Origin of the sequence: Lentimicrobium sp. S6, from assembly GCF_013166635.1 — a bacterium.
Taxonomy (GTDB): Bacteria; Bacteroidota; Bacteroidia; order Bacteroidales; family UBA12170; genus UBA12170.
The window spans coordinates 1-51713 of record NZ_JABKBZ010000039.1 but is presented as its reverse complement, the minus strand read 5'-3'; the positions used below and the strand labels follow the sequence as shown (position 1 = coordinate 51713).

44 protein-coding genes and 1 rRNA gene are annotated in these 51713 nt (G+C 34.3%); 23 read left to right on the top strand and 22 right to left on the bottom strand.

The window, feature by feature from the left end:
• Positions 1 to 247: 247 nt before the first annotated feature.
• Entirely contained in the window at positions 248 to 3931 is a 3684-nt protein-coding gene (locus HNS40_RS13475; RefSeq protein WP_172281667.1) for a C25 family cysteine peptidase, read from the bottom strand.
• Positions 3932 to 4901: 970 nt separating this feature from the next.
• Here HNS40_RS13475 and ccsA point away from each other — a divergent pair.
• Positions 4902 to 7964, top strand: a complete 3063-nt coding sequence (gene ccsA / locus HNS40_RS13470; protein ID WP_172281665.1) for a cytochrome c biogenesis protein CcsA — start codon at positions 4902 to 4904, stop codon at positions 7962 to 7964.
• Between the two features lie 134 nt (positions 7965 to 8098).
• On the opposite strand, the gene HNS40_RS13465 is transcribed toward ccsA, so the two are convergent.
• From HNS40_RS13465 to HNS40_RS13440, 6 genes are all read right to left on the bottom strand, one after another.
• Complete coding sequence (locus tag HNS40_RS13465) at positions 8099 to 8632, bottom strand: DUF5063 domain-containing protein (RefSeq protein ID WP_172281663.1); 534 nt, start codon at positions 8630 to 8632, stop codon at positions 8099 to 8101.
• Positions 8633 to 8711: 79 nt separating this feature from the next.
• Positions 8712 to 9065, bottom strand: coding sequence for a 50S ribosomal protein L19 (gene rplS, locus HNS40_RS13460; protein WP_172281661.1), 354 nt, complete (start codon positions 9063 to 9065; stop codon positions 8712 to 8714).
• Between the two features lie 184 nt (positions 9066 to 9249).
• Positions 9250 to 10491, bottom strand: a complete 1242-nt coding sequence (locus HNS40_RS13455) for an ABC transporter permease (RefSeq protein ID WP_216663721.1) — start codon at positions 10489 to 10491, stop codon at positions 9250 to 9252.
• 48 nt (positions 10492 to 10539) lie between these two features.
• Entirely contained in the window at positions 10540 to 11196 is a 657-nt protein-coding gene (upp, locus tag HNS40_RS13450; protein WP_172281669.1) for a uracil phosphoribosyltransferase, read from the bottom strand.
• A 187-nt stretch (positions 11197 to 11383) separates the two neighbouring features.
• The gene (locus HNS40_RS13445) at positions 11384 to 12319 is read right to left on the bottom strand and encodes a hypothetical protein (RefSeq protein ID WP_172281659.1); all 936 of its coding nucleotides are present in this window, start codon (positions 12317 to 12319) and stop codon (positions 11384 to 11386) included.
• Positions 12316 to 13629 (bottom strand): polysaccharide deacetylase family protein, encoded by a 1314-nt coding sequence (locus HNS40_RS13440; RefSeq protein WP_172281657.1) that lies wholly within the window; start codon positions 13627 to 13629, stop codon positions 12316 to 12318. The genes HNS40_RS13445 and HNS40_RS13440 overlap by 4 nt, the downstream gene beginning before the upstream one ends.
• A gap of 187 nt (positions 13630 to 13816) precedes the next feature.
• Between HNS40_RS13440 and galE the strand changes: the two genes are divergently transcribed.
• The 4 genes from galE (at position 13817) to HNS40_RS13420 (ending at position 20197) form a co-directional block, all read left to right on the top strand.
• On the top strand, positions 13817 to 14836 hold the full coding sequence (galE, locus tag HNS40_RS13435; RefSeq protein WP_172281655.1) for a UDP-glucose 4-epimerase GalE: 1020 nt from the start codon (positions 13817 to 13819) through the stop codon (positions 14834 to 14836).
• 16 nt (positions 14837 to 14852) lie between these two features.
• Entirely contained in the window at positions 14853 to 15914 is a 1062-nt protein-coding gene (rfbB, locus tag HNS40_RS13430) for a dTDP-glucose 4,6-dehydratase (RefSeq protein ID WP_172281654.1), read from the top strand.
• 183 nt (positions 15915 to 16097) lie between these two features.
• Complete coding sequence (locus HNS40_RS13425; protein ID WP_172281653.1) at positions 16098 to 18137, top strand: LruC domain-containing protein; 2040 nt, start codon at positions 16098 to 16100, stop codon at positions 18135 to 18137.
• Between the two features lie 74 nt (positions 18138 to 18211).
• Entirely contained in the window at positions 18212 to 20197 is a 1986-nt protein-coding gene (locus HNS40_RS13420) for an LruC domain-containing protein (protein ID WP_172281651.1), read from the top strand.
• A gap of 62 nt (positions 20198 to 20259) precedes the next feature.
• Here HNS40_RS13420 and HNS40_RS13415 read toward each other — a convergent pair whose 3' ends face one another.
• Positions 20260 to 21078 (bottom strand): M23 family metallopeptidase, encoded by an 819-nt coding sequence (locus tag HNS40_RS13415; protein ID WP_172281649.1) that lies wholly within the window; start codon positions 21076 to 21078, stop codon positions 20260 to 20262.
• A gap of 244 nt (positions 21079 to 21322) precedes the next feature.
• On the opposite strand from HNS40_RS13415, the gene HNS40_RS13410 reads away from it, so the two are divergent.
• From HNS40_RS13410 to fabD, 8 genes are all read left to right on the top strand, one after another.
• On the top strand, positions 21323 to 23989 hold the full coding sequence (locus HNS40_RS13410) for a lipopolysaccharide assembly protein LapB (RefSeq protein ID WP_172281647.1): 2667 nt from the start codon (positions 21323 to 21325) through the stop codon (positions 23987 to 23989).
• Positions 23990 to 24038: 49 nt separating this feature from the next.
• Complete coding sequence (locus HNS40_RS13405; protein WP_172281645.1) at positions 24039 to 24407, top strand: polymer-forming cytoskeletal protein; 369 nt, start codon at positions 24039 to 24041, stop codon at positions 24405 to 24407.
• Positions 24382 to 24594, top strand: a complete 213-nt coding sequence (locus HNS40_RS13400) for an AtpZ/AtpI family protein (RefSeq protein ID WP_216663719.1) — start codon at positions 24382 to 24384, stop codon at positions 24592 to 24594. Before HNS40_RS13405 ends, HNS40_RS13400 begins: the two co-directional genes overlap by 26 nt.
• 4 nt (positions 24595 to 24598) lie before the next feature.
• Complete coding sequence (locus HNS40_RS13395) at positions 24599 to 24988, top strand: hypothetical protein (protein ID WP_172281641.1); 390 nt, start codon at positions 24599 to 24601, stop codon at positions 24986 to 24988.
• Between the two features lie 69 nt (positions 24989 to 25057).
• On the top strand, positions 25058 to 25471 hold the full coding sequence (locus HNS40_RS13390; protein WP_172281639.1) for a 6-carboxytetrahydropterin synthase: 414 nt from the start codon (positions 25058 to 25060) through the stop codon (positions 25469 to 25471).
• A 28-nt stretch (positions 25472 to 25499) separates the two neighbouring features.
• Positions 25500 to 26099 carry a GTP cyclohydrolase I FolE gene (folE, locus tag HNS40_RS13385; protein WP_172281637.1) on the top strand — a complete coding sequence of 200 codons (600 nt, stop codon included), beginning with the start codon at positions 25500 to 25502 and terminating at the stop codon, positions 26097 to 26099.
• Between the two features lie 86 nt (positions 26100 to 26185).
• Entirely contained in the window at positions 26186 to 26920 is a 735-nt protein-coding gene (locus HNS40_RS13380; protein WP_172281635.1) for a Bax inhibitor-1/YccA family protein, read from the top strand.
• A 144-nt stretch (positions 26921 to 27064) separates the two neighbouring features.
• Positions 27065 to 27952 carry an ACP S-malonyltransferase gene (fabD, locus tag HNS40_RS13375; protein ID WP_172281633.1) on the top strand — a complete coding sequence of 296 codons (888 nt, stop codon included), beginning with the start codon at positions 27065 to 27067 and terminating at the stop codon, positions 27950 to 27952.
• 83 nt (positions 27953 to 28035) lie between these two features.
• Here the strand turns inward: fabD and HNS40_RS13370 are convergent, their stop codons facing one another.
• From HNS40_RS13370 to HNS40_RS13360, 3 genes are all read right to left on the bottom strand, one after another.
• Positions 28036 to 29985, bottom strand: a complete 1950-nt coding sequence (locus HNS40_RS13370; protein ID WP_172281631.1) for a long-chain fatty acid--CoA ligase — start codon at positions 29983 to 29985, stop codon at positions 28036 to 28038.
• A gap of 59 nt (positions 29986 to 30044) precedes the next feature.
• Positions 30045 to 30620, bottom strand: coding sequence for an acyltransferase (locus HNS40_RS13365; protein ID WP_172281629.1), 576 nt, complete (start codon positions 30618 to 30620; stop codon positions 30045 to 30047).
• 263 nt (positions 30621 to 30883) lie between these two features.
• Positions 30884 to 31228: an MmcQ/YjbR family DNA-binding protein gene (locus HNS40_RS13360; protein WP_172281627.1), complete on the bottom strand. Its 345-nt coding sequence runs from the start codon at positions 31226 to 31228 to the stop codon at positions 30884 to 30886.
• A gap of 196 nt (positions 31229 to 31424) precedes the next feature.
• Here HNS40_RS13360 and HNS40_RS13355 point away from each other — a divergent pair, with 196 nt between their 5' ends.
• The 6 genes from HNS40_RS13355 to HNS40_RS13330 all read left to right on the top strand — a co-directional run bounded on the left by HNS40_RS13355 (position 31425) and on the right by HNS40_RS13330 (position 37578).
• Positions 31425 to 31694, top strand: coding sequence for a co-chaperone GroES (locus tag HNS40_RS13355; RefSeq protein ID WP_172281625.1), 270 nt, complete (start codon positions 31425 to 31427; stop codon positions 31692 to 31694).
• A gap of 35 nt (positions 31695 to 31729) precedes the next feature.
• Complete coding sequence (groL, locus tag HNS40_RS13350) at positions 31730 to 33382, top strand: chaperonin GroEL (RefSeq protein ID WP_172281622.1); 1653 nt, start codon at positions 31730 to 31732, stop codon at positions 33380 to 33382.
• Positions 33383 to 33607: 225 nt separating this feature from the next.
• Positions 33608 to 34141 carry a DUF4468 domain-containing protein gene (locus HNS40_RS13345; protein ID WP_172281620.1) on the top strand — a complete coding sequence of 178 codons (534 nt, stop codon included), beginning with the start codon at positions 33608 to 33610 and terminating at the stop codon, positions 34139 to 34141.
• 150 nt (positions 34142 to 34291) lie between these two features.
• On the top strand, positions 34292 to 35275 hold the full coding sequence (locus HNS40_RS13340) for a type 2 isopentenyl-diphosphate Delta-isomerase (protein ID WP_172281618.1): 984 nt from the start codon (positions 34292 to 34294) through the stop codon (positions 35273 to 35275).
• A gap of 2 nt (positions 35276 to 35277) precedes the next feature.
• Positions 35278 to 36594 carry a hydroxymethylglutaryl-CoA reductase, degradative gene (locus HNS40_RS13335; protein WP_172281616.1) on the top strand — a complete coding sequence of 439 codons (1317 nt, stop codon included), beginning with the start codon at positions 35278 to 35280 and terminating at the stop codon, positions 36592 to 36594.
• 63 nt (positions 36595 to 36657) lie between these two features.
• Positions 36658 to 37578, top strand: coding sequence for a GYDIA family GHMP kinase (locus HNS40_RS13330; RefSeq protein WP_172281614.1), 921 nt, complete (start codon positions 36658 to 36660; stop codon positions 37576 to 37578).
• A gap of 48 nt (positions 37579 to 37626) precedes the next feature.
• On the opposite strand, the gene HNS40_RS13325 is transcribed toward HNS40_RS13330, so the two are convergent.
• Positions 37627 to 37848, bottom strand: coding sequence for a DUF2795 domain-containing protein (locus tag HNS40_RS13325; protein WP_172281612.1), 222 nt, complete (start codon positions 37846 to 37848; stop codon positions 37627 to 37629).
• 361 nt (positions 37849 to 38209) lie between these two features.
• Here HNS40_RS13325 and HNS40_RS13320 point away from each other — a divergent pair, with 361 nt between their 5' ends.
• On the top strand, positions 38210 to 40369 hold the full coding sequence (locus HNS40_RS13320; protein ID WP_172281610.1) for a S9 family peptidase: 2160 nt from the start codon (positions 38210 to 38212) through the stop codon (positions 40367 to 40369).
• A gap of 407 nt (positions 40370 to 40776) precedes the next feature.
• On the opposite strand, the gene HNS40_RS13315 is transcribed toward HNS40_RS13320, so the two are convergent.
• The 6 genes from HNS40_RS13315 to HNS40_RS13290 form a co-directional block, all read right to left on the bottom strand.
• Entirely contained in the window at positions 40777 to 41511 is a 735-nt protein-coding gene (locus HNS40_RS13315; RefSeq protein ID WP_172281608.1) for a DNA-binding protein, read from the bottom strand.
• Between the two features lie 19 nt (positions 41512 to 41530).
• A complete protein-coding gene (locus tag HNS40_RS13310; protein ID WP_172281606.1) occupies positions 41531 to 43369 on the bottom strand; it encodes a DegV family protein in 1839 nt (612 codons plus the stop codon).
• Positions 43370 to 43441: 72 nt separating this feature from the next.
• Complete coding sequence (tilS, locus tag HNS40_RS13305) at positions 43442 to 44770, bottom strand: tRNA lysidine(34) synthetase TilS (RefSeq protein ID WP_172281604.1); 1329 nt, start codon at positions 44768 to 44770, stop codon at positions 43442 to 43444.
• A gap of 19 nt (positions 44771 to 44789) precedes the next feature.
• Positions 44790 to 45152, bottom strand: a complete 363-nt coding sequence (locus HNS40_RS13300) for a YraN family protein (RefSeq protein WP_172281601.1) — start codon at positions 45150 to 45152, stop codon at positions 44790 to 44792.
• A 2-nt stretch (positions 45153 to 45154) separates the two neighbouring features.
• On the bottom strand, positions 45155 to 45532 hold the full coding sequence (locus HNS40_RS13295; RefSeq protein WP_172281599.1) for a DUF5684 domain-containing protein: 378 nt from the start codon (positions 45530 to 45532) through the stop codon (positions 45155 to 45157).
• A gap of 50 nt (positions 45533 to 45582) precedes the next feature.
• Positions 45583 to 46488, bottom strand: a complete 906-nt coding sequence (locus HNS40_RS13290) for an LD-carboxypeptidase (RefSeq protein ID WP_172281597.1) — start codon at positions 46486 to 46488, stop codon at positions 45583 to 45585.
• A 103-nt stretch (positions 46489 to 46591) separates the two neighbouring features.
• Between HNS40_RS13290 and HNS40_RS13285 the strand changes: the two genes are divergently transcribed.
• The 3 genes from HNS40_RS13285 to HNS40_RS13275 all read left to right on the top strand — a co-directional run bounded on the left by HNS40_RS13285 (position 46592) and on the right by HNS40_RS13275 (position 49128).
• Entirely contained in the window at positions 46592 to 47119 is a 528-nt protein-coding gene (locus tag HNS40_RS13285) for a gamma carbonic anhydrase family protein (protein WP_172281595.1), read from the top strand.
• 55 nt (positions 47120 to 47174) lie between these two features.
• Positions 47175 to 47651 carry a pantetheine-phosphate adenylyltransferase gene (gene coaD / locus HNS40_RS13280; RefSeq protein ID WP_172281593.1) on the top strand — a complete coding sequence of 159 codons (477 nt, stop codon included), beginning with the start codon at positions 47175 to 47177 and terminating at the stop codon, positions 47649 to 47651.
• 91 nt (positions 47652 to 47742) lie between these two features.
• Positions 47743 to 49128 carry a redoxin domain-containing protein gene (locus tag HNS40_RS13275; RefSeq protein ID WP_172281591.1) on the top strand — a complete coding sequence of 462 codons (1386 nt, stop codon included), beginning with the start codon at positions 47743 to 47745 and terminating at the stop codon, positions 49126 to 49128.
• On the opposite strand, the gene rsmD is transcribed toward HNS40_RS13275, so the two are convergent.
• The 4 genes from rsmD to rrf all read right to left on the bottom strand — a co-directional run.
• Positions 49103 to 49642 (bottom strand): 16S rRNA (guanine(966)-N(2))-methyltransferase RsmD, encoded by a 540-nt coding sequence (gene rsmD, locus HNS40_RS13270; RefSeq protein WP_172281590.1) that lies wholly within the window; start codon positions 49640 to 49642, stop codon positions 49103 to 49105. The two genes, HNS40_RS13275 and rsmD, sit on opposite strands and share 26 nt — an antisense overlap.
• Positions 49633 to 50523 carry a DUF3822 family protein gene (locus HNS40_RS13265; RefSeq protein ID WP_172281589.1) on the bottom strand — a complete coding sequence of 297 codons (891 nt, stop codon included), beginning with the start codon at positions 50521 to 50523 and terminating at the stop codon, positions 49633 to 49635. Before HNS40_RS13265 ends, rsmD begins: the two co-directional genes overlap by 10 nt.
• A 5-nt stretch (positions 50524 to 50528) precedes the next feature.
• On the bottom strand, positions 50529 to 51137 hold the full coding sequence (locus HNS40_RS13260; protein WP_172281588.1) for a hypothetical protein: 609 nt from the start codon (positions 51135 to 51137) through the stop codon (positions 50529 to 50531).
• A gap of 494 nt (positions 51138 to 51631) precedes the next feature.
• Positions 51632 to 51713, bottom strand: a 5S ribosomal RNA gene (gene rrf / locus HNS40_RS13255); the annotation flags it as partial.

The following is a 51713-nucleotide window of genomic DNA, read 5'->3' as shown; positions in this document are numbered from 1 at the left end:
AGCCCTTTGCTGAAAAATCTAATATTCTATAATTCACCGATTACACTTCGCCGTGTTTGGGAAAAGCCACCCCGCCTAATTCCTAAGTTTATTATTGCTTAATAGCATTGTAACTATGAAAAGGCTAAAAACCATTGCTCCCCATAATTTTTAATGTGACCCCTTAAAAAGATTATTGTGAGTTTGACACAAAAAAAAAGGGTTTGACTTTGTCAAACCCTTTTTTTTAATATTCATATGATAAGAATTATTTTACAATAACCTTTTCAATCATTCTTTGATTGTCATTTTCAACGATAAGCATATAAACACCTTCGGCCTCTTGGCTAAGGTCAATACGCTTCATGCTGTTGTCAACAGTTAAATTAGACTCTTCATATACTACAGTTCCTAAAGCATTAACAATAGTTAGGTTAGCTTGTTTCATTCCTTGGATATCTAGGAAGAATACACCATTGTTAGGGTTAGGATAAAGGCTAATAGCAGCTTCTAAGTTTTCAACACCAGTACAGTTATGAACAGTGATGAAATCTTCTTTTGTGATAGTTGCAGTTTCTGCTCCGTCACTTACTTCTAAAACAACATTATAATTTCCAGGAGTTGCATAGGTAACACTTGGGTTTTCGTCTGTTGAAGTTTCTGGAGTTCCACCTTCGAAGGTCCAATTCCAAGAAGTAACCTCACCTAATGAGGTAGAAGTAAATCCTACAGTTCCACCATCACATGGGTTAACATCATCAGCATTGAATGCAGCAGTTAAAACATTATCACTACTTGCTGGGAAAACAATATAATCAACCCAAGCACAATCTTCACCACTTACGGCGGAACCATCTCTCATGTATTCCCATTTCAAGTTGTGATCTCCAGCAGTTAAGGTGTACTCGGCCATAGCCCAAGCTACTTCACCAGACCATTCGTCTTGCATAGTACCATCAATATAGAATTTCAATTTGTCATAATTGCCTTCAGATGATACTTTATAATAGAAGGAGAAATCACCTTCAGCAGCTACGGTATAATCTAATTCCATAACTGATTGTTCGTTATGATTAATAGCGGCAGAACGTGTTCCGTATTCACCTTCATAAGCTTCATCAGCACCAACAATAGACCAGGCATTGGTGTTAAATTGCCAATCATAAGCAGAGAAATCACCAGTTTCAAAATCTTCTAAAATTAAACCAACTAATTCTTGCATTAGCATATTAGTAGTGTAATTTCCAGCAGCCAAGTCAAGGTTAATGTCTATTAAAGTACCAATAGGAGTAGAGGCTTCTGTAGAAATTGTGAATGTAACAGCTTCCATACCTTCAGCATCAATAGCAGCAACATCGACATTTGCTGTATTAATAGTAACAAATGAGCTTGAAGAAGAAACACCTAAAGTACCAGCTAATGAAGCTGCATGTCCATTATTATAAGTGTTAATTGTGATATCTGCAGTTTCACCTGGATCCAATCTGCCGTTTCCGTTTCCAGCAGCATCATCAATGGTGTAAGCACCAAATTCAGGAACTGGAGCATAAATATTGAAGTTTAATGTTGATTCCCAAGTTTCTTTAGCGGTACCTTCGATAACGAGGTCAAGAGAAACGCTATACATATCTGGAGCATCGTCAGCAATGTCGAATGTGAAGGCATCAGTTAGGTTAATTACTTCATCAGCAGCAATATCACCAACAGTAATAGTAGCTGCACTTGTTAATGTACAATATGGGTCAGAACCGCTAATGGTAACAGTTACACCTGTTGCAGGGTCAGTGCCTAGGTTTTTTACATCCATGTCCATAGAAACAGTAGTTCCGTAATCCACATTTTCGTTTCCACCATTAAATGTGAATTCGCTTACAGTAAGGTAAGGTCCTTCTAGTGCAGCAGCAGGAATAACTTCCATATAAGGAATATATTGAGATCTTGTAACAACGATATCAACGTCTCCACCTGAAAGGATAGGATCCATTTCAACCATAACGCTACCACTAGCGTCAACATGACCTGTTCCGTGAAGAACGCCATCTTTACTAATAGCTACATAAGAACCTGGTTCAGCACTAACTTCATATTCAGTAACACCAATAGGAACAATGTCCATGTGGTTGACTACATTATCGCTACCTTGTGTGTGATAAGGCATTAAAGAAGGATCACCAAAAGTATTATAAGCTTGCCAGTAATAAGTTGGTGAAGAATGTTGTGCATATCCTTGGATGTCAACTTCAGTTACCGCTAAGTTACCTACAAAGATTAGTGCGTCTTGGCAGAAATAGCTTTCGCCCCAAGCACCATCATAGGCACCTAAAGTAGTTTCTTCTTGTGTAGGAACGTAACCATCATTATTTCCAGAAATAGGAAATGCACCTACAGACCAATAGAAATCTTCAAACCAATAAGAGGATGGTGAAGAACCAATATATCCAACAGCACCTTTGTCTTCTGCTCTAATCCATGCTTCACCAATACATTCGTTGGTACCAAAATCGGCAGCTAAACAGCAGTTACCAATAGCAAGAGGATATTTACCAGTGTTACTGAAATTGTTAACATTAGCAATACTTAGACCTGGATCTGCCCAAGAAGTTTCGCTACAGTGTGCAGTATAATTGATAAAACCTACAGCAATTCTTTCAGGATCATAACATCCTGAATAACTAGTTAGGTAAACCCAAATGTCATCATAGCCATGCTCTGCATTGAAATAATTCTCTGTTCCATAATCTATAGTTGCTTGTCCTACTCTAGGATTCCATGTGCCATCAGCGCCAGCAATTAATGTTATATCGTCTAGATATGTTGGATCATCCATTTCATATTTTTCATAAGGAATGATTTTATTCAACATATTCTCGAGTTGAGTTGTGTTTTGTGCAGACATACGTCCGTAGTACATTTCTGGGAAATAGTCACCATCTACTGAACCATAATAAAGGTCAGTTTTTTTGTTACTAGAACTACCAGTAGCACTTGCAGGAACTTGTTGAACATCACCAACAATAACTAGGAAGTCAGGAGCATTACCTGCTGCAAATCCTTCAGCATATTGATCATGAACCCAAGTTTGAATTTCGCTTGTAGAACCACCAATTTCGTCGGTATAAGCTACAGTTAGCTCATAACCCATTTTTGTTTTCCACTCTAAGAATGGTTGTAGTGTTTCTGTGAACATAGGATCTGCAACAATTAACATATTTACAGGGAAAGTTAAAAGGTCAGGATGCTCATCATAAACATCATCTACATTTAAAAGTGATTTGTAAACCACATCAAAGAAAGGGGAATAGGTGTTTTTAAAAGTTTGCTGTGTTTTTGCAATGTCAGCACCTTCATAAGATAAGGTGATATCAATATCATTATAAACCTCTAATTGGTTTGTAGAAGGGTTGAATCGGATGGGTTCAACAGTTACTCTTGCCAATCTAACACCTCTCATTACTCCTAAAATTTCAACACTAGCAATCTCGCTTTGGTTGAAGCTTTTTGATGCATAGGCTTGTTCATTGTATTCAAAAGGAATATCATCTACATCCATGCTTTTAGGAATGTCATATTGTAATGGCATCAACGGATAATTAACTCCTTTTTCGTTCAAGTCAATAGTAGAAACGGTAAAGTTATTCACCTCTACTTTAATTTTAGCTCCAAAAGGAATAGCGATTAATTTTCTTTGTACTGGAAGTTTAGGTTCTCCAATTAAATTAGAAGAATAAGCCCCATCCATACGTAACTCAGTAAAAATTCCCTGTGAAGTTTTTACATCCATAGTTTGAATGTCCCCAAAATGGAATTTTAGATTCATAGCCTCAGAGTTGCTTTGTACAACTTTGCTGCTGGTTTTTTCTGTTGAGACAGAAATTGTTGAATTATAAGCCTGAGTTTGAATGCTGAAAAGCATCATAAGGGCTAATAATCCACTCCAAGTAAATTTTTTCATACAAAATGATATTTTAGATTAATTTAATGATTAGACAAATTTCAATTAAAAAAGTTGTTCATACTATTTCATTAATGCAAATAAAAGGAATAATGATCGTAATATCAACTTTTTTGGATAGAAATCATACTATTTGTATGTTGTAAATAGAGATGCTAAGCAATTAGATTTCAGTATTGTAATTAATATTATGTCTGAGTGTTTATAAAGATTGAAGTTTAAATTATAAGTGGTGATGTGAATTGAAAGCAATTTCTTATCCTTATGCAGTTTATTAATATTCGAATAGGTATGAGATTTAATGTCTCAAGTTTCACTCTTGGAGTAAATCAATAGGGTTTGAACCTTTAGCGAATATTGAATTGTGATAACAAATGAAATCAGCAATGCACTAAATTCAAATACTATAGATTTAAAGCAGTGATTCTTCGAATCTTTGAGTTTAGGTGTCTAACAACTCAAAACTAAATGAAGATGCAGAACTTTAGTTACTAAAAAAGAAAAACCTCCCGAAGGGCTCGGGAGGTTAACCAAAAAACCTAAATTCTATAACAAAAACCTAATTTATGAAGGTAGTAATAATGTGTTAAATAAATAACATTGTTTATTTAAAAACAGTGCAAATTTACATGCTTTTTTGAAAAGTCAATTGATTTTTGTAAAAAAAAAGACTGTTTTTATAAAACTCAGTATAATACCTATTGTCATTAAATTTATCTGTTATAAGACTAAATATGAATAATATTTATAGTGTTGAAAAACAATCTTGTACAAATTGTTTATTTAGGTATTCAAATGTCTAATTTAGTTTTGAAATATCAATCTTGCATTTAATGAATACTGTTATTATTAAGTAGTGAAGCTTGATTTCAAAATTTTCTGTTAATTTATTAACTATTCAAATGGATGGCTTGGCCTTTCGTTTTATTTGTGGATATTTGTTACTTAAATGGGGAATTAAAAAAAATTTATGAAAAAACTAATCAACTATGTTTTTAGCATGGAGATTGCCGGAGTATTAATGGTGGTATCTGCCTTTGCAATTGGTATAGCAACTTTTATTGAAAACGATTTTGGAACCATAGCTGCGAAAGCTTTGGTTTATAATTCAATTTGGTTTGAAGCTATTATTGGATTAATATTTATCAACTTGATTTTTAATTCAATCAAGATTAAACCTTGGCAAACAAAACAATGGAGTGTGTTCATTTTTCATATTTCATTTTTGTTAATTATTATTGGTGCGGGTTTAACTCGTTATGTTGGTTATGAGGGTACCATGAGTATTAGAGAAGGTAGTCAGTCTAATACTTTTTTATCTGAACATACTTATGTAATGGTTAAGAATGCTCAGGGAGAAGTCTTAGCAAAAAAGAAGGTTTTGTTTTCGTCAGTTAGTAAAGACGAAGTAAAGGTAGGTTTTGATCATAATGATAAAGAATATACTTTGCATACCTCCGACTTTGTGCCAAATGCTATGGAGTATATTGATAAATCAGAAGGGGGAAGTCCCATGGTTGAAATATCACTTCGAAAAAACGGCAAATTTCAGAATTATTCCGTATCAAAAGGTGAGGTCTTAGAATTAGGTAGAGAGTCCTTTGGTTTTTATAGTGAAGAATCGCAAGATATTAATATAGAGTTAAATGATGGTGAATTGCAATTTGTAGCCAATGATAGTGTTGTTTTCTTCGATATGTTATCCGGCCAAAAAGAATCTTTGCCTGCTGGTGCTCGTCATGCTATCGTGCTCGAAAAACTATATTCCTTAGGTGATTTTAGTTGGGTATTTAGTGAATATTATCCCCAAGCTCGATTGGGTGTAACCTCTTCTAATAATAAATCAAATTCTTTAAATGCGATTCATTTTTCTGTTTTTAGTGAGAATGATGAGGAATTGGTTTCTAGTTATGTATTAGGAATGGCAGGATATGCTGCTCCTAAAGATTTCAGAATAGATGGAGACGTTGTTACTATAAGTTATGGTTCTGAGTTAGTTGAGCTTCCCTTTAGTATTAAACTTATTGATTTTCATTTAGAAAGGTATCCTGCATCGAACAGCCCAAGTAGTTATTCTAGTGATGTTGTTTTAATTGATCCTTCACAAAATATCGAAATGGATTATAAAATCTTTATGAACAATGTTTTAGACCATAGGGGATATCGTTTCTTTCAATCTTCCTATGATCAAGATGAAAGAGGAACAGTATTAAGTGTTAATCACGATTATGCTGGAATGATAGTAACCTATTTGGGCTATCTTTTAATGTCTCTGGGAATGTTCTTTGCTTTATTTGCAAAAAACAGTCGATTCAGATTAATGATGAAGAAGACTATGGCTACTTCATCTGTTTTATTACTCTTTGTAGTTATACCGAATTGGGCTAATGCGCAGAATAGTGAAAAATGTATTGTTAAGGATATTCCAACCGAACAAGTTGATGAACTATCTAAATTATTGGTACAGGGGCGGAGTGGTCGTTTCCAGCCTTTTAATTCTGTTAGTAGTCAGGTTGTAAGAAAATTTAGTAGAAAAGTAACATTCGATGGACTAAATACAGACCAAGTTCTGTTAGGAATGATGATAAACCCTGATTATTGGGCGAAACAAGAAATTATTAAGGTAAGTAATGACCAATTAAAAAAGATAATAGGGAATGATGCATCTAGAGCTAGGTTTGTTGATTTCTTTGATGCAAATAGTGGAGGATACAAGTTAGCGAAATATGTAGATGCAGCCTATCAGAAGAAGCCTGCCGAACGAGGGACTTTAGATAAAGATGTGATAAAAGTTGACGAGCGAGTGAATGTGTTTTACATGGCCATGAAGATGGATTTCTTAAAGATATTCCCGGTTCCTGGTCAGGCTAATACTACATGGACTTCACCTAATGGCCCTTTTAATCAATATCAAGCCCAAGATTCTAATTTTGTAGCCTCTGTTACTAACTTCTATTTCCAAAGCCTTAGAGCGGGTTTAGAATCAGGTAATTATGCCGATGCCAACCTAATGCTGCAAGGAATAAGACAGTTTCAAGAAAAGTATTCTCCTACACAGCTTGCTGATTTAGAGAAAATGAACCTTGAGATTAAGTATAATAAGATTAATATTTTCGATAGATTATTTGCCTCTTATGGTATTTTCGGTTTTATTATGCTTGTTCTTCTTTTTGTAAGGGTGTTGATGCCAAAATTCCAAATGAAATGGACGGTTCACGTATTAGCAATTCTAGTTTTGCTCTCTTTTGTGACTCACACTTTTGGATTAGGAATGAGGTGGTATATTGCTGGTCATGCTCCTTGGAGTAATGGTTATGAGTCAATGATTTTTATTGGTTGGGCTACTATCTTAGCTGGTTTGGTTTTCTATAAAAACAGTCCAATTGCCTTGGCTGCAACTTCTGTTTTAGCGGCATTAATTATGTATGTGGCTCATTTAAGTTGGATGAATCCAGAGATTACAAATTTGGTTCCTGTTTTGAAGTCCTATTGGTTGACAATTCATGTGGCTATTATTACTGCCAGTTATGGTTTCCTTGCAATGGGAATGTTTATGGGATTCTTAAACTTGGTTTTTCTTCTACTTATGAACAAGAGCAATAGACTTAGGATTCAAGATAAAATCAATGAAATAACTAAGATTAACGAAATGACTTTGATAGTTGGTATTTATCTATTGACTATTGGGACATTCTTAGGAGGTGTTTGGGCCAACGAAAGTTGGGGTCGATACTGGGGTTGGGATCCAAAAGAGACTTGGGCAATGGTTACGATTTTGGTTTATGCCTTTATTCTTCATATGCGATATGTTCCAGGTTTAAAAGGGGTTTATGCACTTAATTTGATGACTGTAATTGGGTACTTTAGTGTTTTGATGACTTATTTTGGAGTAAACTATTACCTATCAGGTTTGCATAGTTATGCTTCAGGTGATCCGATGCCAATTCCTAATTTTGTGTATTATGCTTTAGGGGTCATTTTCATAGTATCGGTAATGGCTTATTTTAAATACAAAAAAATGTGGAGCGAATAGTTCCATCATATTCTTAAATAATTAGAACAGAATCTTTTTTATGAGGTTCTGTTTTTTTTTTTTTGGAATAAAAAAAGCTTTGAAACTAGATGAACTTAGTTTCAAAGCTTTTTAATATTTGGTACTTCAAGAGGCTAATAGATATCGTTCTGTTGCTTTTTAATATCAGCATTCATTAAATGATGAATATACTTTTGGGACTGAACCAATCGGTATCCCCAATGTGTTTGAAAGAATAATCTACAATCGTGCACTGCATTTTCTTTGGCAGCATCGGTGCCTTTTGCATAGAGTAATACGAAGTCTTTTAGATCTTGATATATGTCAGTTAAATTGTCAGCCAGGCTAGCCTTAATGGGCTCGTTATCATTGAAATCTATATGATCCATTACCCAGAATTCATCATTTGGTTTGAATTTGTTTCTAAGCTCATTAAAAATAGATTCCCAAGTTTGCTCTGTAACAAACCTCTCATTGGCTTCCGGAACTTGAACTTCTATTGTTGGTAATAATGCACCTTTCAAATAGAGAAGAGAAAACATCTTTTGAAGATAATCAAGAATATCTTTGGTTTCGTATTCATGTGCTTTTTCTATAAAATGGCAATACTCATTTGCAACGGTGAGCATTTCCATTACATTTTTCGAACTTACTGTATTTGTTTCCATAAGATTGAATAATTTAAAAAAATAAATGATACAAAAAAACCCCGATAACGGGGTTGTTTTTATTTTGAAAGAAAAAAGACTATCCTCTTTTTTCTTTGATTCTAGCTTTCTTACCTTTAAGGCCGCGAAGATAGAAAATACGAGCTCGGCGTACAACACCTCTTCTCATTACTTTGATATCATCAATATTTGGAGAAGCAATTGGGAAGATTCTCTCTACGCCAATGTTTCCAGATATTTTTCTTACTGTGAAAGTCTCAGTTGGTCCGTTTCCTCTTCTCTGGATAACGACGCCTTGGAAATTCTGCAATCTTTCTTTACTACCTTCCTTAATCTTGTAAGTAACAGTTATAGTATCACCTGCTTTGAAAGCGGGGAACTTCTTTATTTCTACTGAATCTTCTACTATTTGAATTAGTGCTGGCTTACCCATCGTCTATATTGTTTTGTCGTTTTCTAAAAATGAGTGCAAATATACGTTTATTAATTTGATTTTTACAAGGCAAATTTGAAAAAAAATAATTCGATTGCTTATTATTTTATGTTATGCCTTGCTATTCTTTATTATTACTGATTTTCAAGAGTTAGTAATAAATCTAAAATGTATTATTTTAATCTTACTCATGCCTTAATGAGTCAATAGGATCGAGTTTTGCTGCTTTGTTTGCAGGTAGTATTCCTGATAGCAATGCCACGCCAAAGCATAAGAGTACACCGATTATCATCCAATTCCATGGAATGATAAAGGAACTCCCAATCTGAAAACTGACTAAATTACCAATTGCAATTCCAAAAATAATTCCTACAACACCTCCAATTTGAGATATAACTACTGCTTCAATTAAAAACTGAGATCTGATCATCTTTCCCGTGGCTCCTAAAGCTTTTCTAATACCTATTTCTCTTGTTCTTTCTGTAACTGAAACCAACATGATATTCATTAAACCAATGGCAGCTCCTGCAAGGGTAATTAAACCAATTACTGTGGCAGCGATACTGATTGCTTTCAAATTCTCTAAAAGCATTTCTGCCAAATTATCACTTTTAATAATTGCAAAGCTATCTAAATCCCCAAGTTTATCCTTTCTGATGATTCTAAATAGACCTGTAGCTTCTCCTACAGCTGCTGATACATCCATTTCTTTATTGGGTAGTACATTTATTCTGTAATTCATATCGGGACGGGAGAAGTATTGCCTGACGTTATTAAGAGGAATCCAGACACTTCTGTCTCCACTAAAACCTATACTACTTCCTTTTTCCTTGATTACACCAATTACTTTGTATTTCCCTGGTCCAACTGTGATGATTTTGCCAATGGGATCTTCGTTGTTTTTAAATAGAGTTTTTACAATGTCGCTACCAATAATTGCCATATGTTGACCGTATTGAATATCATGATCGGAAAAGTTTCTACCAAAAGCAATAGTCTCACCAGAAGTGAAAAGGTATTCTTTGTCTACTCCCTTTACATTAACGTTGGGATGAGATTTCTCTGACTCGTACTTCACAGTTGCTGTCCAAGTACCATCAATATTAACAGAGGTGTAACCATCCATTTTGAACTGCTCTTTAAATTGTTTGGCCTCTTCAAAATTGATGATCCTATTGTTTCTGGGTCTGATTCTTTTACCATTTATGGTGATGTTCATGCCTCTGTTGTTGATGGAAAATGAATTGGCGCCCATCATGCTGAGTTCTTTAGTGAAAAAGTATTTGATGGCATCAATACTGGTTAAGATTCCCACCAATGCCGTAATTCCAAACGCGATAATAAGAACCGTAAGGATAGTCCTTAAAAAATGCGATCTAATCGATTCTAATGAGATTCTAATATTCTCTTTTACATTGATTTTCATCTTTTATTATTTTGTGATGCCAGACTACACTCAAGCTTAGCATCAAGGTTATAGTTTTTTTCCGAAAGCGAGATCTCCTGCGTCACCCAAACCAGGAACAATGTATGATTGTGCTGTCAACTCATCATCGATGGCCGCAGACCAAATAGTGATAGCAGACTTTGAAAAATTCCTTTCTAAATAATTGATACCTTCACTACTAGCAATTGCTGATAGGATGTGTGTGTGTTTGGGTTTAGCCTCCTCAATGAGTGCTTTATAGGTAAGCCCCATTGATGCTCCTGTAGCTAACATAGGATCGCATAAAATCAAGATTTTATCTGTTAAATCTGGTTTTGATACATATTCTAGTTTTATTTTGAAACTTCCATCTTTTTCATGTTTTCTGTATGCGGAAATAAAGGCATTCTCGGCATGATCAAAAACACTCAATAAACCATTGTGCATTGGTATTCCGGCACGCATAATGGAGGCTACCACCACATTTGATTTTAGTTGATTACATTGTGCTACCCCAAGTGGAGTTTCTATGTTGTTAACTTCATATTCTAATTGCTTACTTATTTCATAAGCCATAACGGCACCAATTCTTTCTAGATTTTTACGAAATCGCCATCTATCATTTTGTACTTTTACATTTCTGAGTTCTGAAACATACTGATTTAGAATAGAAATCTCGCTACTTAAATTATGCACCATATTAATTGTTTTTTTGGATTTTTTGATGAACAAATATAGTTATTTTAAGTGGTGGTTAGTCCAACTTGTTTGCACATTAACGATTGATTAGTAATTCTATATTATTTTGTACAATTTAAACTCTTCTGCACTTTCGTTTATCCTTTCATTAGAGAAAGTTATTCATAAAAAGTTACACATGAATATAAAAGATTCATTTATTCAGCCATTTTTTAATTTTCCAAGGAATGGCAATATACCACTGGAGGGAGTTATAATTTATAATTGGGTAATGGATAACATTGGAGCCAAAGCTTTTATAGAACCTAGCCAAGTTTGGTTCGTTTGAGCCTTCAAAGTCGAGTATGGTTTGAGAACCTGAATAGGATTCAATATAAGAATCAATTAAATAGGGCATGGCACCATTAGTTTTGGCTTCTTTGTTTGTAGCTGAAAATAGAAATATTCTTCTTCGCTCCTCTTTTAAAAATATGGCTCCAGCACAGAGCTGATTTTTTGGATTGAAAGAACCCCATATTTCAGCTCTTCCTTTTTTTATGGCTTTGTATATGAGTCGAGTTAGAGTTAAATAATCTTCCTCACTATAAGCATTCAATTGTTTACCTTTATTTTTTTTAAATAATTCAATGATTATTTCAGGTTTTAAGTTTTTGAATATGGTGAGTTCAGCCTTTTGAGCTTTTTTGATATTGCGTTTTAAATTCTTTGAATATTTCCTTTTTAAATCTTCATGAGACTCAATCATATCAAGCTCATGATTGGTGTTCATGTGAATATAATCTGCTGGGAATGATATTTTATTATGGATATTTAAATTAATTTGAACGAGAGGATGAAGCTCAATAAGCTTTTTTATAAAAGATTGAACTAGGTCGCTAGTCAATAATAAAGGAGTGAAAATGCCAAGTTGCTGTGTAAATGGTGGTTGAAAAGCGTAAGAAACGCCAAGTTTTTTTCTAGTAATTACTGGGAAAACAGCTTGGTAGTCATCCATAACAAGTGCGCCCCATTCAGGAGCAACATGATCTAAATACCATGAATATGCATAAATTCTCTTATTCATAGAATCCTCGATGCAGGCATCCCACTTGTCAGTGTTAATTTCCTTGTTTCTCAGGTATTTAATCACTTGGTGGCTTCTTTTAAAAGGTGTTCATAAACTTCGAGCCAGCCGCTCCATTTGTCCAGATTATTTAAGGATTCATTATGCCATAAGCTAATAAAATGACCATCTACAGCTTTTACTTCTTTTATCAGATTACTGATGATATTCTTAGCGTTATCGGAATCTGTTTTTAAATAATCTCTTAAGGTTCCATCCATTACTGCAAAAGGGTGAACTCTTAATTTGGTTTCTGTTTCTAGATCCAGATCATAAAAGAAGAATGATTCACAAATGCCAGCTCTAAACCCCACTTGGCTTGCAAACCCCATGGTATAGTCATGCTGAATACCAAGATTAAGTAAGTTTCTATAGGTGGAGGGGAGGTCGAGTTTTAAAAAGTGCTGTCTGCTTCTAGTGATATCAATATGAACATTCTCCGAAAGATTATTTAGTTCATTTTTTAGCAGCTTAGGGTTTTCGTTAGAAGCATAAGAAGGATGGATACCTATTTGAGCATGGTCTCGTAAATCTTTAATGAGATTTTGGAAATTGCTGTTTATAAATGATATGTTTTTATCAAAAGGCCCCAGTTCACCAAATAAAATAAAATAAATGGGATTTAATTTGTATTTTTTTGTCCATCTGTGCTGAATTTGATAGGTATCGTATGGGTCTTTAACTTTATGATTAAGCACTTGGACTCTCAGTTTAACCTGCTTCCAATCAAAATGAAGAATGTCTCTCATGAGACCACCAAAGTTTCTGGTTAATCCTTTGTTTTTAAATGACCAAGCAATATCTATATCATAGGTGGGAGTAAATTTGTATCTTCCTTTATACTCTGGTAATATGGGGTATTTCTCTTTTAGTATTCGGTGCAGCTCCTTAGCCCAAATATTGATAACAGGTTTTTGAAGGAAGCCTTTTTGAAAAGCTAAACTCTCAGCAGCCACAAATCTTTTATGGTGATCTTTTTTATGAGGAAGGTATTCTTCATATCTGCTAATGAACAGAAATGATGCTGCAAACATATCGAAAGGTAATATGCTTTTTTTATGATAAACAGGAAATGCAGATGGAATATCTTTAAAATCTACAAACTGCAATTCTTGATGTCTGATATCAGTTTCAAAAAGCAGGTTTTTACAGCACAAAAACAATGCATCATTTGGAGGGCTATTGGTATAAGCAAATTTGGGATGCACAGCTGAGCGAAACTCCTCAATATTAGTTGTGAATTTATAATCTAAACCCATTAATTCATTAAAGATAAGCTTTAAGATATATTGAAGCCTTTTGCTGTTTTTATGACTATAGATATAGAGTTGTTCCAAATTTATTTATGTTTTTCAGTTACAGCAAAATTACGGATTTTTTAATGGCAATAATTATTTTTAAAAATTTAAAATATCAGCTGCTAATATTATAGAAATACAATATTTTTGATTTACACTTGTTTTGTTGAGGTACTTTTCTTAAATTTATAATATTATTCAAAACGAAGATTATTAATTTTAGCTTATGAAAATTTTAGTAACAGGAGGAACCGGATATATAGGTTCACATACAGTAGTTGAACTTCAAAACAAGGGCTATGAAGTGATTATAGTTGATAACTTAAGTAACTCTCACATACAGGTTATAGATCAAATTGAAAAGATAAGTGGTAAAAGACCTGAATTTGAACAATTCGATTTAATTGATGTAGAAAAAACAAAAGACTTTTTTAGTAGAAATAATGACATCTCTGGAATTATCCATTTTGCGGCTTTTAAGGCTGTTGGTGAATCTGTTGGAGACCCATTAATGTATTATAGGAATAATCTATTTTCTTTAGTTAATATTTTGGAGAATATGAAAGTCCAAGAGATTGATAATTTAGTTTTTTCTTCTTCTTGTACTGTCTATGGGCAACCTGAAGCTTTACCAGTAGCTGAAGATGCACCTATTCAAATGGCCATGTCGCCTTATGGTAATACCAAACAAATTTCAGAGGAGGTTATACAAGATACAGCTAAGGTAACCAATGTAAATGCGATTCTTCTAAGATATTTTAATCCCATTGGCGCGCATGAATCCTCCTTGATAGGAGAATTGCCTCTTGGGGTTCCTAATAACTTGGTTCCCTTTATTACGCAAACAGCTATTGGATTAAGAAAAGAATTGTCGGTTTTTGGTGAAGATTATAATACCCCTGATGGAACTGCTATTAGGGATTATATTCATGTAGTAGATTTGGCAAAAGCTCATGTTATTGCGGTAGATCGCCTGATTGGAGAAAAGCAAAAAAAGAAAGTAGAAATCTTCAATCTTGGAACTGGAAATGGATTTTCTGTTTTGGAAGTTGTCAACTCTTTCGAGAAAGTTTCTGGAGAAAAGCTCAATTATAAAATTGTTGAACGAAGAGCTGGAGATGTAGAACAAGTATTTGCTGATACTAAATTTGCTAATGACGAATTAGGATGGAAAGCAGAAAAAACGCTTGACGAAATGATGCTGACAGCATGGGACTGGGAGAAAGCTTTAAAAAATAAACACTAAATAATAAATACGCAAAATGAATTTTAAAAAGAATATTTTAATAACTGGAGGTGCTGGATTTATTGGCTCTCATTTGGTAAGGTTATTTGTAAATAAATACCCTGAATATAAAATAGTGAATCTTGATAAACTAACTTATGCTGGAAATCTAGCCAACTTAACTGATATCGAAAACAAACCAAATTACGAATTTGTAAAAGCAGATATTGTTGATGCTGAAGCTATAGAGAAACTATTTGTTGAATATCAATTTACCCATGTTATTCACCTAGCTGCAGAATCTCATGTGGATCGTTCGATTAGCAATCCTCTTGAGTTTGTGATGACGAATGTGATTGGTACAGTGAACTTATTAAATGCCGCCAAGTTTATCTGGAAAGATAATTATGAAGGAAAGTTGTTCTATCATGTTTCAACAGATGAAGTCTATGGTACTCTTGGAGAAACTGGAATGTTTGAAGAAACTACTGCCTACGATCCACATAGTCCTTATTCCGCTTCAAAAGCTAGTTCTGACCATTTCGTAAGAGCTTATTTTGATACTTTCGGATTGCCTTCTGTTATCTCAAATTGCTCAAACAACTATGGTAGTTTTCAGTTTCCAGAGAAGTTAATTCCATTATTTATCAATAATATTCAAAATAAGAAACCTCTTCCTGTTTATGGAAAAGGCGAAAATATTAGAGATTGGTTGTGGGTGGAGGATCATGCTCGTGCCATCGATGTCATTTTCCATAATGCAGGACTTGGTACTACCTATAATATTGGAGGCCATAATGAGTGGACTAACATCGACTTGATTAAACTCATGTGTAAAATAATGGATGAAAAGTTGGGAAGAGAAGTTGGAGAAAGTGAAAAGCTCATCACCTATGTAAAAGATAGAGCAGGACATGACCTCCGTTATGCTATTGATAGTTCCAAACTTCAAAAAGACCTAGGTTGGAAGCCAAGCCTTCAATTTGAGGAGGGTTTAGAGAAAACAGTGAATTGGTATTTAGAGAATACAGATTGGTTAAATAATGTGACATCTGGCGATTATCAGTCGTATTACGATGATCAATATACTAAGAGATAAGTACTTTGAGCTCTATTTAGGCTGTTGGATTCCTAAATAGGGCTCTTTTAATACGTAAGTGTATTATTTTGATTCGTTACTGGTATTGACCACACCACCCTGACTTATTATCTTTGATTAGAACTTGAAATACTATCATTTACAAAAAAAATTAAACGAACATTAATTATTGAAAGGAAGATTATGAAAAATTTAAAATGGATATTGGGATTAATAGGCATTCTTGCTTTTATGACCAATTGTACAAAAGAACTAGAACCTGCAGCCCCAGCACCAGTAGACCCATCAGATACTATTACTGATATGAATGATTTGGTTATTCCAGAAACATTCAACTTTGAAACTTCGCAAGATATTCAAATTGTTATAAACGATTTTAAATCCAGTAAGGCGGATGGGGACATCAAATACGAAGTGTATTTGTATAATGCTGCAGGGTCATCATTTACAACTTCTGTTGTAGGTGATGATGGGGATGCTATCAGCCAATCCGGTGTTTTAGTAGATGTGCTTAATAACCTAAATGCCACTCAAATTACATCCGATCCTGATTTTAATTTGAATATTACCATCCCATCCTATTATGATACATTATATGTGGTTAAAAATAATATGGGGCATTATACAAGTCAATTGATACCAATTACTTCAAATAAAATGAGTATTTCATTTCAAGATGATGATTTTGGGTCATTTAAATCCTCTAAAGAAGATCCTACAGCTATGCTTTATGCTGTGAATAGCGCCAGAGACCTTTATTCAATCAATCCGATTACTGGAGAAATTGAAATCTTACCGAGCTTACCCTCACAAACTGGTGGTAGTTGGACTTGTGCTATAGACCCTATTGATGAGGTGTTATATACAATTGGGATCAGCTATCCTTATTATTTATATGCTTACGATTTAAATACACAGGAATGGGATAGAAGAGGTAAGACTTATTATCAAGGCCCAAGACTAGGATATAATATAAACGATGGTATGCTATATTATTCTTTTAGTAATTATGTATTATTAATTAATCCTGATAACGGACACATGGTTTCTTATTATGTAGTCCAAGGCCTACACGATTTAGATGGAGGCGATTTATGTTTTGCTGATAATGGAACCATGTATATTTCTAGTGAATCAGGATTATATAAATGTGCTTTTGGGAGTGGAAATACCATTCAAACCTCAAGAATCTCAGCTGATAATTTGCCAAATTATCCAAATTCATTAACTTTTGACCAAAACCAAGAGTTATGGTGGGCCTCTAATGTATTTGATGATGGATTGAATAAATATGTAGGCAGAACATTTATTATGGATACTGTAACAGGAGGTTTTGAAGAAAGATGGTCTTTCGAAAACAATTATATTCATGATTTAGCAACGATGCCATTGGATGAAAACCAAATCCCAGATACTGATACTGATGGTGATGGTATTATAGATTTCTATGACGAATATCCAGAAGATAGCAATAAAGCATATGATCAATATACACCTTCTGTTTATGGTTGGGGAACCTATGCTTTTGAGGATTTATGGCCAAATGAAGGGGATTATGACTTCAATGATTTGGTATTGAATTATCGTTATACACATGTTTATAATTCTGCTGATTTAATTGTAGAAACAAAGCTGACCTTTGGAATTAAAAATGTTGGAGGATCTTATAGAAATGGTTTTGGTATTGAATTAGATATGCAAGAATCACTTATCCAAGATGTGACAGGAAGTAGTCTAACTACTGGAATTGTGACTTTGAATGGCAAAGGTTTAGAAACCAACCAAGCTAAGCCAGTAGTGATGCTATTTGACGATGCTTGGGATAATTATCCATCGGATCAGGATTTAGAACTAGTAATAACTTATGTTACTCCTATTGAAACAGAAGACTTTGGAACAAAGAACCCTTTTATCTTTATCAACGGAGATAGAAGTCGTGAGGTTCACCTATCTGATCATACACCAACATCATTAGCAAGTGCAGAATTTTTCGGAACGCAAGACGATGATAGTAATGCTGCTACAGGTAGGTATTATAAGAATGCTTCAAATTTACCTTGGGCTATAGATATCATTCATGATTTTATATACCTACAAGAAAAAGTACCTATCATTTATGGTTATAACCGCTTTGCCGATTGGGCAGAGTCTGGTGGACAATCATATGGTGATTGGTATAAAGACCAAGATGGATATAGAAACGATCAGTATTTAGTTTACTAAATATAATGCTACATAAAAATGACCTTCAGGTAGTTTTTGCCTGATGGTTTAATTAACCTTCAGATCTCAAGACTATGAAAAACAATATTTTAATCATTAATATAGCAGTGTTATTGCTTTTCTTTTCTTCATGCACAAAAAAATTAGAAGAAGTGGAACAGCCTATAAATACTGATAAGCCAATATTAAATTTGGATATCCCACAAGATTTTAGTTTTGAGACTAAGAAGGATGTAAGGGTATCGTTCAATGATTTTAAAATAACAAAAGCAGGAGTAAATAAATACAGCATCTATCTTTATACCGATGAAGTGGTATTTGAGGAGGTCAGCTATGAAAATGAAGGTGGAGAAATGGTAACAGAAATGTTGGAGATTACCGATGAGCTGAATAATGTAGTTACTACTGTCATGAGTGAAACAGGTCAGTTTGAAATCGATATTACAATTCCATCTTACTATGAATATCTTTATATAGTTAAAAATGATTTAGGCTATTATACCAGTGAAATAGTCCCAATAATTAATAATAAAGCTGTTTATGCCAGTACAGCCATGAAATCTACTAATGAAGATCCTGTGGATGTAATTTATGGTGTTAATGCTCAAGCTGATTTATTTACTTTAAACCCTGTTACTGGTGATTTTGTGGTGATAGGACAGTTACCTTCGAGCTCAGGAGGGAGTGTTACTTGTGCTATAGATCCCGTGAGTAGAGTTTTATATACAATAGGAAGCTCCTCAAGAAAGCTATATGCTTATGATATTGATAATGAATCTTGGGAAGAGAGAGGCTATACCGGACTTAGTGGCCCAAGATTAGAATATAGAAAAGAAGACGGACTGTTGTATTTTTCCACCTCTAATAGAGTGCAAACGGTTGACCCTTCAAATGGAAATGTCATTTCAACTTTTTATGTAAATGGTTTACATAATTCAGGTTGGGGAGATGTGGCATTTGATGCAGATGGGGTTCTATTTATGTCTACCTATTCTGGACTTTACAGGTGTGATCCTGCTGGTGGTAATACTTATGATGCCGTTAGAATTAGTGCGGAGAATTTACCATTTAATCCTACTTCAATGACTTTTGATTCAAATGGTGAGCTCTGGATTGGTTCTATAAGTAATGGAAAAGGAAGAGTAGTGGTTATGGATCAAATTACTGGAGGTTGGGAGTGGCGATATCAAGATTTAATAGTTGCCATTAATGATTTAACTTATTTACCTTTAGATGAAACTCAAGTGCAAGAAACGGATTCCGATGGGGATGGTATTATTGATTTTTATGATGAATATCCCAATGATGGCGATAAAGCCTATAATGTATATACACCATCTATTTACGGTTGGGGATCTTATGCTTTTGAAGACTTATGGCCTTATCAAGGTGATTATGATTTTAATGATTTAATCATCAATTATAGAGTTATCAATATCGCCAATAGTAACGATGAAATAGTGGAAACAGAATTTCACCTCCAAATTAAAAATGTAGGTGGTTCTTTTCATAATGGTTTTGGTATAGAACTAGGAATGGAGGAGTCTCTCATTGAAAGTTTTTCTACTTCATTATTAACAGAGGGAATAGTAACATTAAATGCTAAAGGATTAGAAGTTGGACAAGCTAAACCAGTTATTATTCCTTTTGATGATGCTTGGGACCAAGTTAACTCAGGTGAGATGGTATTTATCCTGAGCTACAATAATCCTATTCAACCTGAGCAGTTTGGTAATTTAAATCCATTTATCTTTATCAATGGTGAAAGAGGTAGAGAAGTCCATTTTGCAGATTTTCCTCCAACATCTCTTGTAAATACAGACTACTTTGGGACTGCAGATGATGATAGTAGCCCAAATACTAATCGATATTATAAAAACACAACAAATCTTCCTTGGGGTATAGATATCATCCATGATTTTATTTATTTGCAAGAAAAAGAAGCCATCATTAATGGCTATAATAAATTTGCCAATTGGGCTGAATCTGGTGGAATAGATTATCCCGATTGGTATAAAAACCAAGATGGTTATCGTAACGATCAGTATTTGGTATATTAAAGCATCCTTTTGAAGTAATTAATGTTAGTGAGGGTGTAGAAGTTTTCGATGCCCTTTTTTTATTAAAAGGAGATGAAACTTAATGGATCAACTGCAGTACCATCCATCCATAATTCAAAGTGTAAATGGGGGCCACTACTTTGTTCACCAGTATTTCCAATTATGGAAATTAAATCACCAGCTTTTACATATTCTCCTGTTTTCTTCAATAATGAGGAGTTATGTTTATAGACCGAAATAAGATTCCCGGAGTGTTGAATCATAATCACATAGCCTGTATTTAAGGTCCACTCTGCAAGTATGACCACGCCATTATCTATGGCTTTAATGGCATCGTTTCTTTTAGCTACAATATCTATTCCAAAATGAGAGTTATTGGCATCAAACTGATTGGTGATAACTCCTGATAAGGGTGCAAAGTATACTTTAGGTCCTTTAGAGAAATCTTCATTATAAACCTCCTCAGTTTCGTGGTAGTAAATGTTGTACCTTCCTAAGTTTTCTAATTCAGCTCTTAATAAACTATCTTCCTCTGAACGATAATTTTCGATATTATTTACATCAATAATGGCATTCAAATCATTTTGTGATTCCTCATCTATATCTTGACCATTCAAAATACGCCTAATGTTATTTAAATAAATCTGATTAGCGTGTAATTGATATTCTAAGGAATCCAAAGAAGATTCTAAATGATAAATTTCTTGTCGTAATCCTGGATCTGTATAGCCCGGGATATATTCTCGTAAACTCGTGAATGCCATTAAATAAATCATCATTCCTATCCAAAATAATGAAATCAGAAGAATGGTGAAGTATACATTAAGTCTTGATAATCTAAAACTTAACCTCTGTTCAAAGCTGTCTTCGTTAATTAACACCAATCGGTATTTATGTCGTAGCTTTGTGAACCTTTTCTTATTTTTTACCTTTTCTGACATTGGTGCAAAGATGAAAAAAAAATTGCTTAAAAATTGAAATAAACTTTAACTAGATGCGTAATGATATTTATTATATGTTTGGGTGATAGTTTTTTCATAAAAATAAAATATTTTTGCAAAAAAGAAGTTAGATTCATAGTGCCTATTAGGCTATTAATCTTTAACCATTGAAAATTACAAGTTTTTGAAACTACAACATATACAATTTTATCGTTTTTTGGTTCTCCTGGTGCTATTAAGTACAATTGTTTCAGGATGTTCTACCAAAAAGAATACATGGACTAGAAGGGCCTTCCATAATGTTTCAGCACATTATAATGGATGGTGGAATGGTAACGAAAGCCTTAAAGAAGGAGCTATTGAATTAGAGGAAAATTCAGAAGATAATTATAATAAGATACTTCCTGTCTATAATTATGGTGATGAAAGTATGGGCTCCAGTATGGCATCTTATAGCGATAGGGCTATAGAAAAAGGCTCCATGGTGGCTCAACGACACACCATGTGGTTTAAAAATAGGGAATATTGCAGTTGGGTTCCTGAAAGTTATTTCCTTATTGGAAAGGCATATTTCTTAAAACACGAATATCAAAGCGCGAGAATGACTTTCGATTTCATTATAAAAAAATATCATTATGATGAAATACAATATGAATCGATGCTTTGGTTGGCAAAAACTTTTGTGGAGATAGAGAACTATCAAAAGGCAGAAACTTATTTAGAACTTTTAAGTAGCAAAATCGGTCGTGAAGACATGGAAAGATATGTGACTCATGATGTAAATGCTGTTTATGCTGATTTATATATCAAGCAAGGATCTCCTGAGTTGGCCATCCCATTTTTAAAGGATGCCATTTTTGACATCCGTGAAAAGAATCTCAATACAAGAATGGTATTTATCTTGGCTCAAATATACCAAGACCAAGGCAATAAGCAAGAGGCTACAAACCTGTTTAAAAAAGTATTAAAAAAGAATACTGATTATAAAACAACATTCAATGCTAAAATCAATTTGGCGAAACTCTATGATTCTGAAACCTCGGACAGTCAAGATTTGGTGAAGAGTTTGAAGAAGATGTTGAAAGATTCTAAAAATATCAATTATTTGGATCAGGTATATTATGCATTGGCTGAAGTTGCTGTTATTGATGAAGAGTTTGGTCAAGCACTAGAATACCTGCGATTGTCTGTGGCTAAGTCAGTAGAGAATGAATTTCAAAAAGCAGTTTCTTCATTAACAGCAGCGGATTTATTTTATAAAAGAGAGAATTATCAAATGAGTGGTGCATATTATGATACCGCTATGATGTTTTTACCTGAGGATTATCCTAATTATAAAAGCGTTAAAAGACAAACGGCTATAATTAGTGATTTGGTCAACCATCTAACGGTGGTTCAAATAGAAGACTCCCTTCAGAAATTGGCGGCTATGCCACGACCGGAATTGAATGCATTAGTGGATTCTCTGATTGAAATTGTGGTAGAGGAAGAAGAAAGACAAAGGGAAGAAGAATTATTACGTCAGCAAGCCATAGCCATGGGTGCTCAAAACAGAAGTCGTAACGGACCTGGTGGTGGAGTTGCCGTAGGTGGAGGATGGTATTTTTATAATACTCAGGCTATGAGTATGGGGTACTCAGAGTTTCTTGCAAAATGGGGAAATAGAAAATTGGAGGATAATTGGCGCTTAAGCAATAAACAACAAACTAATTTTGAAATGGATGATGAGATGGATGAAGAGGTTATTGCAGATAGTTTGATGATTGCGGATTCAAATTACGTTGCTCCTAGTTCTAATCCTAAAGATAGAAATTATTACTTGCAGAATATTCCTTTAACTCCTGAGCAAATGGAAGCTTCTGATGAGAAAATAAGTGAAGCATTGTATAATGCAGGATTTATTTATAAAGAAAGTCTACAAAAATCTCCTGAAGCTATCTTGACCTTTTCTGATTTTCATTCTAGAAATATGGAAGAACATGAATTAAGCATTCAAGTATATTTTCAATTATATCTGCTTTATAAAGAGATTGGAAATCAAGAGAGAATGGAAGAATACCAAGCTATCATTATAGAAAGCTATCCAGAGAGTGATTATGCTAAATTAATTCTAAACCCAGAATATTTTAAAGAACTTCAGAAAAAACATAATTATTTAACTGATTTATACGAAAAAACATATAAAGCCTACGAAAAAGGCCAATATACCATGGTCGTTTATAATAGTGATCAAGCATTAGAAGTTCAAGAGGAACATGAGATTATTCCAAAATTCTTATATCTAAAAGCCATTTCTATGGCAAAAACTGATATTGTGGATTCCATGACGGTGAATTTAGAGAAACTTATAGAAAAATATCCAAATAGTGAAGTCAGACCTTTGGCTGAGAATATTTTGACAAATCTTGGTCTGTATGATCCTAATGCCTCTTTAAGCCCGGAGGAATTGGAAGCTCAAGAGCAAATGGATGCGGCCATGTCTATGTATGAAGTACGAATGGATATTCCTCATCATTTTGTTTTGATATTTAATAGTGCTCAAATGAATATGAATGCCATGAAGACTAGGATTTCTGATTATAATAAGAAATCACATTCTTTAGATAATTTAAATGTGAGTGGCCTTGTATTTGATGGAGAGTGGTATATGATTACCATATCTCAGTTTCCAAATGGTTTAGATGCTATGGTGTATTATAGAGATATTATTACTAGTTCTTATGTATTCCCTGATGCTAAACAAGACCAGTTTAAAAAGATGGTCATTTCTCTTGATAACTATCCAAAACTTTATCAGGATAAGGACGTTGAGAAATATCTAAAACTATTTGAAAAAGAATATATAAAATAGTAAATTCGCTTGATGAGATAATACCTTCTAAACGCAAACTGAAAACCCAATGGCAAAAAATAACGATTACGATACCAATTCAATAAACACAATTGGAGCAGGAACTATTGTGAAAGGTGACATCACCTCAGATGGTGACTTTAGAATAGTTGGAAAATTAATAGGAACCATACAATCGAAAGGCAAAGTTGTTATAGGAAAAAATGGTTCTGTTGAAGGAGATATCATTTGCAAAAATGCTGATGTTTCTGGTCATGTGAAAGGAAGTGTTAAGGTTGATGAGTTATTGAGCTTAGCCACTACTAGCAAAATGGAAGGAGATGTGGTGACCTCACGAATAGCAATAGAAGCAGGTGCTGTTTTCTCAGGGCAATGTCACATGAGTAATGCTAATGAAACAACAAAAGCAAAAAGATAAGTTTAATGCCTATGCCAGGTATTCCAATATGGCTTTTCAAATGATAGCCATTATTTTACTTGGAACTTTCGGTGGATTTAAGCTAGATGAGCTACTGGATTGGGGATTCCCAGTTTTTACAGTGGTTTTATCATTATTGTCAGTGATTTTAGCCATATATATTTCAGTCAAAGATTTATTAAAATAATAACATGAAAGATACATTTCAAAAGTTTATTAAAAACTTAGTTATATTCACCGTCATTATTGCTGCCCTTCAATTCTTGGCTAGCCTAAAGCTAGATCCAAAGTGGATAAGTAATTCATGGCCTTTTGTGATTCTATTCTTTCTCTCTTTTACCATCCTCATGCATCGCTATTTGTTGAAATCTACAGAAGGGAATCCAAAGAAATTTGTATTCGCATTTCTTATGATGACCACAATAAAGATACTCCTGTATCTTGGGGTTATATTGGTATATGTGCTTTTGAATAGAGCCGATGCCGTTGCATTTATTATTATATTCTTCATCAATTATTTCTTGTTTACAGGTTTTGAACTAACTATTATTATGAAAATGCTTAATAAGCCCAAATCATAAAGAATTATTAAAATTGTATTATCTCGATTATTTGATTAACTTTGTGATTAAATGATTAAACAAAAATAAATGATTTATATTACCCGCAGAGAAAGATTTAACGCCGCACACCGACTTTTCAGAGCCGATTATAACGATGAAAAAAACGCAGAAGTGTTTGGAAAATGTTCTAATCCTAAATGGCATGGTCATAATTATGAGCTATTTGTAACCATAAAGGGAAAAGTAAATCCAGAAACAGGTTTCTTGGTGAACTTAACGGAATTGAAAATGTTAATCAGAGAAAAGATTACAAATAAGCTAGATCATAAGAATTTAAATGAGGAGGTAGATTTTTTAAAAGGTAAGTTTACTTCTACCGAGGTGTTATGTATGTCTGTATGGGAAGAATTATCAGAGGAGGTTGGTAACTTAGGCGCACAATTACATAAAGTAAAGATTAAAGAAACAGAGAATAATTTTGTTGAGTATTTGGGTGAATAGTCAACAAGCATAAATAAAATTGAATATCATGTTAGATTACGAAAGAATAGATACTTGGCAGCCCGAAAAGCTAGAAAAATTACAGTTCCATTACCACGAAATACTAAAACTTATAGGAGAAGATCCTGAAAGAGAGGGATTGTTAGAAACCCCGAGAAGAGTTGGGAAGTCTATGCAGTTTTTAACTCAAGGATATGATCAAAATCCGGAAGACATCCTCAAATCAGCTATGTTTAAAGAGGATTATAAAGAAATGGTGATTGTGAAGAATATCGAATTATATTCCATGTGTGAACATCATATGATTCCTTTTATTGGGAAAGCTCATGTGGCTTATATTCCTAATGGATATATAACAGGTTTAAGTAAAATTGCTCGTGTTGTTGAGGCTTTTGCTCGTCGACTCCAGGTGCAAGAAAGACTCACTACACAAATTAAAGATTGTCTTCAAGATACTTTGAATCCGCTAGGAGTAGCAGTGGTTATTGAGGCAAAACACCTTTGTATGGCAATGAGAGGAGTGCAAAAACAAAATTCAGTTACTACAACTTCTGATTTTACTGGAGCTTTCCGTAAAAAAGAAACTAGAGAAGAATTTATTCACTTGATTAGTTCTAACCTGTCATAATGACAAGTATTCTGAATAATTGTTAAAGCCAATAAGGCTGGCATTATTTTTATGGATGGTTCGGTTACAATTCAAATTTAAAAACTATGATACAACAAAATAATGGCTATGGCCAAACTTACGATCAGAATATTGAATCTGCCACATTAGCAAAGACTTTTATGTCGCGTGTTTTTGCTTGGATGTTTATTGCGCTTGCTGCTACTGCTGCTACTGCTTATGTTTTTGCAGGTTCTCCATCATTAATGGGACTAATGGTTAACGAAACCGGAGGAATGTCTATCCTTGGGTGGGTGGTTATGTTAGCTCCTCTAGGATTTGTATTTTATTTGAATTCCCGATTTCAAAGGATGTCACGAAATTCAATGATATTATTATTCCTTGTTTTTAGTGTATTGATGGGAATGAGTTTGAGCTTTGTACTTCTAATTTATACTTCAGCATCGGTGTTTTCTACTTTTATTGTGACAAGCGGAACCTTTGGTTTGATGGCTTTGGTTGGATACACAACAAAGACTGATTTGACTAAATTTGGTTCCATCTTAATGATGGGATTGGTGGGGATTATATTAGCAAGTATCGTGAACTTCTTCATGCAAAGTGGAACTATGGAATATATTATTTCTATATTAGGAGTATTGATATTTACTGGTTTAACAGCTTATGATGTGCAGAAACTGAAGAATATTGGTTTGGCCATTGGTCCTAATCGTGGTGCTGATTCTGATAAGCTTGCCATTATGGGAGCATTAACTTTATACCTAGATTTCATTAACTTGTTCCTTTTCCTATTACGCTTTTTAGGTGATAGAAAACAATAAGATAATCACAAAGAACTAGTAGTTAGTATCTTGGCACTTGTTTTGGGTTTGAAAAATATTTTATATCATTGCACGGGCAAATTTGCCCGTTTTTTATGGGCAATAATTGCTCTTGAAATAGAAATAATTGAAAATTATATATTTATGAAAGCTTACGTTTTTCCGGGCCAAGGTGCTCAATTTGTTGGAATGGGTAAAGAACTATACGATAATTCAGAGAGTGCTAAGGCACTATTTGAACAAGCCAACGAAATTTTAGGTTTCCGTATTACTGATTTAATGTTCGAAGGAACTGATGAGGATTTAAGACAAACTAGAGTGACTCAGCCAGCTATTTTCTTACATAGTGTGATTTTGGCTAATGAGTTAGGAGAAGACTTTAAAGCAGATATGGTTGCGGGTCATAGCTTAGGCGAATTTAGTGCGTTAGTGGCTAATAAAACCTTAAGCTTTGAGGATGGTTTAAAATTAGTTTATCAACGTGCTTTAGCCATGCAAGAAGCTTGCGAAATAGAACCAAGTACTATGGCGGCGATTATCGGATTAGACGATGATGCAGTAGCTAAGGTATGTGAAGAGCTTGACGAGATTGTTGTTCCAGCTAATTTTAATTGCCCAGGTCAATTGGTGATTTCTGGTAGCATGAAAGGAATTGAGTTGGCTTGTGAGAAGATGAAAGAAGCCGGAGCAAAACGAGCATTGCCTTTAAAAGTAGGTGGTGCTTTCCACTCGCCATTTATGGAGCCTGCTAGAGTGAAACTAGCAGAAGCTATTGAGAATACAACGTTTGCTTTAGGTACTTGTCCAATCTATCAAAATGTAAGTGGTGAAAAAGTAACCGATCCTGCTACCATTAAAGAAAATTTAGTGAAGCAATTAACAGGTCCTGTGCGTTGGACACAAATCATGACCAATATGGTTGCTGATGGTTTAAGCCATGTGACTGAAGTAGGCCCAGGAACTGTTTTGCAAGGTTTATTCAAGAAAGTGGATAGAAAACTTCCTAGCGAATCTGCAAAAATGGAATACTAAGATTTATAAAGTCTATATACAAAAAGCACCATTTCAATCGAAATGGTGCTTTTCTTATTTTAAGCTTGATTTGAGTGCTAGTACTAAAAGTACATGTCAGCTAGCGTCTTCTCGTTCACCTTTTTTATGCTTTCATTTCCAGTGCTTGAATACATTAAATCGATTTGAGTTTGATAAGCCTCCTCTATTTTGTGTCGGACCATTTTTAAGGTTGAATTCACTTGCTTATTATCTTCACTAAATGCTTCCTGAGCAATATAAAATAAGGAAGGCATCCATTTACTTGGGAATTTCACTTTATAAACAGGGTCGTTTTTAAAATGCTTAATTTCTTGATGGATAGCTTCCAATAATTCAGATGCCGATGTGATCTGCTGCTCTTTGATTAATTTCTTTATTTTTAGTTCTTCAAGTGTAATAATAGAGGTCGTTAACCTCTTCTGATTATTATAAAGCATGGCTTGTTGAATAAGTGGAGCATGAAATACCAGTCCTTCTTCAATTTCTTCGGGTGAATATTTTTCTCCATCTTCAGCAATTAATAAAGCTTTTTCTCGGCCGGTTACCACCAAAAATCCGTTTTTATCCATATAGCCTAAATCTCCAGTCCACAAACACCCATTTTTTATATACTCCTCACTAGCTTCTGTATTTTTGAAGTATCCTTTCATCACATTATCACCAGAAATAACAATCTCGCCTTTTTCTTCGGTTTTGCATTCCTCTCCATTTTCATTCATAATCTTACATTTAATGGAAGGTAAAACCATTCCTGACGTACCTAGTTTATGAATAAATGGGGTGTTTGAAGAAATGATAGGTGTAGCTTCAGTTAAGCCATATCCTTGATAAATAGGGAAGCCGATGGTATAGAAAAATTGTTGCTGTTTGATATCGAGGAGTGCTCCTCCTCCAACCATATATTGTAAATTCCCTCCAAATACTTTACTTAATTTGGAGAATATAAGCGATTTAGCCAGAAAATAGGTAGGCCAGTTTTTTATAAGACTAAGCCAACTTGCTTTTTGAAATCCATCACCATGAATTTCATATCCAGCTTTAAGTCCGGCGTGAAACAATTTCTCAACGAACCCGCCTTTATCACTGATACCATCAATAATTTTTTTCATTAAATTACCAGATAGGGCAGGAACGGTGAGTAAAAAATTAGGTTTTACTTCATTTAGATTGATGGGGATGTTTTTTATCGCATTAACAGAGCCGCCTCTGGCATCCAGAAAATATAGTGACATTCCGCTGAATAGGGCTCCGAAAATCGCTACCGTATGTGCAAAACAATGATCGACGGGTAATATGATTAATGTTTTTAATTGATCATTAGCTTTGAAAACTTCAACTCCTTCAGCGCTATTGGCCATATAGTTTTTGTGGGTAAGCATAATACCCTTCGGATTGCCGGTGGTTCCAGAAGTGTAGGAAACGGTAACCACATCTTCGCTACTCAGGTTTTTTAATAGCTGGTCAATTATTGAAGCATTATTCAAGTAATCCTCTTTCCCTTTTTCAATTAAATCAAAATAGCTCCAAATATGATCTTTGGAGATATGTTGTTTTTCTGCTAATTGATAGGCGTATTCAATATCATGATCCAAATAAATCAGCTTGAAGTCCTTATTATCAATTTGATTCCAGATATTCAATACTTTAGCTAAGTTGTTTTTGGAAATAAAAATCCCTTTAGATTCTGAATGATTCAGTCTGAAAGGTAGTTCTTCATCCATTAGTTTTACGGATAGAGGTACCGAAGCCATCCCATTATAGAGGAGGGAAAATTCAGAAATAACCCAACGAGAACTGCCTTCAGACAAAATAGAAAAATGTTCTCCCTTTTTCAGCCCTTGGCTATGTAGCGAAAGGGCTAAATATCTAGATTGTAGCTTGACATCGGAAAATGATAAAGGCAGCCAACCCGAATCTTCTTTATCAGCAAGATAGGTTTTTGATTCAAAGTGTTCTGCGGCATATTCCAGTTGTGATACAATAGTATGGATACTTGTAGACTTTTTTTTCATTTTATGATAGTAGGTGTAGAAATCTGAGGATTATCTCCATAGATATTTATAATTCAAGTTTATAGTTTTTTAACCACCCCGCCTTTGAGTTCGTATTTCTCATTACTTTCAGGGCAGAAAGCATAGCCATCCATATCGAATTTAAGCTTATGGCCAAATTCACTCATCCAACCCAGATGACGAGCGGGATTTCCAACTACTAATGCATAAGCAGGAACAGTTTTTGTCACCACTGCACCGGCACCAATAAATGCAAACTCCCCAATATCGTGTCCACAAACGATAGTCGCATTAGCTCCAATACTGGCTCCTTTTTTCACAATGGTCTTGGAATACTCTCCTCTGCGATTTACAGCACTTCTAGGATTGGTCACATTGGTAAAAACCATGCTAGGACCTAGAAATACATCATCCTCGCAAATTACTCCAGTATATATAGATACATTATTCTGTATTTTTACATTCTTCCCAAGGATTACCTCAGGGGAAATCACCACATTTTGGCCAATATTACAATTTTCTCCAATCTCACAATTACTCATAATATGGCTGAAATGCCAAATTTTAACTCCTTCTGATATTTTGCAGCCTTCATCAATCACTGCAGTCTCGTGGGCAAAATATTCTTTACTCATATATGTCTTTTTATTTGTTTCTTGTTTTTAAATTAGCTCTTTACTATTAACTCATCAGTTTTGCCCCGACCCTAAAGGGAGCCTGATGAGCTTTTTCTTCACAATGAATATTTAGTTTTGACTGTAAACTATTAATTGTTTAACTCCTCCATTGAACACTTCGACAGGCCTGTCTAGCTGCGTAGCCAGATAAAATCAGTGTCCTTTATCTATTTAAACTTTTAATTATTCACATTTAACTATTCACTCTTAACTGTTAGTTGTTAACTATTATCTCTTAACCTCTTAGGCAAACTCCCCCAAACTAAATCATAACTATGGTCAATTAATTCTTTCAATAAATCCACCGAAAGCAAACCTTCTGTATTTATTGTGTTCCAATGTTTTTTGTTCATATGATAGCCAGGAATGATTTCTGAATGCATTTCTCTGAGGTGAACTGCTCTTTCTGGCTCACATTTTAAATTGATGCTATGTCCTTTTGTTAAGTTGGCCAAGGCATACATTTTACCATGAACCTTAAACACCAAAGTATCTTCTCCAAATGGAAAACCTTCGGTTGTAAATGGTTTCGAAAGGCAATAGGCTCTTATTTCTTCAATATTCATTATGCTTAATTTCGATTACGAAAATAGGAAAATATTAATAGATTTCAGTGTAATCATTTTAAGAGTTTCTAATTATTGTGTTTTTGAAGAAAATAGACAATGTCATCATGTCATATCTTCCTGACAAAACATACCTCCTTATCAATTGGCATAAAATTCGATAAGCACAAACTATCAATTTTAAAATATTTAAAACATGAAAATACAACCTTTAGGAGAACGAGTTTTAATTGAGCCATTAGCGGCAGAAACAAAAACAGCAAGTGGAATTATTATTCCAGATACAGCAAAAGAAAAACCATCGAGAGGAAAAGTGATGGCTACAGGTAAAACTGAAGAGGGAAAAGACCTTTTAGTAAAAGTTGGTGACACTGTACTTTATGGCAAATTTGCTGGTACTGAAGTAGAACTTGAAGGAAGCAATTACCTTATCATGGAGCAGTCAGAAATTCTGGCTATCATTTAATTCATTGATTATAACAAAAATAAAAATATAGAAAAATGGCAAAAGACATTATATTCGATTACGAAGCAAGAGAAGCTTTAAAGAAAGGTGTAGATGCATTAGCTAATGCAGTTAAAGTAACACTTGGACCAAAAGGTAGAAATGTAATTATTGACAAATCATTTGGTGGACCAGCCATTACTAAAGATGGGGTTACAGTAGCTAGAGAAATCGAGTTGACTGACACTGTTGAGAATATGGGTGCACAAATGGTGAAAGAAGTAGCTTCTAAAACCAACGATTTAGCTGGTGATGGTACAACTACTGCTACTGTTCTCGCTCAAGCAATTGTAACTACAGGATTAAAGAATGTTACCGCTGGTGCCAATCCAATGGATCTAAAAAGAGGTATTGACAAAGCGGTTGCTGCTGTTGTTGCTGATATCAAATCACAAGCTATTGCTGTAGGTGATAGTAATGAGAAAATAGAGCAAGTGGCTACTATTTCTGCTAATAACGATAAAGCTATTGGTGGAATGATTGCTGCAGCTATGGCTAAAGTAAAAAAAGAAGGTGTAATCACTATTGAAGAAGCCAAAGGTTTCGAAACTAGTGTTGATGTGGTTGAAGGTATGCAGTTCGATAGAGGATATATTTCTCCTTATTTCGTTACTAATACTGAGAAAATGGAAGCTGTTTATGAGAATCCATTCATCTTAATCTACGACAAGAAAGTAAGCAATATGAAAGATTTGCTTCCTATTCTAGAAAAAGCCGCTCAAACTGGAAAAGCATTAATCATTATTGCTGAAGATGTAGAAAGCGAAGCATTAGCTACTTTAGTAGTGAATAGATTAAGAGGTTCATTGAAAATTGCTGCTGTTAAAGCTCCAGGTTTTGGTGACCGTAGAAAAGAAATGTTAGAAGACATTGCTATCTTAACTGGAGCTACCGTTATTTCTGAAGAAAAAGGATATAAATTAGAGGATGCTACTTTAGAGAATCTAGGAACTGCTGATAAAATCGTTATCGACAAAGACAATACAACTATTGTAAGCGGTAAAGGTGAAGTAGCTCTAATAGAATCACGAGTAAATCAGATTAAAGCTCAAATTGAGTCTACAACTTCTGATTACGACAAAGAAAAGCTTCAAGAGCGTTTAGCTAAATTAGCTGGTGGTGTTGCAGTGATCTACGTTGGAGCTGGTTCTGAAATGGAATTGAAAGAAAAGAAAGATCGTTTCGAAGATGCTTTAGCTGCTACTAGGGCAGCTATTGAAGAAGGAATTATCCCTGGCGGTGGAGTCGCTTTCATTAGAGCCATTTCTTGCCTCGACGATTTAGCAGCCGATAACGAAGATGAGTTAACTGGTATTAAAATAGTAAAACGTGCTATTGAAGAGCCATTACGTCAAATCGTTGCCAATGCTGGTTTAGAGTCTTCTGTTATTGTTAATGAAGTAAGAAACGGTAAAGGCGATTATGGTTTCAATGCCAGAACAGAAGTTTACGAAAACCTTTATGAGTCAGGTGTAATTGACCCAGCTAAAGTTACTCGTGTAGCACTTGAAAATGCTGCTTCTATCTCTAGCATGCTATTAACTACTGCTTGTGTGATTTCTGAGCACAAAGAAGAAGGTGGTGATGCTATGCCTCCAATGCCAGCTGGTGGTATGGGTGGAATGGGTGGCATGGGCGGAATGATGTAAGCCTATAAAATACTATATTCAAAAAGTCCTCTGGAAATTTCCAGAGGACTTTTTTGTTTTACAATAATGGCACGATGATGGCTATGGATTAAATAGAGTTTCACTTATAAAAAATAGGCTGTTGAAAAGTCCTCTGAATTCAGATGAACTCAAAAATGCTAATGTGTATTTTTGAAAATGGGAAATTTTAGTTTTCCATCAATTATTAATGCAAAAAAAAAGTTTATGAAAAAGAATTTAATCATCATTTTAGCCATTATAGCGCCATTTATTCTTAAGGCGCAAACTGATTTATCTACTCCAGATATTCCTTTGGATGAGGAGGGTCAGATTAGATACGTTGAGCTAGTACAAGAAGATGCGGATGCCAAAGATTTATTCAAACGTTGTGTAAAGTGGATCAATGAGGAATATAAGAATCCTACATCGGTGACTCCAACTCGCGATATGGTGAATAAAAAAATTGTTATCCGTCATAGATTTAATCTAACACAGGCCCTTGAAAGTGGAACGATCACAAATGCGGGTGAAGTGATGTACGACATGATTATTCGTTTTAAAGATGGACGATACCGTGCCGAGATGACCAATTTTGTTTTGAAGAAAACTTCAAAATTCCCCTGCGAGAATTGGTTACCAGAAGGAACAGCACCTAGCTCAGTTAACCTTCAACAATTAGATGCTTTTGCCAAAGAAAAGCTAGAAAGTCTAAAAGAAGGTATGAAGCCACCAAAAGTATATGAGGAAGAGAAATGGTAGAATTTTCTTATTAAGATATTTGAAAACCACTTTACATTCAGTAGAGTGGTTTTCTTTTTTTGAATTCCTTGAAGAATTAAGAATCTCTTATCAAAAGACCATACTTGCCACTCCACCACAATTCCATATATTTGCAGCTAATCTAATGCTATGGAATCCCGGAAAAAAGACCATATTAATTTGGCTTATCAAGCTCAGATGTTCGAGCAAGAAGTCTCAGAATTATTTAACTATGAACCCATGTTGGTCTCTAATCAATTGGAGGAATTGAAGAAGACGAAGTTTTTGGCTAAAGAATTGAGTTTGCCACTTTGGGTAAGTAGCATGACAGGTGGAACCAAAGAAGCCCAAGATATTAATAGAAATCTCGCTCAGGCTTGTCGAGAGTTTGGAATGGGAATGGGCTTGGGCTCTTGCCGTCCATTATTACAATCCAAGGAACGTTTTGAGGATTTTAATGTGAGAGACATCATGGGAAATGATTTACCATTGATGGCCAATTTAGGAATTGCACAAGTGGAGGACTTGTTGGACATTAAGGCAGTTGACAAGATCATCGAATTGGTCACTGAACTCAGAGCAGATGGACTCATGCTTCACGTCAATCCACTTCAAGAACTCATGCAGCCAGAGGGTGATATTTATAAAAGGCCTCCTCTAGAAACTATCCAAGAATTATTAGAGTTGATTGATTTCCCGATTTTTGTAAAAGAAGTTGGACAAGGAATGGGCCCTAAAAGTTTAGATGCGCTGCTGGAAACTGATATTGCAGGAATAGAATTTGGAGCCTTGGGAGGAACCAATTTTAGCTTAATTGAGTTGATGCGTTCCGATGAGATGGTGATGGAACAGATGAGTGGTTTTGCATCTGTGGGACATAGTGCTGCCGATATGGTGGGTTTTTTAAATGAACTTCCCATGAATATGGTGCAACAAAAAGAATTGATCGTCAGCGGAGGAATGAATCCATTGAGGGGCTATTACATGCTTCAGCAATTATCTGCACCTGCTATTATTGGCATGGCATTTCAGTTTTTAAAATATGCTCGTGAAGATTATTCCGAGTTAAAAAAATATGTAACTTTAGTGAAGAGAAGTCTTCAAATAGCGGAGAAGTTTTTACACAAACTATAATTATGCTTGAAAAAGAAATCATCAAAGGATTTTCGAAACTAGATAAAGAACAAAAAGTTAAAAAGGTAGCTGCCTATTTCCCCAATCCAAAAGAAGTAGAAAAAGAACTCAAATCTTTTTGGCATGCCGAAATTGCTAAACAAAAGCTTTTCGAAGAATTTTCTGAGAATACCATTTCCAACTTTTTCTTTCCTTATGGAATTGCACCCAATGTGATCATCAATGGGAAAAACTATATGATTCCTATGGTGATTGAAGAAAGCTCGGTGGTAGCAGCCGCAAGTAATAGCGCTAAATTCTGGTCAACAAGAGGAGGTTTTCATACCCAGATTATTAATCAAACAAAAATAGGTCAAGTTCATTTTACTTGGGCTGGTGATTTTGAAAAATTAAATGCATTCTTCCCAGTTTTAAAAAAGCATTTCTTTCAAGGAACTGATGGAATCACCAAAAACATGAGGGAAAGAGGCGGAGGAATCCTCGATATTGAATTGGTGGACATGCGAACTGAAATTGATGATTATTATCAGCTCAAAGCCAGTTTTAATACAGTAGATTCCATGGGTGCCAATTTTATTAACTCTTGTTTAGAGGAATTTGCTGAGATTTTAAAAGAAAAAGTAAGTGAGAACAAAGAGTTGAACGAGTATCCCATACAAGTCATCATGTCAATTCTGAGTAATTACACCCCAGATTGCTTGGTGGAAGCTTGGGTGGAATGTGATATTAAAGACTTAGAGGGAGTGGACCCCGATATTTCAGCGGAGGATTTTGCTTGGAAGTTTGAAAAAGCGGTACAAGTTGCTACTGTGGATACTTATCGTGCCACTACCCATAATAAAGGAATCTTCAACGGAATAGATGCTGTGGTATTAGCCACGGGGAACGATTTTAGAGCTGTTGAAGCTTGTGGGCATACCTATGCTGCCCGCGATGGAAAATACCGTAGTTTGACTTCTATTGAGATAAAGGAGGGGCGTTTTAAATATGTTTTGAGAGTTCCCATGGCCTTAGGAACCGTTGGAGGATTAACCAAATTGCATCCTTTAGCACGTTTTACTATGGAATTGCTTGGTGACCCTCATGCCGATGATTTAATGCAAATAGCTGCTGTGGCTGGATTAGCGAATAATTTTGGTGCGTTGAGATCTCTAACCACCAAGGGAATTCAAAAAGGTCATATGAAAATGCACTTATTAAATATTTTGAATAACTTTGGCGCCACTGAAACTGAAAAACAGACTGCTGTAGAATATTTTAAGACTCGTAAAGTTTCTTTTTCAGTAGTAGAAGATTTTATTAATGATATTCGACAATAATTTAAATAGAGGATTCATAACTTTAAGTACTCTAAATACTTGAAGTACTTTAAGTGCTAATATATGAACATAGCCGCATTTCATTCCAACGGAAAATTACTCATTACTGGGGAATACCTAGTTCTTGATGGTGCTTTGGCTATGGCTGTCCCTACAAAATATGGACAACGCCTCGAAGTGAGTTTGCATGAAGAGTTCAGTGGTATTCGTTGGGAAGCCAAAGTATTAAATAAAGGATGGCTTCAAGTAAACTTCGGGTCCAGACTATTTAATATCATCCACACCAACGATCAGAAGATGGCTTTACATTTGAAAAACATCCTCAAAAAAGCTTTCGATTTGGCAAGTATTTCTGTAGATAATCAGAAAGGCATTAAAATAAGAACCAATCTAGATTTTGATAAAAATTGGGGTTTGGGCTCTAGTTCTACTTTATTATCGAATATAGGTTATTGGCTCGATGTAAATCCTCATCAATTGGTGCGTCAAACCAGTAATGGTAGTGGGGTAGATGTGGCAACTGCTCGCAGTAATAGTCCTATATTCTATCAGTTGGTCAATGGAGAACCCAAGGTGACAACCATCGACTTTAATCCCTTATTTAAGAAGAATATATATTTTGTTCATTTGGGCAAGAAGCAGAATTCTTCCAATAGTGTAGCTTCTTATAAGCAAAAAGTAAAAGCTTCCAGTCAAAATATAGTGGAGGTAAGTCTATTAAGTGAGGTCATATCAAAAACAAAATCCCTCTTCGATTTTGATAAAGCATTGGCAGAGCATGAGAAAATTATTTCCAGTTTAATAGGGGAACCAAGAATAAAGGATACCTATTTCAACGATTTTGATGGAGAAATAAAATCTCTAGGTGCCTGGGGTGGAGATTTTGTATTGGCTACCTATTCTGGTGATGAGCAAGATTTAAAAAAATACTTCCGAAACAAAGGTCATCAAACCATATTGAGTTACGATGACATGGTCTTATAGAAACGATAAGGCATAAAAAAACCTGAAATGAATCAGGCTTTAATATTTTTAGTACTCGTCTTCGTTAAAGAAAAAATCCTCTTTCGTGGGATAATCAGGCCATATGTCCTCGATTCTCTCATAAATTTCACCTTCGTCCTCCAATTCGCTTAAGTTTTCAATTACTTCATCGGGTGCGCCAGATCTGATGCTAAAGTCAATAAGCTCCTCCTTTGAGGCTGGCCAAGGAGCGTCTTCAAGTTTTGAAGCTAATTCTAATGTCCAATACATACCTTATGTGGTTTTATATTTTTTGCAAAAATAATTTTTTTTCCATTCCATACAAGCCTTTTTTAAAATACTTGTTGATAAGTTGAACATTATTTTGAAAAACAATAATAATTGTAAGCCATTCGGAATGCATTTTCAGTAAATATAATAATAAAGTTTCATGTATTGGAGGATAGTTTAATGGCTGAAATCCCTATAAATACTGAGTTATTTACTGAATGATTTCATTCTTCACAGTTTGTAGTTAGTTTTCCAAGTGTATAGTAGAAAAATCTAATATTTTTCATTTATTTTTGAAGGTTATATTCAAACATAAACACAAATTAAATAATTAAAATTGATCTTATTAATAAAACAAAAGATGAAAAAATTAATGTATTTGGGAATGGGAGCATTAATCATGTTCAGTTCCTGTCAAAATGGTGAGCATAATAAAATGACTATGGAGAAACCCCTTGCACGTAAAGACGCCAAAGAGTTAGTAACACATGGCGATAAACGAGTAGATGATTATTTTTGGATGCGTTTATCTGATGAACAAAAGAATGCAGAAACTCCAGATGGTCAAACCCAAGAAGTTTTAGATTATTTAAATGCAGAAAATGCATACACCGAGCAGGTAATGGAACATACAGCTCCACTACAACAAAAGTTATATGATGAAATAATTGCACGAATTCAGCAAACGGATCAAAGTGTTCCGGTTCGTAAGAATGGATACTGGTATTATTCAAGATATGAGGAAGGTATGGATTATGCATTCAATTGTCGTAAGAAAGATACTGACGGAGCTACAGAAGAAGTGATGCTAAACCAGAATGTGATGTCTGAAGGACTTAGCTATTTTGCTGTTGGTGGTCAAGCAGTAAGTCCAGACAATAAACTTTTGGTGTATGGCGTAGATACGGTCTCTCGTCGTCAGTATACTCTTTTTGTCAAGAACTTAGCTACAGGTGAGTTATTAAAAGATGTATTGGAGAATACCACCGGTGGAGCTACCTGGGCGAATGACAACAAAACTATCTTTTACACAACTAAAGATCCTGTTACCTTACGTTCCAATAAAATCTTTAAGCATGTTCTTGGAACAGATCAATCAAAAGATAAATTGGTGTATGAAGAGTCTGACGAAACCTATAATACTTTTGTATACAAAACCAAATCGGATAAGTATTTAATGATTGGTTCCAGCCAGACTTTATCTACTGAGTTCCGTTTCCTCGATGCCAATACTCCAAATGGGGAATGGAAAGTGATACAACCTAGAGAAGAGGACATGATTTATAGCGTTTCTCATTTTGGTAAGGATTTTTATATCACCACTAACTGGGATGCAAAAAACTTCCGTTTAATGAAAACTCCAGTGAATAAAACCACCAAGGATAACTGGACAGAAGTGATTGCGCATAGAGATAATGTTTTGTTAGAAGGAATTGAAATATTTAAAAAATTCTTAGTGGTTTCTGAAATGAAAGAAGGTTTAAGTGAAATCAGAGTCATTAACTGGAGAACTAATGACGAATATTATATGGAGTTTAATGATCCTGCCTATATGGCTTATGTTTCAGCAAATCCTGAATTTGATACTGAGATTTTAAGATATGGCTACACTTCTTTAACTACACCAAATAGTACTTTTGACTATAATATGGTGACTAAGGAACAAGAATTACTCAAACAACAAGAGATTATGGATCCTAATTTCTCCCCAGAAAATTATGCTTCGGAGAGAGTAATGGTAGAAGTTAGAGATGGTGTTAAGGTTCCGGTTTCTATGGTTTATAGGAAAGGAATGGAGCGTACGGGAAAGAATCCTCTATTGCTTTATGCTTATGGTTCTTATGGTAGTAGTACCGATCCTTATTTTAGTTCTGTTAGACTCAGCTTACTCGATCGTGGCTTTATATATGCCATTGCTCATGTAAGAGGAGGTCAAGAAATGGGAAGGCATTGGTATGAGGATGGAAAACTCCTAAAGAAGATGAATACTTTCAATGATTTTATCGACTGTGGGAAATATTTAGTGGACGAGAAATATACTTCTAGCGATCATCTTTATGCTTATGGTGGTTCTGCCGGCGGTTTATTAATGGGTGGAATTATCAATATGGATCCAGAATTATGGAATGGTGTAGTTGCTGCTGTACCTTTTGTTGATGTGGTTTCTACCATGTTGGATGAGAGTATTCCACTAACAACTGGTGAGTTCGACGAGTGGGGAAATCCTAAAAACGAAGAATACTACCATTATATGAAGTCTTATTCTCCTTATGATAATATCGAAAGAAAAGCTTATCCTAACCTTTTAATCACCACAGGGTACTGGGATAGCCAAGTTCAGTATTGGGAACCAGCTAAATGGATTGCTAAACTAAGAGCCTATAAAACCGATGATAATCTGTTAATGATGGATTGCAATATGGATGTAGGACATGGAGGTGCCTCTGGACGTTTCAAGAGATATAAAGAAATTGCATTGATGTATGCTTTCTTCCTCGATTTAGAAGATATTAAAGAATAGTGACACCGATGATGAAATGAACTTAGCGTTAAAATTAACCTTAATAAAAATGGATCATTTCCTATCGGCATTAACCATTGTAATAATGAAATGCTTAAGAGTTAATTTCATTATACAATTAGTATGATTCTAAAAAAAAAAGCGAAAATCATGTGATTTTCGCTTTTGTTGTTGTTCTGAAATCATTAGCGGCCTAATTATTATTAAAGATTCCTCGCTACGCATCTGAATGACAGGTGTTTTGGTAACTCATAAGGAAGAAGGGTTTTGCTTTTTTTAATGCTAAAAGCAAAGCCCTTCTTCCTTCCTGTCAAATTCTAACACCCTGTCATTCTGAACCTAATGAAATGAAGTGAAGAATCTTTTTTAATATGGAACTTCTTTTGGACAGTATTGCTCTGAAATTACTATTGCTTCTTAGAATCTTCCAATAAAAAGTCATACTTATAACCATGACCAAAGTCTTTGTTAAGGATTAGTTTTCCTTTAAAAGTCACCACATCGCCTATTTTAAAGTCAATAGCATCGCTTGTAGTTACCGTTAAATCAAACACCCCATTATACTCTGTTCCATCTTGAATATGAACCCAATTGGTATTCATGATTTCTTCGTTAATTTTCACCACTTGACCTTTAACTATAATTTCTTGGTCTTTTAATTTTGATTTCTTTTCAAAAACTTCGGCTAATGTATATCCATTTGCAGCTTTTTCAACTTTTATTTTTGTATGAACATCTTGATCATTTTTATGTTCTCCACCGATAGTTTTTTCCTTTTGTTCTGGTTTAGTTGCATAAAAATCATTGATAAAAAAGATTGATGAAAATACTTTACCTAAGCTTTTACTTTCGAAGTTTTTCATTTCCATGGCATCTTTATAATAGTAGGTATCGCCAATTTTTACCTCACGAGCACTTACAGCTGCCATAAAAGTTTTACCATTTTCTTCTAATTTTACATAAGTATAGGATCCACTAGTTGTAGCTTCTAGTACTTTAGCCTCATGCATAGTACTATTTATTTTTGCCAAAGCATCTTCATAGGAAGCATCACTTTGGGTATTCGTGGTATTGGTTTTTTCGGCATTATTGCAAGCCATTAATCCCAGACCTAAAGCAATAATAATGATTAGATTTTTCATATTTTAATTTCGATTTTAATTATTTCAACATTAATGATAAAGCAACAACTCCAGGTCCTGCATTTAATGCAAGGGCAGGAGTGGCGTCGCTAATAAAAGCAGGTTTAATACCTGTTAGTTTTTCGACTTCTTTTGCATAATGATTAGCTGTAGATTCATTATTGGCATGTGAAATGGCAAATCCCCAAATTTCGTGATCTGAAATGAGCTTTCTCATCTCATTCATCACTAATTTAATGCTACCCTTTTCACTAAGTGGTTTGCCAAATATATCAGCAGATCCTTCATTATTAACCTTTACAAGAGGTTTTAGGCTGAGCAGTTTACCAATAGCACCTTTAACAGGACTCACTCTTCCACTTTTCACCATATATTTCATGGTTTTACTGCTAACTAATGTGTGGGTTTTTATAGCCCACTCGTCCATTTTATTAACGATTTGGTCTTTTGTCATACCCGATTCAGCTGCCATAGCAGCACGTAACACGATTAAGCCTTGCCCACATGCAGCATTCTTTGAATTAACTATCGATATGTCTTTATTTTGCTGTTGAGCAATACTTGTTCCCGCTTTATTAGAATTACTCCAAACTCCGCTTAGTTTAGCGCTGATATGTATCCCAATGATAGAATCATAATGAGTAGCCAAATAATCATATTTATTTAAAAAATCATGATAACTAGGTTGTGCTGAATTGGGATAAATAGGAGAGGAGTCCATTTTCTTATATAATTCTTTGGGCTTTAAAGTCAGACCATCTAGGAAAAACTGCTCTCCAAAATGTATTTTAAGTGGAACTACTTGAATCTGGTATTTATCAATGAGTTCTTTAGGTAAATCGCAAGCACTATCAGTAATGAAACCAATAGGCAGTTTACGATTATTTACTATTTCCTTTTGCATCACCATATCATCAACTTTTTGAAAGGTAATGTTTCCATATGGTTCTATATGTGAAAACACATGTGCTGGATCGTCGGTATGTATGTGTAGACGTAATTTTCTAGGTGACCCCGCAATAACTAATGAATCCCCATAGCTTGATAATTTGTTTTTAAAAATATTTTTCAAATTATCATTGGCTTTATCCATAACTACTAAACATTCAGTGCAGTATCTGTAGTTTACTTCTTCATGAGAAATATGCTCACTTACATCTTGTATTTTAACTACGTTTCTGGCTTGAAGTATAGAACGAATTTCTCCGTGTAGGAAAAAGTCGGTCATACCTTCTAAGAAATGAACAAATGCTTTTCCACCAGCATCTACCACTTTTGCTTTTGCTAAAACCTCAAGCTTTTTCGGAGTTTCCTCTAAGCTTTTTTTTGCACTGCTTAATGATGCGGCTATCAATTCATTAAAATCTTGGAATTTGTCTTTTAGCTTATCCACGGATTCTGCCCATTCACGCATCACAGTAATCATGGTACCTTCTACAGGATTACTAATAGCTTCATAGCTATATATAACAGCAGATTTTAAGGCTTTTGAAAAATCCTCAACAGAGATATTATCTTTGTCTTTGTCTAAAATATCAGAAAAACCATAAATAAATTGCGCGAAGATAATTCCTGAGTTTCCTCTAGCTCCTACCAATGCAGCATCAGCAATGGCATCAGCAGTTATTTTTAAATTTGAGGTTGGAATATAGGTGTCTATAATGGAACGCATGGTACTAGCTAAATTTGTGCCAGTGTCTCCATCCTGAACAGGGAAAACATTTATCTTATTTATAGCCTTTTGATGTTCGAATATTCTCTGAGCTCCAGCTAAGAAACTGTAATAGAATCTTTTGCCATTTAGCACATTGGTATTAATACCTTCGTATTTCAATGTTCCTCCTTTGTTAATGAACACAAAGATATCAATTTAATATTGAGAGCTTAAATTTTAAGACTTTTTTAAAGGTAATAAAACTCTGTTAATGTATTAACAATCAGTAGGGAGTGTGCTGATAATAATAGTTTTAGAGGTTTGAGAGCTGATTTTGAATCGGTTATCAATTCGGTGACCAATAATCCAAACAATTTTATTTTTAGAGCATAAAACCCAGGTATTCTGTTTCTCAAAAAGACTCATTTTGTGGTCTATAAAAAAATCAGAAACAAGTTTTTTTTGTCCTTTCATTCCCAGTGGATAAAAATAATCACCTTGTTTCCATTTACGAATTTTCAATGGGAATTCTATTAAATCTGCATCCAGTTTGGCTATATTCTTATCAGCAATGATATCGGTATTTTCTGAGGATTCTATTTTTAATTTTATGGGTGTTTCTATTGGCGAGGAAGTTGATTTAATATCATACTCCTGCACATCATCAGAAATTGTTTCCTTGAGGAGAAGGTATTTTCGGTCTCTTAGTAATTGATAGCTGGACGAGTAGAATAAGGCTCCAACTTGACTGAACTCGTTTTCTTGCAGTACTTGTTTGCATTGGCTATAATTAAAACCAAATTCTTTTAAAAACTCGTATAAAATTGTTGTTGCTTGAGCATGGCTCCTCAAGGTTTCTAAAGGGATACTCCAGCCTTCTTTAGTTTTGAGCAGTAATTCTTTCTTGAGCTCCTCTATTTTTTGTAGATATATTTGTTCAGTTTCATAAAATCGACCCATATTTTCAATGATAGTCTGTTTAACACCTCCATTAATTTCTTGTAGAAGAGGTAAAACTTGATGCCTTATTTTGTTTCTTAGATATTTAGTTTTCGCATTGGAACTATCTTCTCGCCAACTTAAATTATTTACTTCTGCATGCTGAGTAATATCTTCTCTGCTGGCAAATAATAGGGGATGAATTAATGTGCCTTGCTTAGGTAAAATTCCATGCAGCCCAGATATTCCTGTACCTCGAATTTGATTGATAAAATAGGTTTCAATGGCATCGTCAGAATGATGAGCGGTTGCATAATATTCGAATTCGTTTTCTTTGCAAAGCTTTTTAAACCAATTCACTCTTTGTGCTCTAGCCGACATTTGAATGGAAATCCCCGATTCTTCAGCATAAGCTTTAGTAGGAATTTTGGTTCTAAACAATGGGACTTGATACTTTTTGGCCAATTGGATTACAAATTTTTCGTCTTCGTTAGATTCTTCAGCTCTCAATCCGAAATTGCAATGAGCAATCGCAAAATCAATTTTTGCAAGATGGTATAAATCACATAAAACTACAGAATCTCTACCTCCTGATACACCAATTAAAATGGGAGAGGAGGAGGTGAGTTGATGGTGCTGACTAAAATTTAAAAAGGATTTTAACATGATGCAAATTTAAGAATCTTTACATTCTGGCATAAAAAGCATCTTCAATATGAGTAATATCTTTTTTGTTTTCGTTATATAGCACTGAAATAATGTCGAATCGGGCTTCTTCTTGAATGTTAAAACGGACAATATATTCATTGGCCGCCTTAACTAAAAAGCCTTGTTTAGTCTTGTTAACGAAGGTATATGGCTCTCCAAAATAGTTAGTTTTTCGGGTTTTTACTTCTATAAAAACAATGAAATCATCTTTTCGGGCAATGATGTCTATTTCTTTGTGAATGAATCTCCAATTGGTTTCTAAGATTTTGTATCCTTTTTTTACCAAATATTCGAGAGCTAACTTTTCTCCAAAATTTCCTAAGTCATTGTGATCTGCCATTTTTATTTTCCTGCTGGGCCTATATATTTAGCGTCACCAAAACCTAAAATGGGGTAGAAGATAATTCCAAAGAATATTAGTCCTATAGTAAATAACACATCTTTACCGAAACTTTTTGAAAGAAGGTTTGTCATCCAAATGATTAGGATAATATTGAAAAATGGTACAAAAATGATGAGTAATAACCACCATCCAGGTTTACCGACAATTTTTAAAAGAATATAAAGGTTGTAAAATGGAATAAGTGCTGCCCAACCCTTTTGACCAGCTTTTTCGTATATTTTCCACTGGGCTACAATATATACAACAGCAATAAATAGAGAGATGGATAACCAAGTTGAAACGGTAAGCCCTAAAAATAATTCTTGAAATTCGCTCATAGTGATATTTTTTAATTTGATAACTCTTAGATGAACAATATGCGACTAAGTTACAAAAAACTTATTTTCAATTCATTATTATATGCTTGTAAATCAATCTTTCGTCCTAAATAAAGTGCCATATTGGGTTCTATATGTCCACTAGGGAAATCAAAAATAACTGGATAATCATATTCTTTCACCGTCTCCCAAATAATTTCTTTTGCAGATTGTCCATAGGGGATGGTATTGTCATTCATATCATTCATTCCACCAACGATTAGGGCTTTTAGATGATGAAGTTTACCAGTGCGTTTGAGGTTCATCATCATTCTATCCATGTGGTATAGATATTCATCCAAGTCTTCAATAAATAGTATTTTTCCATCCGTATTTATATCACTTATACTACCTAATAAGCTGTATAGTATGGATAAATTGCCACCAATTAGTGGAGCTGTTACATTTCCTTCTCGTAAAACTTGACAATTCTTTAATTGATAGGCCTCTAATTCGCCAAATAAAGCTTGTTTCAAACTTAGTATAGACTCATTTTCCACTAGATTTGTTGGGAAATTAATGGGCATAGTGCCGTGAATGGTTTCAATTTCTAAAACTTGATGAATATGCGAATGAAAAACAGTGATATCAGAATACCCTATTAGCCATTTGGGGTGAACTTTAAATTTAGAGAAATCTAATTGGTCAATAATCCTTACACTTCCATATCCTCCTCTGGTCGATAGTATTCCTTTCACATTAATATCGTCAAGAAACTCTTGCATATCGGAAGTCCTTTCAGCATCTTTCCCTCCAAATTGATGGTGAGATGAGAAAATGTGGCGTCCAAAAACGGGTTCTAAACCCCATCTTTGCAATAACTTTACCGCTGATTTTACTTCTTGTGATGATATTTTTCTTGCTGGTGAAACCAAACCAATTCTATCACCTGATTTTAAGTAGGGAGGTCTTTTCATGATATCGATTTTGATTTAACAAATTTAATAAGATTTATGGCTTTTTATTGATGCGATTACATATTTATCTGTTTAAATTTGCAGAATATTTATTTAGAAAATTATGGCACTGATCAAAAAAGTAAAAGGGATAGAACCCATTATAGGCAAAAATGTATTTTTAGCTGACAATGCAACCCTAGTTGGTGATGTTGAAATCGGCGACGATTGTAGTATATGGTTTAATGCAGTGGTGAGAGGCGATGTTCATTCTATTAGAATTGGTAAGAATGTAAATATTCAGGATGGTGCTGTTATCCATTGTACTTATCAAAAAGCAGGAGTTATTATTGGTGATAATGTTTCCATTGCTCATAATGCCATTATCCATGGTTGTACCATAGAAGCCAATGTGTTAGTTGGAATGGGTGCTATTTTAATGGACGATGTTTATGTGGAGAGCAATAGCCTTATTGCTGCAGGTGCATTAGTTTCAAAAGGAACTAGAGTGAAATCAGGGGAGGTCTGGGCTGGAGTACCCGCCAAGAAAATTAAGGATATTGATGAATCATTATTGGAAGGTGAAGTGAATAGAATCTCTTCATCCTATAATATGTATGCCAGTTGGTATGGTGAAGAGGAGAACAAATAATTCGGATCTCTTCATCATCATATTATTTACTACTTTTGAATCTTAAACAATACTTATGGAACGAATTGCGGTATTCCCCGGCTCTTTTGACCCAATTACGAAAGGTCATGAGTCTGTTATTAAAAGGGCAGCTTTATTATTTGATAAAATTATTGTAGCCATAGGAGTTAATTCTCAGAAAAATACTTTTTTTGATATGGATGTTCGTGTTAAAATGATAGAAGCTACTTTTGAGGATTTCGATAATATAAGTGTAAGCCATTATTCTGGCTTAACTGTTGATTATTGCAAATCTGTTAATGCAAATTATTTATTGAGAGGACTAAGAACAGCTGCAGATTTTGAATTTGAAAGAAGCATTGGTCAAATCAATAAACAAATGGATACTTCAATTGAAACCATATTTATGCTCACTCAGCCAGAGCATACTCCTTTAAACTCTTCCATTATTAGGGATATTTTGAAACATGGTGGGAATGCACAGCAATTTGTACCTAAAAAAGCTTGGAATATTATTTTAGAAAATATTTAGTCCAATTCACCGTTTTCATAATATGAAAAACTCCTTTTTTTTTCGTTTTAGTTTGTTGTTTGCAATATTGATTGTTTCAATAGCTAATAATATGGCATTACCTGTCATTATTAATGGTAAGTCTGCAGCAGCTGATGCATTTGTATTTAGGGTTTACCATGAAGCAGATCCCATAAGTGGCTTAGAGGTTTTATTAGATCAACAAAGGCCCGATGAAAATGGTGTCTTTATGTTGGGTTTTGAAGCAACCGAAATACAGAAAGTATCTATAAGAGTTGGACTCCAAAGCGTTTCGTTTTATGTAATTCCTGGTAAATCCTATAAACTTGATTTCAATGAAATCACTTTGGAGGATCAGAGTATTTTCCTTCCTGAAAAGCCCCTGCATGTTGTTTTTGAGGAAGAAGATATACTCAATCTAGTGATTGATGGTTTTGAATATGAATACCAAAACTTTCTGCAGAATAACTTTGTATATCTAATTAAACTGAGAGAGAAAAGTTTGTATTATAGTTTTGAAAACAAAATAGCTAGTATTCTTGAGGAGACTATTATAGAGGACTCTGCTACAGCCAATTATTTCAATACTTATATAGATTATAGAATGGCTGAGTTAAGATGGACAGCAAGGGTAGAGGGACGAGAAAAAATCGCTAATGATTGGCTGACAGAACAGCCCATTAAATTTTCTAATACCGCTTATTCTATGTTTTTCTTAAAATATTTTGATAAATATATGAATGATTATGATAAAGGAATTCATTTTAGTGAATATAAAAACCTTTTAAACGAAGGCTTACCTATTTTTGAATTGAAAGATAAAATGGGAAAAGACCCTATACTTGTCAAAGAAAAACTGAGAGAGCTGGTTCTCCTCTATTCTATTAAGCAATTATTCTATAATAGTGGAATGAAGAAAGTACAATTGAATGAAATAATCAATCAATTAGCAATGGATAGCAAGTATGTAGAGAATCGAAAGATTTCTGCTAACCTTCTGAAAAGTTTAAACACGTTTGTTTCGGGAGGGGAAGTGCCTCCATTTTCTTTATCTAATCTAGTCGATCAGCAAAAATCAATAAAAGATTTTAAAGGAAAAAGAACTTATCTTATGTTTGTCTCACCAAACTGTGAAACTTGCGAGGCAGATATAAGAGTTTTAAAATCGTTGATTAAAGAAAACAGTAACTTGCAAGTACTAACTGTGTTTACTGGTCTGGAAAAAGAGGAATCTGTAAAATGGGCAAAAGCCCAAAATGCAAATTGGGATTTCTTATGGTTTAATGATGATTTTGCCCTGCTCAATGAATATAGAGTAAAAATTTTCCCTCAATATATCCTCCTCGATGAGCAAACCCATTTATTAGATTACTTCCCACCTAACCCTCGAGAAAATCTGAGATCTTATTTGCAAAGTCTTGACAAACTAAAAGAGGAACAGGAGCAAGAAGCTAGTGATTTCTTTCGAAAAAACTAAAGTGAACTTTTCCATATTTTCTGAGTTCTACAAAGTGCTCATGTTTCTCAAAACTATGCTTATCGGAATGTTCCAATATGAATAGTCCACCTTCTGATAAATGTGTTCCATTAAATATTAACCCAGGTAAGGTTTCAATATGGTCTAACTCAAATGGAGGATCAGCAAAAATTAAAGAAAATGACCTTTTGTTAATACTTAGGAATTTGAATACATCAGTTTTTAAAGGCTGTAGATTCTCCATAGACAAATCATTCTTTACCGAAGTAATAAACTTGAAATGTATTAGATTATTCTCAACACATGTTACGTGTTCGGCTTCTCTAGAAATAAATTCAAAGGAGATACTACCTGTTCCTGCAAATAGGTCTAAAACCTTTTGCTCGTCAAAATAAAGGCGATTGTTTAAGATGTTAAAAAGGCCCTCTTTTGCAATATCAGTTGTAGGTCTGAGCAATAGGTTTTTTGGAGTTTTAAGGCGTCTCCTTCCAAATTTCCCTGCAATTATTCGCATATATTCGATTGTAAGAGTAAGTAATATTGGTGAATAGGTAATTGATCAAAATCCTGACTTAGCATTGCAGGTAATTGCATTCCCATGAAATGTACATTTCTAATATATTGCCAAGCAATATTAAATAGGGCTGAAGAACGGCTGATTTCTCCCATGAAATAGAGAGGATCCTCTTCCGGATTCATTGCTAGCTGTTCAAAAGCTAATAAAATAAAATAGATGAAATCTTCTTTAGTACTATAAGTAAAAGAGTTTGAGAAGATAAGTTCACTATCATAGGCTATAATATGAATATCTCTATCTGAAATATTAACATAAAGCCTTTTACCAATAACCTTGTTTTGATGTAGAATTCTAATATCATTGATTAACACATCTATTATGTGTAAGGTTTGAGCTTTTGAAAAATAGTCTGATATTGTATGTTTTATAAAGGAGGGGATGGCATATGAGATGATACTATCAACACCTGAAATTTTTTTGCTAAGAGTAGTATGAGAATATCCAATGCTTTGATTAAAATCAATTTCTTTATCTTTTTTTGCATCATCTGCATATATTGGAGCCTGTAGATGATATTCTTTATGGTCAAGGATTACCTTTACTGAGGGAAAGACCATAAATTCAAAATTCTCTTTTTCTAGAGTATCCAATAAGGATTGGTTGAGCATCTGCCATTTTTGCTCAGAACTACCATCTTTATTCCAATGAATTCCATATTCCTGAATTTTCAAAATCTTCTTGGTCTCTGCAGAAAATATGGCAAAAGAAAATCCATTCAGCCGAAGCTGAATGGATAGTCTGTAATTTTTATGATTTTCAACTGAATAAGTTGAATCGAAATATTCTGCCCTTGCTTTTAAAGAATCTTGCCTTGGCATAAATATTACTTCCAGTTACCTTCAGTAGAAGCTTCTGTTAGACTTCCAACTTTTAAACCTGGGTATTTACTCATTTCAGTTAATTTCTTATTCAAGTTTATAATTAACTGTTTGTCCAATCCCTTTAAGATAACGTCATATGAAACCTGACATTCGAAAACATTTACAGGCGACCCTCCTCTAGTAATAGCTCCAGAAGCGAGTTCAAATTTTTCGTTTGCAAAGTATTTTTGCGGAATGGGTACATATTTAAGATGATCTGCATTAAATAGCTCTCTATGACTAAATAATGAATCAACAATAGGAATATACCCTAGAGTATCACGTATAATTAAAGTATTTGTGGTATCATTAGGGTCTGCTATTTCTTTAATAATTGGAAATTCGCTATCCTTAATAAAGGAGATTAGAGTATCCCAGTCAGCCATGTAAGTCCCATTAATGGTTTTGTATGCCAATTGTGCTGCTCTAATGTCTTCTAATTTTTGAATGACTAGTTCTTCTCTTAGGTCTTTTTCTTTATTGAATCTTACGGGTTCCATAATACTTTCAACTACAAAGTAACCTAATACTATAATTGTAACAAGTAGAACAAGTTTAAGTATGATTTTCATCTTTCTATCTTTTTATTATTATCTCAAATTAAATACTTCAACTAAGGGCAAAAATAAGATTTTTGATTAGAAGAAAGCATATATTTTAAAAATATTTCTTCGTTTTTTCATTTATCTAATAATCAACAATATCTAGCAAATATCATTCCATATTTTATTGAAATATGAAGAGACTCATTATTATAGTATACTTAATCTTGACATATTCTTAACAATTGCCTAATCATTTGTTTATAAACAAAATGCTCGAATACTTTTATGATTAATTATAACTAAAAGGGAATTGGGCTAAGATATTAAAATAGTTTTTCTTGTTTAAAATAATATAAGGAGAGGAGGGATTATAAAAGTTAAATCAAAAGTAAGATATGGAAAACATCTTACTTTTAGCGAGCAAAGATAGTGCTTTGAGCTTATTCTAGTTGTGAAAAAGAATAAAAAAATAGGGGTATAAAAAAAGCAAGTTCAAAAAAATTGAACTTGCTATTATAAAGGAGTGGCGACGACTTACTCTCCCACCATTGGCAGTACCATCAGCGCTAGCGGTCTTAACTTCTCTGTTCGGAAAGGGAAGAG

Excerpts from the sequence above, each read along its gene's own strand:
- fabD (WP_172281633.1), top strand. The coding sequence starts at position 27,065 with ATGAAAGCTTACGTTTTTCCGGGCCAAGGTGCTCAATTTGTTGGAATG.
- coaD (WP_172281593.1), top strand. The coding sequence starts at position 47,175 with ATGGAACGAATTGCGGTATTCCCCGGCTCTTTTGACCCAATTACGAAA.
- HNS40_RS13340 (WP_172281618.1), top strand. The coding sequence starts at position 34,292 with ATGGAATCCCGGAAAAAAGACCATATTAATTTGGCTTATCAAGCTCAG.
- HNS40_RS13260 (WP_172281588.1), bottom strand. The coding sequence starts at position 51,137 with ATGAAAATCATACTTAAACTTGTTCTACTTGTTACAATTATAGTATTA.
- galE (WP_172281655.1), top strand. The coding sequence starts at position 13,817 with ATGAAAATTTTAGTAACAGGAGGAACCGGATATATAGGTTCACATACA.
- HNS40_RS13290 (WP_172281597.1), bottom strand. The coding sequence starts at position 46,488 with ATGAAAAGACCTCCCTACTTAAAATCAGGTGATAGAATTGGTTTGGTT.
- HNS40_RS13475 (WP_172281667.1), bottom strand. The coding sequence starts at position 3,931 with ATGAAAAAATTTACTTGGAGTGGATTATTAGCCCTTATGATGCTTTTC.
- HNS40_RS13405 (WP_172281645.1), top strand. The coding sequence starts at position 24,039 with ATGGCAAAAAATAACGATTACGATACCAATTCAATAAACACAATTGGA.
- HNS40_RS13420 (WP_172281651.1), top strand. The coding sequence starts at position 18,212 with ATGAAAAACAATATTTTAATCATTAATATAGCAGTGTTATTGCTTTTC.
- HNS40_RS13345 (WP_172281620.1), top strand. The coding sequence starts at position 33,608 with ATGAAAAAGAATTTAATCATCATTTTAGCCATTATAGCGCCATTTATT.
- HNS40_RS13265 (WP_172281589.1), bottom strand. The coding sequence starts at position 50,523 with ATGCCAAGGCAAGATTCTTTAAAAGCAAGGGCAGAATATTTCGATTCA.
- HNS40_RS13320 (WP_172281610.1), top strand. The coding sequence starts at position 38,210 with ATGAAAAAATTAATGTATTTGGGAATGGGAGCATTAATCATGTTCAGT.
- HNS40_RS13455 (WP_216663721.1), bottom strand. The coding sequence starts at position 10,491 with ATGAAAATCAATGTAAAAGAGAATATTAGAATCTCATTAGAATCGATT.
- folE (WP_172281637.1), top strand. The coding sequence starts at position 25,500 with ATGTTAGATTACGAAAGAATAGATACTTGGCAGCCCGAAAAGCTAGAA.
- tilS (WP_172281604.1), bottom strand. The coding sequence starts at position 44,770 with ATGTTAAAATCCTTTTTAAATTTTAGTCAGCACCATCAACTCACCTCC.
- HNS40_RS13380 (WP_172281635.1), top strand. The coding sequence starts at position 26,186 with ATGATACAACAAAATAATGGCTATGGCCAAACTTACGATCAGAATATT.
- HNS40_RS13355 (WP_172281625.1), top strand. The coding sequence starts at position 31,425 with ATGAAAATACAACCTTTAGGAGAACGAGTTTTAATTGAGCCATTAGCG.
- groL (WP_172281622.1), top strand. The coding sequence starts at position 31,730 with ATGGCAAAAGACATTATATTCGATTACGAAGCAAGAGAAGCTTTAAAG.
- HNS40_RS13390 (WP_172281639.1), top strand. The coding sequence starts at position 25,058 with ATGATTTATATTACCCGCAGAGAAAGATTTAACGCCGCACACCGACTT.
- HNS40_RS13300 (WP_172281601.1), bottom strand. The coding sequence starts at position 45,152 with ATGGCAGATCACAATGACTTAGGAAATTTTGGAGAAAAGTTAGCTCTC.
- HNS40_RS13425 (WP_172281653.1), top strand. The coding sequence starts at position 16,098 with ATGAAAAATTTAAAATGGATATTGGGATTAATAGGCATTCTTGCTTTT.
- HNS40_RS13395 (WP_172281641.1), top strand. The coding sequence starts at position 24,599 with ATGAAAGATACATTTCAAAAGTTTATTAAAAACTTAGTTATATTCACC.
- HNS40_RS13335 (WP_172281616.1), top strand. The coding sequence starts at position 35,278 with ATGCTTGAAAAAGAAATCATCAAAGGATTTTCGAAACTAGATAAAGAA.
- rfbB (WP_172281654.1), top strand. The coding sequence starts at position 14,853 with ATGAATTTTAAAAAGAATATTTTAATAACTGGAGGTGCTGGATTTATT.
- HNS40_RS13330 (WP_172281614.1), top strand. The coding sequence starts at position 36,658 with ATGAACATAGCCGCATTTCATTCCAACGGAAAATTACTCATTACTGGG.
- HNS40_RS13285 (WP_172281595.1), top strand. The coding sequence starts at position 46,592 with ATGGCACTGATCAAAAAAGTAAAAGGGATAGAACCCATTATAGGCAAA.
- HNS40_RS13275 (WP_172281591.1), top strand. The coding sequence starts at position 47,743 with ATGGCATTACCTGTCATTATTAATGGTAAGTCTGCAGCAGCTGATGCA.
- ccsA (WP_172281665.1), top strand. The coding sequence starts at position 4,902 with ATGAAAAAACTAATCAACTATGTTTTTAGCATGGAGATTGCCGGAGTA.
- HNS40_RS13295 (WP_172281599.1), bottom strand. The coding sequence starts at position 45,532 with ATGAGCGAATTTCAAGAATTATTTTTAGGGCTTACCGTTTCAACTTGG.
- HNS40_RS13365 (WP_172281629.1), bottom strand. The coding sequence starts at position 30,620 with ATGAGTAAAGAATATTTTGCCCACGAGACTGCAGTGATTGATGAAGGC.
- HNS40_RS13360 (WP_172281627.1), bottom strand. The coding sequence starts at position 31,228 with ATGAATATTGAAGAAATAAGAGCCTATTGCCTTTCGAAACCATTTACA.
- HNS40_RS13315 (WP_172281608.1), bottom strand. The coding sequence starts at position 41,511 with ATGAAAAATCTAATCATTATTATTGCTTTAGGTCTGGGATTAATGGCT.
- HNS40_RS13465 (WP_172281663.1), bottom strand. The coding sequence starts at position 8,632 with ATGGAAACAAATACAGTAAGTTCGAAAAATGTAATGGAAATGCTCACC.
- rplS (WP_172281661.1), bottom strand. The coding sequence starts at position 9,065 with ATGGGTAAGCCAGCACTAATTCAAATAGTAGAAGATTCAGTAGAAATA.
- HNS40_RS13400 (WP_216663719.1), top strand. The coding sequence starts at position 24,382 with ATGAAACAACAAAAGCAAAAAGATAAGTTTAATGCCTATGCCAGGTAT.
- HNS40_RS13370 (WP_172281631.1), bottom strand. The coding sequence starts at position 29,985 with ATGAAAAAAAAGTCTACAAGTATCCATACTATTGTATCACAACTGGAA.
- rsmD (WP_172281590.1), bottom strand. The coding sequence starts at position 49,642 with ATGCGAATAATTGCAGGGAAATTTGGAAGGAGACGCCTTAAAACTCCA.
- HNS40_RS13325 (WP_172281612.1), bottom strand. The coding sequence starts at position 37,848 with ATGTATTGGACATTAGAATTAGCTTCAAAACTTGAAGACGCTCCTTGG.